Source organism: Algoriphagus halophilus, assembly GCF_900129785.1.
Classification (GTDB): domain Bacteria; phylum Bacteroidota; class Bacteroidia; order Cytophagales; family Cyclobacteriaceae; genus Algoriphagus; species Algoriphagus halophilus.
In genome coordinates, this window is sequence record NZ_FSRC01000004.1 from 57,672 (window position 1) to 115,342 (window position 57,671).

The window sequence follows — 57,671 nt, forward strand, 5'->3', positions numbered from 1 at the left end:
GAAATGCCAACTGCATAATTGTCTGAAACTGATTTTACCCTTCCCACTACTCCGCTCTCATTGAAAATCCCCATTCCTGGTTTCACACCTTGATTCCTACCTTTGTTTAAGGTCATGTGATTTTGCGTATATCGCAAGGAATTACTGATTACTCTTGCTCCCATAAACTCAAATTGGGAAGACAAGGCCGAATCCAAAGAGATTTCCACACTATCCGGTTCCAGTTTTAAACTACTCAATTGCTCCATGAGTCTGGAATTTTCCACTACTAAAGCTTCATTTGCTTCAGCAAGAGAGAAAAAATCACTCACATTGGATTGGGTCTCCAAAATAGAGCCTACTAATGCATTGGAGCTATTAAAGAACGCAGCACCCTGAGGGGAATTATTTGCTACTAGTAACCAGATGGCTATTATTTCTAGTAAAATGAATAAAAGAAAGGACCTTAAATTATAAAGGAATTGTAGGATGCGTAGCATTCAGGGTTTATGTCATCAATACTGTTCTGAAATTCTGTATATTTTTCAAGGCAGTTCCGGTACCTCTTACCACTGCTCTTAATGGATCTTCTGCGATGTGTATTGGAAGTTTGGTTTTCTGATGCAATCTTTTGTCCAAACCTTTCAATAAAGCTCCTCCACCAGTCAAATGGATTCCGTTGTCATAAATATCCGCTGATAATTCAGGAGGTGCTATTTCCAAAGCTTTAAGAACGGCTTCTTCGATTTTGGAAACAGATTTGTCCAACGCAAATGCAATTTCTGAGTAGGATACCTTAATTACTTTTGGAATCCCCGTCATCAAGTCACGCCCACGGATCTCGTGATCTTCTGGGGGCTCATCAAGTTCTGTCAATGCAGATCCTATGGCGATTTTTACTTTCTCAGCAGATCTTTCCCCAATCAACAAATTGTGTTGTCTTCTCATATAATCCAATATGTCTTTGGTGAATGTATCACCTGCCACTCGTATGGATTGATCAGCAACAATACCTGACAAAGCAATCAAAGCAATCTCTGTAGTACCCCCTCCGATATCAACAATCATCGACCCCATGGGCTTTTCAATATCGATTCCAATACCTATTGCGGCAGCAATTGGTTCGAAAATCATATATACTTCTTTGGCACCAGCATGTTCCGCTGAGTCACGAACAGCTCTTTTTTCAACTTCTGTAATACCAGAAGGGATACAGATCACCATTCGGTGTGATTGAGGGAACATTCCTTTCTTTTGACCAGGGATCATTTTTATCAACCCACGAATCATTTGCTCTGCTGCATAGAAATCAGCAATTACACCATCCTTTAATGGTCTAATTGTTTTGATGTTTTCATGCGTTTTCTCATGCATGTTCATCGCTTCTCTTCCAACGGCCAATACACGGTTGTTGGTTTTATCAATCGCAATGATTGAGGGTTCATCCACCACTATTTTATCCTTATGGATAATCAGCGTGTTGGCTGTACCCAAATCGATGGCTATATCACTTGAGAAAAAATCGAATAATCCCATTTTTGACTTGTTGATTGGCTTAAAATTGCTGTTAATAGTTCAATATAGTACGATGTGCACTCAATATTAAACGGGGGTCGGCAAAATTATTACCTTAATGGGAGAAATCTGAAAGAAACCCGATATTTTTTGGTGTTATTATTAAAATGGTGGTCAGTTACTTTGGCTGGTAAAATCAAAATGTAAGAAATCCCCCAATTTGGGTGTTTCTTTACTTCTCTTCTTGTAGATTTTTTACTCAAATTGTTTTTGCATCAAATTTATTTTACCTTTGCGTCGTATTCGAAAGTTTCTGGAGGGGACACCATATGTCCCCTCTTTCATTATGCATACTATGTCCGAACTGAAGCAGTCTATCGAAGAAATTGTTGAAAAGCATCTTCCGGATGAAAAACACTTCATTGTGGAGGTTTCAATGGTTAATAAAGGAGGGAAAACAACCTTGAGCATCTTAATTGATGCAGATGAAGGGTTGAATATCCAGACTTGTGCCGATGTAAGTAGAGCGGTTTCCGAGGAATTGGAAGTTCAGGACTTGATGCCCGGAGCATATATTTTGGAAGTTTCTTCACCAGGATTGGATTATCCATTGAACGGTAAAAGACAATTCCAAAAAAATATAGGAAGGGAATTGAAAGTTTTGTTGACTACAGGGAAAGAACTTGTAGGTAAATTAGTAGATGTAGAGGAGGCTGGCGTGAAAATGCTGGTCAAGAAAAAAGAAAAAGGCAAAAAAGCCACGGAAGAGGAAGTAACTCTTCCTTTTGAAGAGATGAATAAAACAATCGTACAAGTATCTTTTAAATAACTCAAATGGATGCCAAAATCTTAATAGAATCCTTCGCAGATTTTGCGAGATCTAAAAATGTGGATCGACCAACCATGATCCGTATCCTGGAAGATGTGTTCAGAGCAATGATTAGAAAGAAGTTTGAATCTGATGAAAACTTCGATGTAACGATCAATGCTGATAAAGGTGACCTCGAGATTTTCAGAATTAGAGAGATTGTTGACGATAATTCTGAGGATATTTGGGATTTTGATAAAATCAGTTTCAGTGAAGCTAGAAAAATTGAACCTGATTTTGAGATTGGCGAGGAAGTTTACGAAAAAATTGAGTTGGAGGAGTTTGGAAGACGAGCAGTTCAGATGGCCCGTCAGACTTTGATTCAGAGAATTAAGGATCTTGAAAAAGATATCCTTTATAATAAGTATGAAGAGCAGGTAGGAGAAATCGTTTCAGCAGAAGTGTATCAGATTCTGGGAAGAGAGATTCTTTTGATGGATGGGGAAGGTAACGAATTGATTCTTCCTAAAGGAGAGCAAATTCCTAAGGACAGATTTAGAAAAGGGGATACCGTTAAAGCAATTGTTCACAGAGTGGACATGATGAACGGGAATCCTAAGATCATTCTTTCCAGAACTTCTCCAGTGTTTTTGGAACGATTATTTGAAAATGAGGTTCCTGAGGTGTACGATGGATTGATCACAATTGTGAAGATTGTCCGTGAGCCAGGGGAAAGAGCTAAAGTTGCTGTAGAATCTTATGACGACAGAATAGATCCAGTGGGAGCTTGTGTCGGTATGAAAGGTTCTAGAATTCATGCAGTAGTTCGAGAACTTCAAAATGAAAATATTGATGTGATTAATTTCACAGATAATTTGGAACTTTACGTGACCAGAGCTTTGAGCCCTGCCAAAGTTTCATCCATTACAGTTAATAAAGAGACCAAGAGAATCTCTGTATTCTTGAAGCCAGATCAAGTATCACTTGCTATTGGTAAAGGAGGATTCAATATCAAACTGGCCAGTAAATTGGTAGATTATGAAATTGATGTCTTCCGTGAATTGAATGAATACGAAGAGGAGGATGTTGATCTAATTGAATTCAGTGATGAAATCGAAGGATGGATCATTGATGAATTGAAAAAAACAGGTCTAGATACTGCAAAAAGTGTCTTGACTTTAGGTAAGGAGGATTTACTCCGAAGAACAGAACTTGAGGAAGAGACGATCGATGAGATATTCCGTATCCTCAGACAAGAATTTGAACAATAATACAAGGGAATTACAAATTAAAATACCCTATTTTACTTAAGATTTCGAAAGAGGTTTTTGCTTATGTCAGAAGAAAAAATGATGCGATTAGGCCAGATAGCCAGAAAACTCAACGTGGGAACGGCGACCATCGTTGAGTCAATGGCTAAAAAGGGCTTTGAGGTGGAGAATAATCCGAATTCCAAGATCAGTATGGAACAAGTAGAGATGCTGAGAAAGGAATTCAAGTCTTCTGCCCTCGATAAAGAAGAGGCCTCCCACCTCTCTATAGGGAAGCGCCATGAGCCTATTTCGATGGAGTCTGAAACTCCTAAGCAAGAAAAGGCTCCAGAGCCAGAACCAAAACCGGTTCAAAAAGAGGCTCCTAAACCTGAGCCTAAAGTTGAAGTAACTCCAACGCCGGCTCCTGAGCCAACGCCGAAAGTAGAAGCAAAAACACCTGAAGCGAAAGCTGAAGAATCAGCTCCTGCGCCAACCCCTAAGTCTGAGCCTACTCCATCTGCTTCAGCTCCAAAACAAGCTGAACCTGAAAAAGTAGAGCCTGAGGCTCCGAAATTGGAAGGGATCAAAGTCTTAGGAAAAATTGATTTGAGCAAAAAACCTGCTTCTAATCAAAGACCTGGTCAAGGGAATAGAGGTCAAAGACATGGTGGGGATTATAAGAAGCCTCATCAACAGCAAAAGCCTGGTCAAGACCAGAAAAAGCAAAATGCTCCTCAGGGAGGTCAACAAACCAAGCCTGCACCTAAGCCGGAAGTAAAGCCTGCTGCTCCTTCCACTCCAGCAGCTCCTGCTGCTGAAGTGAAAAAGCCAAAGGACGAAGTGATTTCTGCGAAAGCAGATTCTTTAAAAGGATTGACTGTATTGGGGAAAATTGAACTTCCTGCAGACAAACCTAAAAAGAAAGGTGGTCCAGTTGCATCTTCTGACGAAAGAGGTAGAGATAAAAAGAGACCTCGTAAAAGAATTGACAAGGGTGGTTCCAACGCAGGTGGAAATAGAAACCAAGGTGGAGGAAATAGAAACCAAGGTCAACGAGGCAATAATCAAAATAGAGGAGGACAAGGCAGAGTACAAAAAGCTGAGCCAACTCAAAAAGAAATTCAAGATCAGATCAAACAAACGCTTGCTAGACTTCAAGGAAATAAACCGGGTGGTGGAAAATCCAAGTCTAGAAGAGATAAAAAGGCAGAGCGAGAGAGAGAAGTTGATCATGAAAATGAAGAAACAAAATTGTTGAAAGTCACAGAATTTATTTCTGCAAATGACTTAGCAGCATTGTTGGATGTTTCTGTCAATCAAATTATTTCTACCTGTATGTCCCTGGGTATGTTCGTTTCGATCAACCAGAGATTGGATGCAGAAGCCATTACCATCATTGCAGATGAATTCGGATATGACGTAGAGTTTACGAAGTCTATTGAAGATGAAATCGTAGAAGAGGTGGAGGACGATCCAGAAGACTTGATCGAAAGAGCTCCTATTGTGACCATCATGGGTCACGTAGATCACGGTAAAACATCCTTGTTGGATTACATTAGAACTTCCAAGGTGACTGCTGATGAAGCAGGGGGGATTACCCAACACATTGGAGCTTATGATGTGATGACCAAAACAGGTCATAAAATCGCATTCCTTGATACTCCTGGTCACGAGGCATTTACTGCCATGCGTGCTCGTGGTGCCAAAATTACTGACGTCGCAATTATTGTAATTGCAGCGGACGATAGCATCATGCCACAGACCAAAGAAGCGATCAATCACGCTCAGGTAGCTGGAGTACCTATGATCTTTGCGATCAATAAGATTGATAAGCCTAATGCTAATCCAAATAAGATCAAAGAGGAATTGGCCAATATGAACTTGTTGATTGAGGAATGGGGTGGAAAATACCAATCTCAGGAATTATCAGCTAAAACAGGTGAAGGTGTAGACGACTTGCTTGAAAAAGTACTTTTGGAAGCAGAAGTATTGGAATTGAAAGCAAATCCAGATAAAAATGCAGTGGGTACTGTAATCGAAGCTTCCTTGGATAAAGGACGTGGTTATGTGACCACCATTATGGTCCAAAGTGGTACCTTGAAAATTGGAGATATCACGTTGGCAGGTAAGCACTATGGCCGTGTGAAAGCCATGTTTGACCATAAAGGTAAAAAGCTGAAAACTGCCGGACCTTCTACTCCTGTCCAGTTATTGGGACTGAGTGGTGCTCCTCAAGCAGGGGATATCATCAAAGTGTATGATACCGAAAGAGAAGCTAGAGAAATTGCTAACTCAAGAGAACAGATTCAAAGAGAGCAAAGCCTTAGAACTAAGAAGCATATTACTTTGGATGAAATTGGTCGTCGTTTGGCAATCGGTTCATTTAAGGAATTGAATATCATCATTAAAGGTGATGTGGATGGTTCAGTTGAAGCACTTTCCGATTCATTGTTGAAGCTTTCTAAGGATGAAGTAAAAGTGAATATCATCCATAAAGGAGTAGGGCAGATTTCTGAATCTGACGTATTGTTGGCTTCTGCTTCTGATGCAATTATTCTAGGCTTCCAAGTAAGACCGTCTTCTAATGCGAAGAAACTAGCTGAACAAGAAGAAATTGAAATCAGACATTACTCGATTATCTACGATGCGATTAATCAAATCAAAGATGCTATCGAAGGAATGCTCGAGCCAGAATTTGAAGAAGTAATCACTGGTAATATTCAAGTTCGTGAAGTATTTAAGATTTCTAAGATCGGTACTGTTGCAGGTTCTTATGTAATGGATGGTTACATCACACGTAAGAATAAGATCAGAGTGATCCGTGACGGAATTGTGATACATGAAGGTGAAATCGATCAATTGAAGCGATTCAAGGACGATGTAGCTGAAGTGAAAGCTGGTTACGAATGTGGTATTTCAATCAAAAACTTCAACAATATCGAGATCGATGATACGATTGAAGGATACGAGATGAAAGAAATTAAGCGTAAAAAATAAATTCGCTTAGAATTATATGTAGAAAGGAACGGCTTGCCGTTCCTTTTTTATTTTTGACCTATGATTGAATCAATTCTGATACTGTTAAAAATAGCTATCGCAATCTCGATACTAAATCTGGTTATCGGAATGATAAAACCAGTGTATGTATTATGGTTTTTAGATAGATCAAACAGATTGAAAGTTTTGAAAATATTTGGATTGACTTCAATTGTATTGTGGCTAATCCATTTTTTGCTAAAATATTATATTGCTTAAACTGAATATTTCAGTGTATTTTTTATTAATCCGATTGGGGATTCCCTGAGATTATTCATACTTTTCAAGGTATTTCTTCCAAGAATTGAAAAAATTCTCTTCCATATTGCTCCTTGCGTGTTTCGCCATCTATCAGTTTGGTTACTACGCATTCTATTTTTCATATGAGAATCATCTTGAGGCTCAATGGGAGGAAGATGTTTTTGAAATGGATATGAATCTGGACGAACAGAAAATGCTGGAAGTTCCTTTGACAGTTCCATATATGTCCTTCCAGGAAGACTTTCAAGTGACCAATACTCGATTTGAATTGGATGGGAATTACTACAGAGCAATCAAACAACGATATACTCAGGAAACTTTACAGATCATTTATGTTCCGGATACTTCGAGAACAGTATTGGACAATACATTTAAGCAGTGGGTTTCTTCATTAATAGGGGATGATTTACCCCAAGACCAACAGGGTAAGTCGGTGCTTAAGAATTTTGTAAAGGATTATATTCAAGCCTGCGACTTTAGTTTTACTGCATTCAAACAATCGATAATTGACAAAACGGTAGTTTCTATTTTTTCTGCCTATAAGAATCCTTTCTATTCTTTGGATTCACCTCCTCCACAATTGGGTTAATTATTTCCGGATTTTTAATTATTCATCATGAAGGAGGAATACTCTTTCTGAAAGACTGTGTCTTCTATAATCTCAATTGAGTTTTGCTAAGATACATTTTTCAATAACCCAAAAACTATGAAAAAATTTACTCTGATGCTGTTGTCAGTAACAGCTCTATATATTGGATCAATTAACGTCTATGCCCAAGGATGCGTCGCTATCCGTCAATTTTCAGGATTAGGAAATGCAGTGGGACAAGGAAATATGCTCGAAAAAGGAGAATTGAATATTTCCGCAAATTATCGATACTTTAAATCCTTTCGACACTTCAGGGGGTCTCATGAAGAGCCCAATCGAATCGAGGATGGGACCCAAGTAATCAACCATCAACATGGGCTGGATTTGAATATCAGTTATGCATTTTCTGAAAGAATTTATGGTATAGTTTCTTTACCCTACCAATACAATGAACGAAGTTCTTTATATGAACATGGTAGAACAGAGAGGCATACTACCTATTCTCAAGGATTAGGAGACATTCGAATAGGCGCAGGCTATTGGTTGCTTTCCGGAGAAAAAGCGAAAAAAGGAAATACAGCAATTGGATTGGGTATCAAATTCCCGACAGGCGATTATGCTTCCACCAGCACATTTTATAACCAAGGTGAAAATGGAGAGGAACAGATCAAAACCGTAGATCAATCCATTCAGTTGGGAGATGGAGGGACAGGCTTTATCGTAGATTTCCAAGGTTTATGGAATTTGAAAGGAACCTATTTCTGGTATTATGACGGGTTCTACCTATTTAATCCAAGAGAAACGAATGGTACTCCAACCAATAGAAGACGCGAAAATGAAGCGATCATGAGTGTTCCTGATCAGTTTGCATTGCGAACTGGAGTGTTCAATTCTTTTGAAAAGATCCACGGTTTGGGATTATCCCTTGGTGGACGTGTAGAAGGAATTCCGGTTCGGGATGTTTTCGGAGGAAGTAATGGATTTAGAAGACCAGGCTATATTGTATCAGTGGAGCCAGGAATTAGCTATATGAAAGGGAATGTTACGGGAACCTTAAATGTGCCAATTGCACTATTGAGAAATAGAACTCAAAGTGTGACAGATATTGAAAATTCTACCCCAGATGACAAGGTCCATGGTGATGCAGCTTTCGCAGATTACTTGATCAATTTTACATTGGCTTGGAGAATACCTAAAAAAGTGAAATCTCCTTTTGGGACACTTCAATAATTGTTAGAGGTTAAAGGGCTTTTGCATGCTCTTTAACCTCACTTTTCAAACTTTTGGTGGCCAACACCATTAAAGAAATTGCCAAAATAAATAGGGCAGCAGCAATCGCTGAAAGTACATATACTTGTTCTTGGAAATTTTTCCAGGCAAATAGACCTAAAGAAGCTAGGGTGACCGTAAACATGAAAAACATGGGAATGGTCACAAACCAAGCATTTACTTTTTCGCGGATCATCCAAACGGCAATGGTCAATAGAGCCAAAGCAGCTAACAATTGATTGGCAGAACCGAAAATAGGCCAAAGTGTGGTAAATTCTCCCGAGACCAATAATAGGATGGATAGTGCCACTACGATGCCGGTAGATAGATAGCGATTCGTAGCTATTTTCTTTGCTACAGGTTGAGGAATGTCCTCAAAATACTCCTGTAAAGTAAATCTTGCCAATCTTGTACAGGTATCTAAAGTGGTTAAGGCAAATGCTGAAACGGTTAATGCAACAAATGCAATTGCAAATTCTTCAGGGATTCCCAAACTTGAAATCATTCCGCCCAAGCCTGTGGAAAATAGTGCTACAGGGCCTTCTCCAGTTAACTTGGTGAAATAGTCTCCGCGTTCCAACACGATGACTGCACAAACGGAGATAATGGCCAAAAATGACTCGATCAACATTCCTCCGAATCCTACCAACTTGGCATCGCTGGCTTTATCCAATTGTTTGGAAGTGGTCCCGGATGCCACCAAGGAATGAAATCCACTTATAGCTCCACAGGCAATGGTGATAAAAAGCACTGGAAATATGTAGCCTAAACTTTCTGAAGAAGTGACTATTTCATTGGTCATCTTCACCTCTGGGTTTGCAATGAAAATGCCCAGAACTGCTGCGATGATCATTCCATATAATAAAAAGCTATTTAAATAATCTCGAGGTTGTAAAAGCAAACTTACTGGGGTGACAGAAGCAATGAAAGCATAACCCAATAAGGCTAAAATCCAGATCTTATAATCTAAAACGAATGGAAATTGGATTCCCACAAACACAAAGAAATACATCAAAATGACCCCAATCGTACTTAAAATAGCAAAAGCAATTTTCCTGCTTCCAATCATTTTACTTACTTGGCCAAATGCCATCGCAAGGAATATAAACGAGATAGAAGCGGAAGCGACTCCTGGATTGCTAACAAACGTTTTTGCTATGATATCTGCGAAAACACCGATTACAAGTATGAGTGTGGAAAATGAAAACAACACAAATAACTGTTTCCCTTTTGGTCCTATTTGATTTCTAATGATGACTCCAATGGATTTGCCTTCTGTTTTTAAAGAAGCTGCCATGCTTCCTAAGTCATGCACCGCTCCAAAAAAAATTCCTCCTACCAAAATCCAAATAACCGCGGGAATCCATCCAAATGTCACTGCGATGATGGGGCCTACGATAGGTCCTGCTCCCGCAATAGAGGCAAAATGATGACCAAGTACCACAATAGGTTTACTAGGCTCATAATCTACCCCGTCATTGAACTCATGGGATGGCGCTGGTTTATCATCTGAAAGGCCAAACTTTTTATATACAAAACCTCCATATAGCTTATAGGCTAAAAAAAGAATGATACCAGATGCTAGTAATAATAGGGGAAGGCTCATATTTGGGTTATTTGGCAATACCTCAAAACGCAGTATATTCGTACTGAGTCTATTTTATTATTCAAAATAAAGCAAATATATAGGGAGTTAAAAAGAAATTTTTTCGGATGGTAAAAAGAAATTATTGATTAAATAAAACAACGCGGGAGAATTACCGGTTTTATTTAATGGAGATATGGACTAAATTTGTAACCTTTGACTTGTCAAAACAACGACCTAAAATCACAATATGGCTTGGTTTAAAAGAACTGACAAAGGCATCAAAACTTCCACAGCGGAGAAAAAGGATACTCCTGATGGCCTTTGGTTTAAAACCCCGAATGGGAATATCATTCATACGCGTGAATTGAAAAATAACGCTTATGTGTGTCCTGATGATGATTTCCACGTAAAAATCGGATCTAAAGAATACTTCGAAATACTGTTTGATGGTAATAAATTCACGGAGCTGGATAAGGATATGAAATCCGGTGATCCCTTGAAATTTACCGATACTAAACCGTATACTTCGAGAATCGAAGCGACGATAAAAAAGACGGAACTCAATGATGCTGTAAGATCTGCGGTTGGAAAAATGAACGGATTGGACCTAGTGGTATCCTGTATGGACTTCAATTTTATTGGAGGATCTATGGGATCAGTTGTGGGAGAGAAGATCGCTAGGGCGATTGATTATTCCCTAAAACATAAGGTTCCATTTCTTATGATTTCTAAATCCGGTGGAGCAAGAATGATGGAAGCTGGTTTTTCATTGATGCAAATGGCCAAAACTTCTGCAAAGTTGGCGCTATTGGATCAAGCAGGAATTCCATTTATTTCTTTATTGACAGATCCTACTACAGGTGGTGTTACAGCCTCTTATGCAATGTTGGGAGATTTTAACATTGCGGAGCCAGAAGCATTAATCGGATTTGCAGGTCCAAGAGTTATTAGAGAAACAATCGGGAAAGATCTGCCTAAAGGATTCCAAAGTTCTGAGTTTGTTTTGGAACATGGTTTCTTGGATTTTATCATCGATCGACGTCAATTAAAGAGTCGTTTGACCACTTTGCTAAACCTCTTGCATAATTAATCAGTTATCCTATCAAATGAATTACAGTTTCTGGCCAAATTTGGATTTGGTTATGACCTGTTTATAGGATTTATAAATATATTTGTGTTCGAAAATCGGAATCAATCCATACGAAAAAAGTAAAACCAATAGTTCATGGGTTCAGTAATTATCACATCCATAGTAGCTTTTACAGTAATTATATTGCTACTGGTATTTATCCTCCTTTTTGCCCAATCAAAGTTGGTCAACTCTGGGGATGTCAACATCATTATAAATGGTGACGAAAGTTCTCCAATTGTGACCGCAGCAGGTACTACTTTGCTGTCTACATTGGGTGGACAAAAAATCTTTCTTCCTTCCGCATGCGGTGGAGGTGGAACCTGCGCTATGTGTAAATGCGTGGTTGAAGAAGGCGGGGGTGAAGTCCTTCCAACAGAAGTAGGTCACCTTAGTAGAGCAGAGCAGCAAGGAAATGTTCGCTTGGCATGTCAGGTGAAAGTGAAGAATGACATGAAGATTCGAGTGCCAGAAGAAATTTTTGGTATCAAGAAGTGGGATTGTGAAGTGATCTCCAATTATAACGTTTCTACCTTTATTAAAGAGTTTAAAGTGAAGCTTCCTGAAGGGGAAACTTTGGACTTCGAAGCAGGTGGATATATTCAGATTGACGTACCTGTAGTGACAGTTAACTTCAAGGATATGGATATTACTCCACATCCTGAATTAGGTCACCCAAATGATGTATATCAAAGCGATTGGGATAAATTTGGTCTTTGGGATCTCGTTATGAAAAATGACGAAGAGCTATTCAGAGCGTATTCTATGGCCAATCACCCTGCAGAAGGTAACATCGTGATGTTGACCATCCGTATCGCTACTCCGCCATGGGACAGAGCTAACAATAAGTGGATGGATGTAAATCCAGGTGTATGTTCTTCTTATGTGTTCTCTAGAAAACCAGGGGATAAAGTAACTATTTCTGGGCCTTATGGTGAATTCCATATCAACCCAACTCAAAGAGAAATGGTTTATATCGGTGGTGGAGCTGGAATGGCACCATTGAGAGCTCAGATCTTTCACTTATTCCATACAGAGAAGACTAGTAGAAAAGTTTCTTATTGGTATGGAGGTAGATCGAAAAAGGAATTGTTCTATGTTCCTCACTTCAGAGCTATTGAAGAAGACTTCCCTAATTTCCAATTCCACATTGGACTTTCAGAGCCTTTACCAGAAGACAATTGGAAGATTAAAAAATCCTTGGATGATAAAGAAGGTGACGGTTACGTTGGATTCATCCATCAAGTATTATATGACAATTATTTGAAAGACCATCCAGAGCCAGATGAGGTAGAATATTACCTTTGTGGTCCTCCATTGATGAATGCCGCAGTATTGAAACTGTTGGATGATCTAGGAATTCCTCAAGAAAATATCCGATTCGATGATTTCGGAGGATAAAAATTTAAATCCCGCTTCGGCGGGATTTTTTTTGCCCCTATTCCAATGAATTTGAAGCAGTTGTTTCCGAGTTCTATAGTTCATGAATAGAAAGGCAGGAATTTTGATACTTTCGAAAGGGTGATATTGTGAACATTGGAGGAAGGTTCTCCTCTAATACATGTCATATTTTGTTTATTTTTACCCAACACCACACCTTTTATGAATATTCAATCGTTTTTCGATCCTGTAGAAGAGTTTCTCTGGCAGAAAAAATATGCTGAAAACACCTTTTTTCATCAAATCCATTATTATGGTGAAAGTTTCCCGCAACTGAAAGGTATCCATATCGCAATTGTAGGATTGAAAGAAACCAGGGGGATCAAAAAATTTGAAAGCTTAGATCGCTCCAGTTCCGAAATTCGAGAAAAGCTCTATGAATTAAAGCGTGGCTTTGGAGCGATACGTGTGGCCGATTTAGGAGACCTAATTTCTGGAGAAACCTTAGAGGATACCTACCATGCAATTCAAAAAGTGGGGGAATACCTTATGAAACAACAAATTCTTCCTGTTTATATTGGAGGTACCCATGATTTGGATATGGGACAATATTTGTCCTACCAAAACATGAAAAAATTGGTAAGCCTACTCACTGTGGATGCCAAAGTAGATATGGAGGAAAAGGGTCCCATGGCGGATCAACATACCCAAGAGATTATTTTACATCAGCCTAATTTCTTGTTTTCCTACGCTCATCTAGCCTATCAAAGTTTTTTGGTGGATCCTACCCTGATCAATGTAATGGAAAAACTTTATTTCGATCATGTAAGGTTAGGACAGGTGAGATCAGAGTTTAAAGAAATTGAACCCATTATACGGAATGCAGATTTCTTGAGCTTTGATCTAGCGGCCATCCAATCTACCGATGCACCAGGTGCAGTAGATGCGCAACCATTCGGCCTGACGGCAGAAGAAGCTTGTCAAATCTGTTGGTTTGCTGGGACCAATGAAAAACTGAGTTCAATAGGGATTTATGGATACGAGCCCTATTATGATGACCCTCACAATAAAACAGCAAAGGTCGTAGCTGTGATGATTTGGTACTTTATTGAAGGATTTTACTCTCGAAAAGATAGTCTTTCTTTTAAGAGTAATGATTATATTAAATATACTGTTTCTCTGGACTCCAAGCCCAATACCATTGTGTTCTACAAGAGTAAGAAAAGTGGAAAATGGTGGATGGAGATTCCTCAAAATGAAACGGAGAAGTTTGATAGGGGTACTACAGTTCCTTGTAGCTATTCAGACTATCAAATGGCCCAAAACGGTGAAATTCCAGAGCGTTGGGTCAATGCCCAGATTAAACTTCTATGATGAAAGTCTATTCAAAACAACAGCTTGCCCTGAGAAATGGACAAGATAAACCTGAAATTTGGGTTGCTTTTCAAGGAGTGATTTATGATGTTACCCAGTCCAGAATGTGGCGAAATGGAAAACATTATGAGCATTGGGCTGGCCAGGATTTAACGGAAGAGTTTGCGGATGCTCCACATAACACCAGGGTATTTGAGAAATTTAAAGCAATCGGACAATTAGGATGATTTTAATAGCAGATAGCGGATCGTCAAAGACGGATTGGAGAGTAATTGGAAAGAATGGGAAGATTAGCCAATATCGAGGTGTTGGATTTAATCCCTATTATCAAACCTCCGAAGAAATGGCCACTCACATGCGCCATGAGTTTTTGATGAATCTGGAAAATGAGATAAAAGAAATTTATTACTATGGTGCTGGTTGCTCTGTGGATTCCAGAAAGGAAGAAGTTGCCCAGGCCTTGAGAACCATATTCCCTAAAGCAAAAATTGCGGTAGATCATGATCTTGCTGCGGCTGCAAAAGCCACTTGTGGACATCAAGAGGGAATTGCCTGTATTTTAGGCACTGGATCGAATAGCTGTGATTATGACGGTGAAAAGATAATTGATACGAGGCCAGCGCCAGGCTTCATATTAGGAGATCAAGGTGGGGGAGGTTATGTAGGACGTAAATTCCTCATGGATTTCATTAATGATGAAATGCCTATTGCCATAAAGGAAGAATTGGAGGATAAGCTAAAGTTAAACGCGACTACTATTCAGGAGCATGTGTATAGGCAGCCTTTCCCAAATAGGTACATGGCAAGCTTTTGTCGTTTTATAACCGAGCATAAATCAGATCCATATTGCTATATGCTCTATTACAATGCCTTCATAGATTTTTTTAAGGTCCATGTAATGAAATACCAGAATTACAGAGACAAGCAAGTGAATTTTGTGGGCTCAATTGCCTATTACAATAGCGATATATTAAGAAAAGCAGCAAGCGATTCCCAAATCACTACTAATATTATCATTGAAAGCCCTATTTCTGGCTTGACACTTTACCATCAAGAGCAATTATGAAAGTAACCGAGAGTTCTTCCCACTACGATAATCTCGAAAAAATGACTGTTATGGAGCTTCTTCATAACATCAACAAAGAAGACCATTTAGTCCCTGTTGCAGTGAAATCTGTATTGCCGGAAATCAGCAGGCTGGTGGAACAGATTGTCCCAAGGATGGAAGCTGGTGGGAGATTAATTTACATCGGAGCAGGTACCAGTGGAAGATTGGGGATTTTGGATGCCTCAGAATGCCCTCCTACTTATGGCGTACCTCATGAATGGGTCATAGGGATTATTGCTGGAGGAGATACGGCGATCAGAATGGCAGTAGAAAATGCGGAGGATGATCCCAATCAGGCTTGGGAGGATATTCTCAAATATGGATTTAATTCTGATGATACAGTCATAGGTATTGCTGCCTCCGGAACTACTCCTTATGTTATTGGAGGTGTCAAAATCGCAAAAGCAAAAGGCTTATTGACAGGATGCATCACCTGTAATTTAGATACGCCTCTATCCAAAGAAGTGGACTATCCCATTGAAGTGGTTGTGGGACCTGAATTTGTTACTGGAAGTACGCGAATGAAGTCTGGAACAGCACAGAAACTAGTGTTGAATATGATCTCTACGACGGTCATGATTAAGCTGGGCAAAGTGAAAGGAAATAAAATGGTGGATATGCAGCTTTCCAATGCCAAGTTGGTTCAACGAGGTACTAACATGATCATGGAAGCTACCGGTACTGATGAGGCTACGGCCAAAGAATTGCTCTTGACTCAAGGTTCAGTAAGGTTGGCAACAGAATACTTCTATAAACAAAAGGATTCTTAAGTTCCTTCATTTTTTATTTTTGAAGTTAATGGTTATTAATTTCAGGAATGGGCGTATCTTTGCAGCCCAATTAAGCATTTGATAGTCAATAGCTTATTTTAAACAAATAATCCAGCAGTGATGCTGCATACTTATGAAAGGTAACAATCCAAAAAAACAGTTCTTTAAAGGCGATCATGCCGAAGAGCCGACTCAAAAAAATTCTAATAGAGGAGAAGCTAGAGGAAGAGGAAGAAAAACAGATTCAAGTGAACATGAGTTTGATCTTGGAAAAAGATCATTTGACAGCAAGAACAAAAGAGGAGGAAAATCTTCTTTTGATAAAAAGAAAAACTTTAATTCGGATGCTCCAAAAACCCTAGGAGAGAAGAAATTTGGAAGCAAATTCAAAAAATCCGAGGAGGGTTCTTTTGGAAACAAATCCTTCGGTGCTAAGAAGGGTGGTTTTTCAGGGAATAAATTCGAAAAGCGAGAAGAATCCGGGTTTTCTAAAAAGCCAGGATTTAAAAGCAAGGGAGACAAATTCAACAAAGAAGAGTTTGGTGCCAGTAAATTCGATAAGCCTTTCAAAAAAGAAGGTAAGGCTTCAGGATTTGGAAAGAAAGACAGTAAAGAAGGCTTAGTATATAAAGGGAGAGGTAAGGATCAACAACCTGTTTTTGCTCCTGGCAAAGCCAAGAAATTCCAAGGGAAAGCAGATTCTGCCGGCTTTGGAAGAAAAAGATTTAAAATTGACTCAGAGGCTCAAAACTCAAGGCCTGATTACAATTTTGACCAACTACCTTCCAAAAAATCCAAAACTAAGTCTGAGGATGGCTTGCTGAGATTGAATAAATATATTGCCAACGCGGGTATTTGTGGAAGAAGAGAAGCCGATCAATTGATTGCTCAAGGACTTATTTCTGTCAATGGACAAGTGGTTACAGAGCTTGGATTCAAGGTTAGCAGGACGGATAGAGTGGTGTATCAAGGAAGAAAGATCAACCCTGAGAAACCGGTATATGTACTCCTGAATAAGCCTAAGGATTTCATCACTACCACAGAGGATCCTTTAGAGAGAAAAACGGTTATGGCTTTGGTTGGGAATGCATGTGAAGAGCGAATTTTTCCTGTGGGAAGGTTAGATCGAAACACTACTGGCTTATTGCTATTCACCAATGATGGGGAACTAGCAGCCAAGCTTTCACATCCCTCTAATCAAATCAAGAAAATCTATCAGGTAACCTTGGATAAGCCTTTAACTCATAATGATGAAAAAGCGATTTTGGAAGGTTTGACATTAGAGGATGGTGAGGTAGAGGTAGATGATATGCAAGTGTTATCCAAGGATAGATCCATTTTAGGATTGGAAATACATGTAGGAAGAAATCGAATTGTCAGAAGGATATTTGCGCATCTAGGTTACGAAGTAACAGCCTTGGATCGTGTCATGTATGCTGGTTTGGATAAAAAAGACCTAAAAAGAGGACATTATCGATTCCTTTCAGAACAGGAAGTGATTCGCTTAAAGTTCTTTGTCTAATATAGAAAGCTCCCAATTGGGAGCTTTTTTTATATAAAGCCTTTTAAGGCCTTTTCCAACTCTCTTTTGGGAAGAATGCCTCCCTTTCTCCAGAGGATTTTTCCTTTTTTAAATAAGATATAATGGGGGATAGAGCGGACTGCAAATTGTTGGGCCATCTGAGGGTGCTTATCAATATCCAGTTTGAGTAACTTGATTTTGCCTCCCAATTCATCCAATACTTCTTCTATGATAGGATCCATCGTTTGGCAAGGCCCACACCAGTTAGCTCTAAAGTCTACCAGCACGGCATCCATACTTTTACTGATGATATCCTTTGGTTTCTTTTTTGGCATAAGTAAAAATAAAAAAAACCGGTTTTTCGTTGATTCGAAAAACCGGTTTATCTTATTGAAGATAGGGGGATTAGTTTCCTGCTGGAGGAGTAGGCATTTCTAAACCTAATTTAGCCAATACCAATTCAGTGAATTTATCCTCTTCTTTGGTATAAAGCAAAATCGGAGCTTGACCTGCTGTCTCTGCAAAAATATGTGTGTAGTTGTTTTCTGCAGCTACTGCATTGATCGCATTGATCACTTTAGTTTGAACTGGTTCTAGCAACTCACCTAATTTTCTCTGATAAGAAACCTGCGCATCTTGCTCATATTTCTGAAGATCAGACTGAAGTTTAGTAAGCTCACCTTCTTTAGCAGCTCTTGCCTCTTCTGTCATCGTTTGTGCAGCTTGTTGGTAGGTTTGAACCTGACGCTGAAAGTCTGCAGCTTTTGTTTGAATATTAGTTTGTAGCTGAGTTTGGTAATCCTGGATATCAGCTCCAATTTGTTCCATTTCTGGCATCAGATCCATGATAAATTCCACATTGGTATACCCAATTTTGATTTCCTGAGCCTGAGCCGCGAATCCTACGCAAAGCAATGCAATTGCAGAAAGGATAACTTTTACTTTCATCATTCTGTGTTTGTATTTAATTGTTCTCTTCAATTCCTAATTCTTCCAAGATAAACTCTGAATAGTCATGTCTTGGATCTGTATAAATGATGGCTGAGGGTCCTGCTGCTTTATCAAACAATACCGCCAGTCCATTTTTTCTGGAAACTCTTTCAATGGCATCATAGATTTTGGACTGAAGCGGCTGAAGCAGTTCGGCCTGCTTCTGGTAATATTGTCCGTCAATCCCAAATATCCGACTATTGAAAGCCTGTGATTCCTGTTGTTTTTGCTTTATGTCTTCCAGCCTTTGCTGATACATCTCTTCTGTTAGCAGTACTTCTTCAGCTTTCAATTGAACCAAGAGTTCTTTAATCTCTTTATCCAAATTTTGTGCCTCTTTCTTCCACTCATTACTGAGGTTCTGAAGCTCCTGCTGTATCACTTTGTAATCCGGATGCTTGTTCAGAATGTATTCTGAATCTATGTAACCGAACTTTTGAGCGCTTGCAGGCAGTACTTGCAATACAAAGAGCAGCAAAAATAGTATTTTCAATGATTTTTCCATGGCTATGGGCAAGTTTTAGAGGCTAGATTAAAGTCCTTAATTAGAAATTTAATTTTGCATAAATTAACTATTCCGCAACCTTTTTCCATGCCTATCTGAATTGTTGTCCGATTGTAAAGTGGAATTGTGCTCCACTTCTTTCGGTGGTACCTGGAATAGCATCAAATCCATATCCCCAATCGACCCCTAACAATCCAAACGCCGGCATAAAGATTCTAGCACCCACCCCTGCTGATTTTTTCAAATCATATGGGTTGAAGTCTGCATAAGATCCCCAGTTATTTCCAGCTTCAGCAAATCCTAATAAGAAAATGGTGGCAGATGGATTAGGAGAAACCAAGAATCTTAATTCCATTACGTATTTATTGTAAACAATACCTCCATAAGGATCGGCATCTTCCTGTCCCCTGGTATCACGTCCTGGAGTGATGGATTGGTTTTCATATCCTCTCAATCCGATGATCTCTTGTCCCAAAGCAAAGTTGTTGAAGGTCATCCCATCTCCACCCATTACGAATCTTTCCAAAGGAATAATTCCGATTTTGTTGCCATAGGATCCAAGGAAACCCATATGCGCTCTTGCACTTGCTACGAATTTAGATGATCCGAATAGTGGGGTGTAGATGGATGCATCAAACATCCATTTGTGATATTCTAGCCACTTGTACTTCTCCTGGTCAGTAGATTCACCGTCTATGTTTTTATTCAGAGAGGCGTACGGAGGAGTTAAGGAAGTGGAAAGAATGATATTGGAACCGAATCTTGGGAACGTAGGGTTGTCTACGTTATTTCTAGCTATCGTATTGTTAAACGTCAAACTGTTGGATGTACCAGTTGGGTAACTTAATCCAAAAGAGGTTCCAAATTGATCAAATTCATAAATCTGGAATTGGATGGAGTTACTGATACTAAAGTAATCATCTGGCCAAGTCACACGCTTTGCCAACCCAAGGGTCACCCCGGTGATTTTGAAGAATCCAAGTTCGTTACCAAAGTTTTGTTGATTATAGAAATCTACCTGTCTCTGTACCGAGTGGTTAAAACTGAAGCTCAATGCCTGTGGCTTTTTACCACCAAACCAAGGTTCGGTCAAGGATACGGAGTAGTTCTGGAAACTTCTACCATTAGCCTGAACTCTTAAGGATAGCTTTTGTCCGTCTCCCACAGGAAGTGGATCCCATTTGGAGAAATCACCGATATTTCTGATCGAGAAGTTATTGAATACCAATCCTACGGTACCTACGAAGCCATAGAAACCACCCCAACCACCAGAAAGCTCAATCTGGTCATTAGGTCTTTCTTCCAGTTCAAAAGTAATATCTACTGTAGCAGCCTCGAAGTTTGGTCTTAAATCAGGATTGATCTTTTCAGGATCAAAATACCCGAGGGTAGAAAGTTCACGGATAGTTCTTACCAACAAACTTCTATTAAATTTCTGACCAGGAAGAATTCTGATTTCACGCATGACCACGTGATCAGAGGTACGTTCATTCCCCTTGATGTTCACACTGTTTACCGTCACTTGTGGTCCTTCAAAGATTCTCATCTCCAAGTCAATAGAGTCACCAGCAACATTCACTTCCACTGGATCGATGCTAAAGAAAAGGTATCCGTCATCTTGGTACAAGGAACTCACATCATCACCCTTTTGAGGATCGTAATTAAGTCGCTTGTCAAGTAACTCTTTGTTGTAAACATCACCCTTTTGAATACCAAGTTTGGCTAAAAGTACAGGGTCTGGATGAATATAATTTCCTGTAAATGAAATATTTCTATAGTAGTATTTTCTGCCTTCTTCTATTTCAATATCGATGTTGATTTTATCCTCGTTGTAGTCATATACTGAATCTTCAAGGATTTCAGCATCTCTAAAACCTTTACTATTGTAAAAGTTGATGACACTGTTTTTGTCGTTGGCATATTCCTTTGGAATGTACTTGGACCCGTTGAAGAAATTCAGTTTGAAATTCTTGTTGATATAGGATTGTACATCCTCATTGGAGGCCGAATCTGTATGGAAAATGGTATTGGCATAATCAGAAGCATCTGCATCCAATGCTCTGGAATACAGGTCTTTGAAAATGCTTACTCTCGCATGTTCCTTCGTTTTCTTTAATTTCTTTTTGACTTTGGTATCCGCAATCTCCTCATTACCATAAATGTTGATGGCATTGATTCTTACCTTGGAGTTCATGTCAACGTCAAATCGTAATTTCACACTGTTAGGAAGTGTGGTGTCTCTTTCTTGGAGTATTTTGACGTCGGTATTTAAGTATCCTTTATCCAGGTAATATTTCTCGATGGTCCTTTTGGCAGAGTTGAGCACGTCATCTCTTACTACTCGGCCACGGATGTTTACCTTATCGCGTAATTCACTTTCCTGGGTTTTATTCATCCCAGTAAACTCTACTCTTGAGAATCTTGGGCGCTCGGTTAAATCCAACAACAAATAGATGTCATCGCCCTCTACTTTTGTCACAAGGATCTTTACGTCTCCAATAATTCCTTGGCCCCAAAGTTTTTTCAACGCATTGGAAATGGATTCACCAGGAACTTCAATGGTGTCGTCAACTTTCAAACCAGATAGCGATATGATCGCAATTTCATCCAGTGTAGTCAAGCCGACCGCTTTAATCTCTGCGATTCTATAAGACTGGGGTTTTTGATAATTCAACTCCAGGATATTGACAGGTTTTGAAGACGCATAGCGGCTTTGGCCCAATCGAATTTGCGCCATAGCTGAACTTGTCCAAACCAGACAAAACAGAATCAGTAAACTTCTTTTCATCAATTAATTAAGATTTAACTTGCTCACCTGTTTTACCAAATCGTCTTTCCCTTTTTTGGTAATCGAGGATCGCAGCGATCAGATGCTTTTCTCTAAAATCTGGCCATAACACTGGAGTAAAATGTAACTCTGTGTATGCCAGTTGCCACAACAGAAAATTGCTTAATCTAAACTCTCCCGAAGTTCTGATCATTAATTCAGGATCAGGTATTCCGGCAGTTTCCAGATTGTCGGCAAACACTTCCTGAGAAATGTCCTCGACTTTTAATTTCCCGTCAGAGACTTTTTGAGCAATGCGTTTGGCTGCTTGGGTGAGTTCCCATTGTCCGCTGTAGCTAAGTGCTAAAACGAGCTTGAGACCGGTATTCTGAGAGGTTTTTTCTTTCGCCTCGATTAGTTGATTATATGCTGATTTAGGAAGACTATTAATGTCTCCAATACTTTCCATAACGATATTATTTTTCATCATCATTGGAACTTCATTGGCTATCGTTTTAACCAATAATGCCATTAGTCCCTCCACTTCATCTTTGGGACGAGACCAGTTTTCTGTGGAAAATGAAAATAGAGTTAAGTACTTTACTCCCAAATTATTGGCTCCTTCTATTGCATCTCTTACAGCTTTGATAGCATGGTGGTGCCCGAAGATTCTCATGGCCCCCTTTTTCTTAGCCCAACGGCCATTGCCATCCATGATTATTGCAATATGTCGGGGGATTCTGTTTCGGTCTAATTCTTCCTTCATTCCAGTTTTTTCCGAATACCTTAATTTTTGGAGGTACAAAAATGCTATTTCTTTTCCAATAATTTACCCTAAGGGTCAATTAATTAATAAGCATAGCACTTGGTACTGGCGAAAGTATAGCTGATTGTAAGCCCTAAGAAATAGTACCAATCTTTATTATAGGGGTTTCCAAAATTAATCCCGAATGGAACATCAGGATTTGTTGGGTCAGGAAATCTGGCGATTTCCGGGTCTGAACTATCTATTTTATCCAAGTAGTCTGTAAAAGTAGGTCTAAAGCCTAATTCCCCAGCCAACGTCCATCTGTCGTTAATTCTATATTTCACACCACCTCCAAATGGGATTACGATGGTTCCAACATTATACCGCTCGGAAACATTACCAGCAAAAGTATTTCCTTTCGCAAAGGCATGCGCATAGCCAATTCCAAAGAAAGCATAGGGAGAGAACCGGAACTCTGAATTATTTCTAAGAAAATCCAAGAAATTGAATTCCATTACTGCAGATGCCTCGACAATTCCTGCTCTGAATCTGCTATCCCTAAATAAAGCCATCTGGTCTATGGGCTTTATACTGTCTGCAGCATTTAGTCGGGCTACATTGAGTCCCACTCTAAGCGTCCAAACATTGTCAAAATTTCTCTTGCCAAACAACGTTCCTTGAAGGCCAATTTGGCCAGGATCAATTTTCCGAATAATATCACCAGAGTAGGCTGCTACCCCTAATCCACCACCAATTTCATATTTCTGTGCGTAGGAATTCAGGCTTAAGCCAGTAAAAACCAACAAGAAAATTAGTAAGCGACTGAAAATCTGAAAATTGACCTTTTTCAAGACGATGCAAGTTATGAAGTAGCTAACGTATAAAAAACGCCTGCTAGTATTTAACGGGTTAATAATTGTTAAGCTTATTTTCTTCGAATTTACCAATCTTTTGGGAATTCTAATTTCTCATGTCAAATCCCCAGTTTAGTTTTTGTCTTAGGGTATCGAAGAAATGATAATGAGGTAATTTTATCAATTTCGCTTGAAAGCTTTCTTTTTTGACACTCAATTTGACTTCTGAAGAGATAGAAGTGGACCTAGAGTCCAAAGATATCAGAAACTTTTCGGCTCTGCCTTCAATTTCCAAGCTAATTTCACTGTCATCTGAAACGATGATCGGCCTTACATTTAAGTTGTGAGGGCTTACTGGGGTAATTACTAAATTTTTTGCTTCAGGAGAAATCAAAGGTCCACCGCAACTTAATGAATACCCTGTAGATCCGGTAGGAGTGGAAACGATCAAACCGTCCGCCCAGTAACTATTCAAGTACTTTCCATCAATATAGGTATGGACCGTAATCATGGAAGAAGTATCACGCTTATGAATGGTGAATTCATTCAAGGCAAAATTAAGCCCATTGAATAACCTTCTATGGGATTGAAGAGAGATTAAACTTCTGTTCTCAATTTGAAAATTTTCATTGGCAAGCTGGTCTATGGCAATAGAGATGTCTTTGGTAGCCACAGTAGCCAGGAATCCTAACCTACCGGTATTTAGACCTAGAATAGGGATTTCCAACTCTCCGACCTGACAAACCGCATCCAATAAGGTGCCATCTCCCCCAATTGAAATCATGAAGTCCATCATGGACATATCTTGTTTTCCTTCGATTACCCAATAGGAAAGAGTTTTATTGCCGTGCATCCGCAATTGTCTGTCAAATTGCTCTGTGACAAAAATCTCGAAATTGAATTTACTTAGCTCTTCAAAAAGGATTTGAACATGCTGAAAATATTCAGATTTCAGAGCTAAGCCGTGTAAGGCTACCTTCATGGATCAAATATCTAAAAATCTTAGCAAGTTACCGATTCGGTCTTCCTCACTGCTAATTCCGCTTTCCTCCTGATAATGGTCTAAAATTTTATAGCCAAAGCGTTCTAAGGTTGCTTTGATATGTCTCAGTTCAGGCTTGTCCAATTTGAGCGTCAATTTAATTTTGGCATCATCTAATGGATCACTGGTGATAAAGGAACTGAGAACTTTGGTGTTTTCTGTTTCTATGATTCTTGAAATCTCTGCTAGGCTGTAATCCGTCATATAAAGAGATAAAATCAGTACGCTTCCTTGGGACTGTATTGAAAGACTGTCTGCAAATGCGGCAATGGAATCTTCCATCGTCACCACTCCCATATAAACTTTATCTCTACCTAAAACACCTACTACATTGCTGTTTTGCTCTGCACCCACTCTGAGGACGTCGTAAATGTGTTTGTCAGAAAAAACCCAGCAATTTAGGTTGTCTAAAGGAATGTTTTCAATGAGGGTTTCTGGATCATTTTGATCAAAAATCATCTCCTCCCGTATTAATCCCAAAAAGTTTCCTTGATCTACTACAGGCAAAATATCAGTACGGATTTCTTCCATCCACGACAATGCTTTCCCAGATTTATCGCTGAGTTTTAGTGGTGGAATTAAATTATTTATGAATTCGTAGGCCTGCATTAGTGAAATATAGGGAATCAATTTAGATTTTAAAACGAGTGGTAGTCTAAACTTGTTCAATAATGACTGGAAAACCCACAATTTTTAGCCTTTAGGCCATGATCAAATTGTAAACGATACCTAGGCAAACACCCCCTGCAATAATAGCCGGAGAAGAAATTTTAGTAAACTGAAGCATGGAGTAGGTTGCCAAAATAAAAAATATGTTCATTCCGTTCGCTTCCAGTGGTTCAAAAAGTAAATAGGCAGCTGCGATAAGCATTCCACAGGAAACAGCATTTATTCCTTCTAGGGCAGCTCTCACAGGTCTATACACTTTCAGCCTATCCCAAAAACGAATCACAAAGAAAATCAAGAAAATGCCGGGTAAGAAAATGCCGCCTGCTCCAACCAAACCACCTATGATAAAACCTAAAGTTCCTCCCTCTCTCATGGAAAGAGCGCCTACATAGGAGGCAATACTAAAAGTAGGGCCGGGGACTCCTTGTGAGATTGCATATCCAGTTAAAAACTCCTCTGAACTCAAAAAGTGTTTAAAATCTACAAATTCCGTGTATAAATAGGGTACTAAAACTTGGCCTCCTCCGAATATCAAAGAGCCGTTTCGATAAAAGTTTTCGAATAGAACAATTGCATTTGATTTGGTAATCCCTCCAAGTACTGCTGCCAGTATTAATACGCCCGCCCATAAATAGAAATTAGACCACTCAATTTTTAAGGGGGCATCTTTTTCTAGTTTGGGTTGTTTCTTGTATTTGATCGAGGTGCTAACTCCTCCAATCACTAATAGTATCGGAAAAATATAAGGAGAACTATAGAAGAAGGATATAAATGCGGACATCAGCATTAACACCATGGCTTCTGTACTTTGAACCATTTTTCCGATCGTTTTCTGAGCGGCAAAAATGATAAATCCAATAGCCATAGGTTGAATAAACCGTGCAAAATTAAGAGCTCCAGGGGTGTTTTCTTGCAAAAACGAGATAAGAATAGCTGCTCCTGTCATCAGAATGGTAGCAGGCGTGATCCAAACGATAAGAGCAAGATAGGCTAAGTTTGGGCCTCCTACACGAAAACCTATTGCAGAGATTAATTGGGTGGAGGAAGGGCCCGGGAGCATATTACACAAGGCATTCAGCTCCCAGAGCTCTTCTTCCGTCACATATCCTCTTACTTTGACCATTCGCTCTAGAAGCATCGCTAAAAAAGCTTGCGGACCTCCAAAAGCAGTCAATGAAAGCGTGAGAATGTCTTTCAGGAAAAGGTAATATCGTACCTTTTTTACAGACATATCACTTTCTCAATCCTAGTTCTCTCAATCTTTCCTCCAAAAATTCCCCGGCCGTAGCATCTGGGAATAACTTGGGATTTTCTTCAGAAACACAGGATTCCAAACAAGTTAAATCCATATCTGATCTGGGGTGCATAAAGAAAGGAATGGAATACCTGCTGGTGTTCATCTTTTCTTTTGGTGGGTTTACTACTCGATGGATAGTAGACTTTAATTTTTTATTGGTCAGCCTTTCCAGCATGTCTCCGACGTTCACCACTAATTGGTCCGGGAGGGCAGTGATCGGTATCCATTTCCCGTCTTTTCTCAATACTTGTAATCCATCAGCACTTGCGCCCATGAGTAATGTAATGAGGTTGATGTCTCCGTGTTCTGCGGCACGCACAGCATCTTCAGGTACTTCATCAGGATTTTCAATTGGGAAATAATGAATTTGACGGAGGATGGAATTGCCATAGGCTACCTTGTCCTCAAAATAGTCTTCTGGTAAATCCAAATTCAGGGCAATTGCCCGGAGCATGGATTTCCCCGCATTTTCTAATATGCTAAATGCCTCATTGGCATCTTTTTCGAATTCAGGAATTTCTGCAGGCCAAATGTTCGCAGGGTATTCTGACTTTAAAGGATCTGAATCTGGGATTTTCGATAATTCCTGACCTACATGGTAAAACTCTTTTAAGTCTCCGGTATTGCGACCTTTTGCATGTTCTTTTCCTTTTCCAGTATAACCTCTTTGAAAGCCAATTTCAGGTTTTTCATAGTTGCCTTTTATTTCATCGGGTAAAGCAAAAAAAGATTGGATAGATTGATACAAACGATCTTGAAGCTCTTGGGAAAGTCCATGATTTTTGATGGCGACAAATCCAATGTTTTGGTAGGCATCTCCTAATTTCTTAACAAATTCAGCTTTTTGCTTTTCCGTGCCGGATGTAAAATCTGCCAAATCCAAGCTGGGAATTTCATCAAAAAGGATTTCCATAATATGCGGGGTTACTAAGTTAGTTCTCTAAATGTCTCTAAAATTAAATATCTTTAATATCAAATTCGCCCTGATATGAATAAAATCCTGGTTTCATTTGTCCTATTTGCAATTTTATGTGTCAGTTGCTCTGAGGAAAAGAAGAAAATCAACGAAACCGTTGTCGAAACGGGAGAAGTATCTCCAAACGGAAAAGACGTATTGCCAAAAGTGACATTTTATCAATATGAGGATTCTTCCAGTTATCCTGATGCAATATTGGAACTGTATACTCCTTTAGGTAATCAGATTTTCAAACCTGGGAAAGTTCCATTCGAATTCAACATCAAGAATTACGAATTTGAACAGGAGGGAAATCGGGACTTTAAACTTTTTAATATTCTGAATGGTGGAGACCCTGTTGGATTTTATTCTCCGATTTTTCAAAGGGAACTTACAGAAGGAAGCTACAGGATAGTAGCCTATTTAGTAGATGATGAAGGATTAGCTTTAAAAAATTTCGGAAATTATGTCGATAGAGATTTTCAAGTGGGAGAGTCTAGACCATTTCCCTATTCGGCTGAACCCTATTTAGCATTGAATTATCCAAGAGGGGAGCAGATATATTCAGAAGGAGAGGAATTGATTATAGATTTTTTGGTATTAGGGGGAGATATGGAGCTTGATGGACTGAAAGTTAAAATCGATATCAATGATTATCATTATGAAATTGATGAAATGATTCCTGTCCGAGTAGCAAATTTGCCAAAGGGAACTTACCAAGTTCAGGTAAATTTGTTGAGAACTGATGGAAAAGAGCTGGAAGGTCCATTCTCATCAGTAAGTAAAACAGTGATAGTTCGATAACATGCTTATCTTTGGGGCTTCAATTTCCAAGATTTTCAAATGCTGTTAGTTAATCAAATTCGAGACAACTACGCCGGTGTATTGGCCGGACTTAAAAAGAGAAATTTTCAAAATGCGGAAGCTGCTTTAGCTGAGGCGATCCGTTTGGATGATTTGAGAAAATCAACCCAAACTGTGCGTGATCAGCTGCAGTCTGAATCGAATTCTATTTCCAAGAAAATAGGGATGTTGATGAAGGAAGGCAAAGCTGCTGAAGCCAAGGAGATTAAAGAAAGAACCTCCCAGATTAAATCTGAGATCAAGGAATTGGATGAACAAAATTCCAAAGCGGAGGAGGCATTGAAATCTCTATTGTATACCATTCCGAATGTACCTCATGATTCTGTCCCTGCTGGAAAATCAGCAGAAGACAATGAAGTAGTGTTGGAACATGGAGACATTCCGGTTTTGCATGATGAAAAGCAACCGCATTGGGAGCTGATCAAAAAGTATGATATCATCGATTTTGACCTTGGAGTTAAAATTACCGGAGCTGGTTTTCCTGTTTATAAAGGAAAGGGAGCAAGACTCCAAAGAGCGCTCATTAATTTCTTTTTGGATGAGGCGATGGGCCAAGGTTATATGGAAGTTCAACCTCCTATTTTGGTCAACGAAGACTCTGGCTATGGCACAGGTCAATTGCCGGATAAGGAAGGTCAGATGTATTTTGCGACAGCGGATAATTTGTATTTGATTCCTACAGCAGAGGTGCCATTGACTAATCTATACCGTGACGTAATCCTTTCAGAAGAAGATTTACCTGTTAAAAATGTGGGATTCACTCCATGTTTTAGAAGAGAAGCAGGAAGTTGGGGAGCACATGTACGAGGATTAAATAGATTGCATCAGTTTGATAAAGTAGAAATCGTTCAGATTACCCATCCAGAGAAGTCTTATGAGGCTTTGGAAAGTATGAGTTTGTATGTACAAGGATTATTGCAAAAACTGGAGCTTCCTTATAGAGTATTGAGATTATGTGGGGGAGATATGGGCTTTACGTCTGCTTTGACTTATGATATGGAAGTTTATTCCGCTGCACAGGAAAGATGGTTGGAGGTAAGTTCTGTTTCCAATTTCGAGACTTATCAATCCAATAGATTGAAGCTTAGGTTTAAAGGAGATGATAAAAAGACTCAGTTGGCCCATTCTTTAAATGGAAGCGCGTTGGCATTACCGAGGATAGTTGCTTCTATCTTGGAAAACAATCAAACGCCTGATGGCATTAAAATGCCTAAGGTTTTACACCCTTACTTAGGATTTGATAAAATCTAAAAATAGTGAAAGCCCTGGTATTCAGGGCTTTTTTTTTGTGATAGGAAAAAGCTATTACTAATAGGATAATTCAATCAGAATTTTTCGATTTTGTTCGCAATCGGTAGCGGGTATTTTTTAATTGATAGTTGATCATAAAAAATGAGTCTTTATTCTTCGAATTTATTGAAAGGCAAAATAAAAATTGGGGGAGGTGAGATTTTTGACGTTTCAACAAAAACGTGATTTTTTTAAAATTTTAATTCCTGAGCTAGCTTTGTGTTATCAAATTTTCAACAAAACAATATTTACATGGCATTAGTAGGAAAAAAGGCTCCAGCGTTTTCAGTAGGAGCAGTTATTAACGGAGAAGAGATTGTAGAAAACTTTAGCTTAGACCAGTACCTAGGTAAGAAGAACGTAATCTTATTCTTCTATCCTAAAGATTTCACTTTTGTTTGCCCAACTGAGCTTCATGCTTTCCAGTCTAAATTGGCTGAATTTGAAAAAAGAGATACCGTAGTTATCGGTTGCTCTACTGACACTGAAGAAACTCACCTTGCATGGTTAATGACAGCAAAAGCTGAAGGTGGTATCGAGGGTGTTACTTACCCCATTTTGGCAGATGCTGCAAAAACCATCTCTTTGAACTATGGTGTATTGGCAGGTGAATATTCTTTTGATGCTGAAACTCGTCTTTGGTCTTTCGCAGGTGCTCCTGTTGCTTACAGAGGGACTTTCTTGATTGACAAAGAAGGTGTGGTTCGTCATGAGTCTATCAATGACCTTCCACTAGGAAGAAACATCGATGAATACTTGAGATTATTGGACGCTCAGATTCACGTTGAGAAATTTGGTGAGGTTTGTCCTGCTAACTGGGAAGAAGGAAAAGAAGCAATGCAGGCAACCAACGAAGGTGTTGCTAACTACTTATCAAATAATTAATCATGATTGAACTAACTGAAGATACTTTGCAGGAGCTGGTTGACAGCAATGATCAAGTGATTGTACAATATTCTGCTGGCTGGTGCGGTAACTGCCGTATTATGAAGCCAAAGTTTAGAAGACTAGCTGGAGAAAATGCAGATAAAGTTTTTGTAATTGTGGATGCTGAGAAATTCCCTAACTCTAGGAAATTGGCTCAAGTAAACAATTTGCCAACTTTTGCTTCTTTCAAGGGAGGTCAGTTGGTAAATCAAATTCAAACAAATAAAGAGGACCAATTAAAAGTATTGATCAATGAAGTTGCCAGTAATTAAGACCATTCAAAGGACTTGTACTCCTGAGCAAATTGAGACTGCTTTGCAAGTCTTGGAAAACATGACAGAAGCGCCTTCATTGAAAGATCCAGAAATCGATGTAATTGGAGAGTTGATCTCGAATCTATGTGGTGCTTTGGAAGTTCATGAAATGGTAGCTGAAGGGATGTCTGAAAAAGATGCTGGAAATGCGTTCATGAAAAAAGTACTTGGTTCTATTGATAGATAAAAAATTATTTTGGGTTTATTGTTAATAGAAAAGGAACTCCTGATAGGAGTTCCTTTTTTTATGCCGTGTTTACTGGGTGCTTCAGAAAATTCATTCTTATTTTGCTTTCTCAAAAGCTTTGGAATTGATGAAGTCTTTCGATAGAGATTTTTATTTGATTCTAGACTCATTTGAATTTAAGATAACCACATTCCAATGTTTGAAGGAGCCAGCTTTCCCAAACCCTTAGATGAACAAACTTTTGAAAACTGGCTGCAGGCTGGTCGAAATAGTATCATCCCTTCCAATTTTCTCTTGATCCTTTGGGATGATATCGAAGGAGAGTATCAACCAGTTTATACATCAGAAAGAGATGAAATTTACCGTTACGATCGCTATACCAACACTCCCGGAAGGCAATTATTGGTAGCGGCCTATGATTTGTATTCTGAATCTAGGGTGGTTTGATTCTCTAACACTCCCAATTTATTTTTTAAAACTCTTTTTGGAAGAACGCTTAATCTTCACTTTGAAAGAAGTTATGAAAATATAACAACTGGTATTGCACAGACTCTTTCCAATAATCCCAGTTATGTGCTCCTGGGTTGGAAGTAAAAGTATGGGGTATATTTAAATAGGTGAGTTCCTCATGTAGTTTGAGATTTACCTGATAAAAGAAGTCCCCGGTTCCGCAATGAATGACTAGAGGCAAATTATCTCTACTTAATAAATGCAATTGTCCCATCACGGAGTATGCTCTCCATCTCTCTGGAAATGCTGATTTTTCGCCTAAATATTTTTTCATGTTCCAGTTTTCCGGAAAAGGACCAATGTCTACTCCTCCGCTCTGACTTCCCGCCGTACCAAAAATATCCTGATGGCGAATGCCTAAATAAAGGGCTCCATGTCCACCCATGCTTAAACCTGAGATTGCTCTACCTTCTTTAGAAGAAATAGTTCTATAATGAGTATCCACATAAGGGATTAATTCTTGGGTGATATACGTTTCGTACTTGGAGGTGGCATCCTCAGGACTGTCCCAATACCAACTATCAAAATTGCCATCAGGAGTCACTATGATTAATTGGTACTGCTCAGCCAATTCTTCAATTTGGGGTGCCCCCTCTAGCCAAGACTTATAGTTTCCAGAATATCCATGTAAAAGATAAACTACAGGATAGGATTTGTCGGAAGAGTAGGAATTGGGAGTGATAACCAAGGCTTTAATTTCCTTGTTCATTGCCTTACTAAAGGTAGCTACCGTGTCAACGGAAGCAAGTAAAGAATTAATGAAAAGGAAGAGAATGAAAGGGGTGAGAAGTAGTTTTTTTGATAGAGCCATTCCAAAAAGGAGTTAAAGGTTTAATCTGGATGAATATAACGAGGAATCCACTTCATCCACAGAAAATTGCATGGATATGATTTGTGTTTAAATATTATTAATTAGTTTAATACTTAGACAATTATTCATTTTATGTTCAAATTCAGTAATAAATAGGAGGGGTTTCAATTATGATATTAAAGGGTTGGTTTGTAGTATTATTTTTTTTGTTCTGTAATATTAACTCAAGTTTTGGTTTTCAAAAATCTGATTTTGAAATCATTCAAGAAAGAGTGTTTGAGAACTATCAGAGTAGTCCAGCTACTGATGAAATGGATAAAGACATTTCGATTCTATTCACATTGATTCAGCCTAATGGTAGCTTCAAAGATTTGAATTATGCTGATAAATCCATGACCAAATGGGAGCCAGATAAACATATTAAGCGCCTTGGAAAAATGACAAAAGCCTACACGAGGGCTTCTAGTGACTTTTACCAAGACGATAAACTGTATGATGGAATTATCAGGGGAATGAACTATTGGACAAGCTTAAAGCAAGAACCTATTTCAGATAATTGGTGGTGGTTAAGTATTAGCGTTCCGAAGGAAATTGGCGGCATGCTAATCACCATGAAATATGGAGAAAAACAGGTTCCAAAAGATCTGGAGAACAAGATGATTGAATGGATGAATAAAACAGTTTCCATCACTAAATCTCCAGGAAAGGATGGCTCGAATCTGACGGATATTGCCCAACATATGATTATGCAGGCAGTGTTAACTGAAAATTCTGACCTTTTAAACAAAGCTGTTTCAGTGGTTTCTGAATCCGTTCGAATAACCAAAGGAGATGGAATCCAAAGAGACTTATCCTTTCATGCCCATGGTCCCGAATTATATATGCATGGTTATGGAAGAGAATATTTATTAGGAATTAGGAATGTTGCAGTTTATATCGTGGGCACCAGTTTTTCTTTCAAACCAGAGCAAATAGCCTTGATTTCTGAATTTGTTCGAAATGGGTATTTAAGATCTATGAGGGGTAAATACATAGATTATAGTGTCATTGGAAGAGGCATCGCCAGAGTGAATGCTACTAGAACTAACTCTGGATTGGTAAAGCAATTAAAAGCCATAGATATTGAGGATCATCAACAAGAATATCAGGATGCGATAGATCGAATTGATGGTAAAAAGCCTGTTTCCTATAAGATTGAGCCTAGAAATATCCATTATTGGCGGTCAGATTATACCATTCATCAGAGGCCTGAATTCTTAGTTTCTTTAAATAGTTCTTCAACAAGAACGGTAAGAACGGAATCTGGGAATGGAGAAAACTTGACTGGGCAGTTCCTGACAGAAGGAGCGATGTATATTGCTGTGAAGGGAGATGAATATTTCAATATTTTTCCAAATTGGGAATGGAATAAGATACCGGGTAGTACCACTCCTGAAATAAATCCTCTCAAAAAAAGGACAAACTGGGTAGCTGAAAGAGGAAATGTAGATTTTGTTGGTGGGGTGAGTGATGGGTTGAATGGTGTTTCTGTATATCAAATGAATGCATATAATACCAGGGCCAATAAGGCATGGTTTTTCTTTGGAGATAAAGTGATTTGTTTAGGTGCCGGCATTACAGCAGATCGGGTGGAAACCATCAATACCACTGTCAATCAGTCAAGACTAAGGGGTGATGTCTCGATAGGAAATGAAAATGAAATGCAGGTAATGAATTCAAATTCAACCAAGATTGATAAAGGTCCGATTTGGATTTATCATGATCAAATCGGCTACTTTTTCCCCAATTCGCAGGATATTGAACTTTCTGCTCAAAACCAACCTGGGGCTTGGGCTGACATAAATGGCAATTCCTCTAAAAAGACCATTAATGAAGAAGTATTCAAGCTTTATATCAATCATGGTAAAAATCCTAAAAATGAAAAATACAGCTATATTTTAATGCCTGGAATTGAGTCTACTTCTGCATTAAAAGAGGTTGACTTAACTGGAATCGATGTGGAAAGAAATGATGAAAAAATACAAGCTGTAAGTGATAAGGGGTTAAACTTGCTAGGAGTGGTATTCTATGAAGAAGGAACTTTCGAGTGGGGTGAAAATAAATTGACGGTTGATAAGCCTTGTTTGGTAATGCTTCAAGAATATAGCGAGGGAAAGTGGAATGTTAATTTATCAGATCCAACACAATTGCTTAAAGGGACAGTTAAGTTGAATTTGAAAGTCGATGGCAAATCTAAAAACTTTAACTTTTCTCTTCCTGATGATGACTATGCAGGATCTACAATTAGTAAGCCAATTGATTTGAATTAATATTCATTGACTTAGCCTACTTGCTCTTCGAAAAGACTCTCTAATGTTTTAGGAAGATTTGTGCTAAAGCCAGTATGCGGTCTGGATGTTTGAATCACTGAACTTCTAACTGCTGTCAACCATCTAAATCTAGATGCCAAATCCATTTCTGCAATAGGACCTCCTTTTGAGCTGCCTTGACAAATTTTGTCAAAGGAGGACAAGTTGTTCTCAATCATTTCTAGATCCGCATTAGGGTCTAATGCTAAGAGTTTTTCCTTATTCAAGAATACTTTTGATCCGATAAAACCACTTTTCCAGTCGCAAAGAATCACACCCACATTAATGAACTCTTCACGCTCCACCCGAGGAACCACCCGGATGATGGCATACTCATATAAGTGTTGTCCTTGCATCTTGGGCTTCTTTTGTAAATTGATCAGCATAGGTAAGTCTTAGACTTAAAAATTCTGAATATACTTTTCGAATTTCTGTTACATCTTCAGAATCACCACCAGCCAGTAACCATTCATCCGGAAGTGCCGAAACTAATTCTTCAAATAATTCCTTGTTCAGTTTTGGTTTGAGTACCTCGTTTGCTTCTTCCAATAGGCTAGCTTGAGGTAATAACACATGATTTTTTATGATAGGAAATGGGCCTTTCGCATTTTTCTCCCAATTGGTCCAGGAGTGTTGGAACAAAAAAGCAGCTCCATGGTCGATCAACCAAAGTTCTCGGTTCCACATGAGCATATTGGTATTTCTAAAGGTTCGGTCCACATTGGTGATCAATAGATCTAACCAAACGATTTTTGAGGCTAATAAGGGATCAATTTGCATGGCCAAGGGGTCATAATTGATGGCTCCTGACAAAAAATGTAATGCCAAATTTAAACCTTGGCTACCCTTAAGCAAATCTTGGATTTCCTCATCCCCTTCAGATCTTCCAAATGCCGGATCCAAATTGGCAAAAACCAATTCCGGAACTTTTAAACTAAGTGATCTTGCAATTTCTCCTCCCAGAAATTCAGAAATTAAAGCCTTTTCCCGTTGACCTGACCCTCTAAATTTGAGAACATATTTAAACCCATCGTCTGCATCTGCTAAAGCTGGCAAAGAGCCGCCTTCCCTCAAAGGGAGGATATAGCGGGTGACATTGACGGTACGAAGTTTAAAGTTTTGTGACATGGAATAGTAGGTAGAAAACTTACCTGATTAACTTCTAGGGGAATCTTTCAAAAGTTCATTTTTCAAATTTAAAAGCATCGGAATGATTTATGTAGTGAAAATAGAAAAATATCCTGTCCCTTCAATTTTCTATGCCTTATGAAAGTATTTGTATGCACCTTACTTCTTTTTACTTTTTTGAATTTTGAGGCAGCTTGCCAGAGCGCCAATGATCGTGATCTGATCGTCAATACAGTTCAATTGTATTTTGGAGGAATGATGGAAAGAGATAAATCCAAATTAGAAGCAGCATTTATTCCGGAAGCAAGATTGATTGGATATAGAGGAGAACATTTCACAATTACCTCATTTGAGAGTTGGGCGGAGGGTACCTCTAAGGGTGAGCCCAGAAATTCAATCGACTATAAGAATGAAATTGTATCTATTAGAGTACAAGGGAATGCTGCCTCCGTAGAAACAGAACTGTATTGGCCTGGGGTTTATTATTATGATTTTTTGACCTTGATGAAAATCGATGGGAATTGGAAAATTGTAAATAAAAGCTGGTCAGAAAGGGAGATTTAATTAAATGATTTCTTCTACATGCTTTTGGATATTTTCAGATAGCTTTCCCATAGGGAGATCATTGGTATCTGTACCAAAAGGTTCTTCTATTTCCTCAGCGACCATTTCTAGGCTTGCCATTACGTAAAAGACGAAAGTGACGATAGGAGCTGCGTAATACCCCAAATTAAAAACCAAGGCAAATGGTAAGGTAAGGACGAAAAACAGGATGAATTTCTTGATAAAAGAGCTATAAGAATAAGGAATGGGTGTGTTTTTTATTCGTTCACATGCCCCGCATATATCGGTGAATGCGGTGATTTCGTTATTTAATACAATTAACTGATCTCCGGTAATTTCCCCTTTCTTATATAATTCATTAACTCTAGAGAACATGAATTTTGCGATCTGATTGGGGACATGCTTTTCTAAATCGATGATTGGCTTCAATTCTTCAGGTTCCTCGTTGTCCAACATATATAAAGTAATATGGGATTGTAGGTGTTCCCTTAAAGAAAAAGCATAAATGGGAATACATTTTCTGAAAAATCTTCTTGAATCTGAATCATTTGTGTCAAGAATAGCGGCCAATTTCAAAGCAAAATTCCTACTGCAATTGACCAAAGCTCCCCAAAGCTTCCTTCCTTCCCACCAGCGGTCATATGCAGTGTTTGTTCTAAAAACCATTAGGATTGATAGCACAAAACTCAACAGGCTATGCATGGTTGTCAAATGCGCGAGCCAGCTATCTTCTTCAATTCCCAGGTAATCTATTTCAAGCCAGGCGACAAATAAAGAATAGCCTAAAATGATCAACATCAAAGGCGCTAGTCTTGCTAAGGTATCATACTTTTGTATTAAAAATAATAAGCGAAACCAATCTTTAGGATTATAGCCTTTCATGTTAAATCAACAGTTGAGGACTCAAGTAATAAATATTTATACCAATTAGGAAATACTGCTAAAAATTAGACTTTAGTAATTCATGGATCTTTAAGACTTGAGGGATCAAAAGCTTATTATCTACATTTTTGATGATGAAATCAGCCATTTCATTTTTTGTCTCATCGGGTATTTGTTGATCAATGATCTGGTTAACCTGTTCCTCTGATCGATGTGTATCCCGCATCAAAACACGGGCAACTCGCACTTTTAAAGGGGAACTGACATTGATTACATAATCCAAATCTTTGAAGCTTCCAGTTTCAAAAATCAAAGCCGCTTCCTTTAAAACATATGGACTTTTCTGTTTAGAGGCCCAGGATGCAAAATCTTTGGAAACAGCTGGATGAACTAAGGCATTTATTTTTTTTACCTTTTCTGGATCAGAGAAAACTTCTTTTGCTAAAAATACTCTATTGACCGATCCGTCTTCTAAGTAGGCTTCTTCTCCAAATGTAGATTGAATTCCTTGGATTAAATCGGGTTCATTGGCCATGAGCCATTTAGCGCGATCGTCTGCAAAGTAGGTGGGGATTCCCAAGATTTGAAAAATTCTTGCAACAGTGGACTTTCCTGAGCCTATTCCACCTGTCAAGCCAATAAGAAGTGGAGGTTTATTGCTCATATTTGAGTTTAATGGTAGCAGGTTCAACTCTTACTTCTTCCAGATAAGAAGGCATTGGCTCTACTTTCACCGTAATGGTACTATCTTCTTTATTTCTCTGCGAATAGTTAAGAATCGCGTCAAACTCAATTTCATTCAATTCACTAGCTTTCCGCTCATCAACCTTGTAATAGATCATGATTTTGACTTCCTCATCTTCCATCGTTACGGTCCTTGGGAAGTTGATTTTTTTGACTTTTAACCTTTTGTTTCCTTCTAAAATGGAAACTACGTCAAATTGAACTTGGATACTTTCAGTAATCAGGCTAACCTGATTTTCCAAATTTTTTGGGATCCTTAATTCTACGTCTTTATTGATGCTTTGAGCGATCCTATTTTGATTCATTTGAACAGGAAATCTCCCTTCAAAGCTTTTTAAGACTGAGCTGGGGCCCTGAATGCTGATAGATTCCGGTGTAAAATTGACATCGCCAGTATTTCTATAATTATTGGCAAGTGAAAAGCTGGCCGAATCCAAAACAGGTTTGAGTTTAACAGTCTGGATTTCATCGATTTGGTATTTAATAGAATCTTCCAGCACAGAAATAAGTTGTGTTGGGCTAATAAATTCCCCAAGTGATCTTTTAAGATCGGAAGTCAGTATGTAATTTTTGGAGGCTGGGTTTTCTAGATCTATTTGAAAAGGACTTTCATTGATATTAAAATATTTTCTCAATAAGTCCCAGCCATTTCCATTGATTTCAATTTGGATACTAGCAGGTAATTTTTTGACAGGCATATAGGCCTCGTCATTGTAAACAATCTCAATTGGAAAATCTACAATAGTATTGTAATCGTCCTTATTCAGGGCGTTTAAAATCCAAAAAGTGGTAGCTGCTGCAATGCAGAGGACTACCACTTTCAGATCAGAGAGTTTTTTAGGAGAAATCCCTTTTGAGGATTTTTTAGTTTCCGGCAAAATTCAATTTATTTACTTGTTGTCGGTTTCTTAGAGAAGTCTAAAGAAATAGCTGATTTTTCAACTGTTACTTTCAAACCTCTGTCTAATTCAAGGACCACAGTTTCAGACTCCACAGCACTTACTTTACCGTGAAGACCTCCAATGGTAACCACTGTATCTCCTTTTTTAATTTCTTCAATAAACTTTTTGCTTTCCTTTTGTTTTTTCTGTTGAGGTCTGATCATGAAGAAATACATGATCAAGATTATACCTCCAAATAGGAAAACTTGTCCCATAATGCCGCCGCCACCTGCGGCAGCCTGTGCTAATACTGTAGTAATCATGCTTATCGTTTAACTGGTCCTACTGGAGCTGTTGCGCCAGCAGCTTTAGGGGTAACTGTACCTTTCATTCTCAATCGAGTAACAGTAGGGTTAGTGTTTGCTTGAATACTAACTGTAGGAGCTTGTGCTCCACGCTTTGAAGTGGAATTGAATACTACTTTTACATAGCCTTCTTCTCCTGGCTTAATTGGAGTTTTGGTCCAATCAGGAGTAGTACATCCGCAAGATGCTGTGATGTTAGAAATCACTAATGGAGCTTCTCCAGTATTGGTGAAATTGAATTGATGCTCAATGATTTGACCTTCATTGATATCCCCAAATTCATATTCCATTTCAGCAAATTGGAATTGACCCAAAGTGCTTGGATCAGCAGCCTGTGATGCCTGAGCATTAACAGGTGTGACTGACGTATTGCTCGTTTCAAGAGCAGCTATTTTATCTTCAAGAGCCTTGATTTTAGCATCTTGGTCACTTTTTTGGCTACAAGCTGTCCCCAATGCTAGGCAAAGGGATAGAGCAGCAGCGCTCAACATGTTGATTTTCATATTAGTTGTCTCCTTGGTTTATTTGATCGATTAGTTTATTCACATCATTTAGCAAATTTTCAGCTTTGTCCTTGGCTTCAGAAATCACACGCTTGCCTTCAGTCTTTGCTTCATTGAAGTGTGTTTCTTTTCCTTCCACTAATTCGCTGATCAGATCTTCTAATTCTTTCTTGTATTTTGAAAGTTTAAAAGTCAGGCGATCCCGAGTATTTTCTCCCGCATCGGGGGCAAAAAGTATTCCCAATGCTGCACCAACGCCGGCGCCTACAAGAAATGCTAGAAATGAGTTGTTACTGTTGTTGCTCATAATTTTTTATTTATTGTCCAAAAGCCCTCTTCCACTCTTACGGATTTCACCACTTTCGGTTAGTTCTTTTGACATCACATCTAGTAATCCATTGACAAATTGCTTGCTTTTTGGAGTACTGTAGGTTTTTGAAATGTCAATATATTCGTTGATACTCACTTTTACAGGAATACTTGGGAAATTTTTCATTTCTGCCAAGGCCATTGAGATGATAATTTTATCTGTAAAAGCCAGTCTTTCAATATCCCAGTTCTTAGTCTTCTGAGAAATCAATGCTTTACTTTCCGCATCATTCTCGATAGTGAAGTTAAAGATATTTTGAAAAAACTCCTTATCCTCCTCCCAGTTCATGGCAATCTCAGGAAGTTGATTGCTTTCCGTTTCATTCAAAAGAGAAGAATTCTTTAACACTTTAGAAGCCAGACTCCTTACAACAGATTTGTTTTCGGTCCAGTTCAAATCCTTTTCCGCGAAATAATTTAGCATTACTTCGTTTTTGAAGATGATTTTCTTCAAGAGTTCATCTGCAATCTCAAAATCTTGCTCTAAGGTAGGGTTTGAAATCTTAAGATACGCTTGATATTCCTCAGACGGTTTGACGTAATCTCTAAACCATTCGCTGATTTCCAGCTCCAAATCATCCAAATTTGCATTGTTTCTAGCCACCGCAGCATTGTACGCATCAGATTCTCTGATATGTTTCAGCACCTGGTTATTGGCAAGGTTTAGTTCATTGGCAAATCCTGCAGGATCATCCCCATTAAATCTTCTCTTTTTATCAAATTCTTTGGCCACATGTGCTGCAAATGCCTGAAGAATTTCAATAGCTAGTAGATATAGCTGAGGAATCCGCTCCGCGGAGACTACCATGTTTTTTAAAAGGAACTCTCTGTCTTTTTGATTAGCGACTTTAAATTGTTTTAAAGCATCTAGCACTACTTGCTTGACCTTTTGACTGGCATCACTAGACTTAAGAGATTCCGTACTTTCTAAATTCTCATCAAATAGTTTGATAGCAAGTTCAGCTTCTTTATTCAAAGCGGCCTTATCCTGCACTTCCATGCTATTGAGGTCCGGTAAAAAAGACTCTTTTATGAAATCTTTAGCCAGGTTAAGGTTGGAGCCTTTACACTGCTCGTAAGCATATAAGTTTTGGAATGCTTTGACTCTTAGTATTCTTCTGTTTAGCATATCTTCGAAATGGAGTTGCAAATATAGGGAATTTGCATGGGGTATACCCATGGGGATGTAGACAAAAAAACCACCGAAAATCCCTTTTCGGTGGTTTCAAATAATTGAGTTTTATCTTTAGAAAGGCAACTTCACATTGCCCATTGCAGTAATTCTTGCTTTTGCAGTTTCAATTGCAGCTTGTTGTGCTGGAATATTTTCTTTGGAAGACTTCTCCAAAATACCAAAACAGGTGTCGTAGATTTTTTCAGTTTGTTGATAAACAATCTCTTTGATATAACCTCCAAGGTATTCTGCACCCACATTGATGACACCTCCTGCGTTAATCAAGAAATCCGGAGCATAAACAATTCCTTTTTCCAATAGGATCTTTCCATGTTTTGCTTCGTCCTTTAACTGATTATTCGCAGCACCTGCAATCACCCCGCATTTCAATCGGTCAATGGTATCGTCATTGATTGTGGCTCCTAAAGCACAAGGCGCATAAATATCCATATCTAAATCATAGATCACATTAGGATCTACCACAGAAGCTCCAGTGTTTTTGGAGACTTGTTTTAGCTTTTCTTCGAAGATGTCAGTAATCATTACTTCAGCGCCTTCTTTTACCAAATACTCAATAAGGTATTTGCCTACTTGACCTACGCCTTGTACAACGATCTTTTTTCCATTTAAAGAGTCAGATCCGAAAGCTTTTTTTGCGGCTGCTTTCATTCCCATGTAGGTGCCATAAGCAGTAACGGGAGAAGGATCTCCAGACCCTCCTTTGATTTCAGGTAATCCGGCAACATGTCTTGTTTCCATTCTGATATATTCCATATCAGAGGTGTTCATGTTGACATCCTCTGCAGTAACATATCTGCCACCTAGGCTTTCAATAAATCTTCCAAATCTCCTTAAGAAGGCTTCACTCTTCAAACGTGGATCTCCTAAAATCACTGCTTTGCCACCCCCTAGGTTCAATCCAGCCAATGAATTTTTAAAGGTCATTCCTCGAGACAATCTCAAAACATCTGTGATTGCTTCTTCCTCAGAAACATATGGCCACATTCTTGTTCCTCCTAGCGCAGGTCCCAAAACTGTATTGTGGATACCGATAATCGCTTTTAAACCGGTAGGTTGGTCTTGACAAATCACGACTTGCTCGTGATCCATGGTGCTGATTTGTCCAAAGATGGATCCTTCTCGCACAGTTTCGGTAGCTTTAATCTCTAACATGTGAACTTAGCTTTTTAGAATGTGTTATATTTGGGACTGAACCTGGTTAAAAAGGCCGATACAAAATTAAATACTTTTATTGGCCTTCAAAGCATTAATATATCTAGTTTCTGCAAACATATTTCTCGATTTTAAAATTTTTATTTGGTGAAACCACTTTGGAGACTTAATAAGTACTTATACAAGTATAAGGGGCTATTGCTTTTGGGGATAGTATTTACGGTAATATCGAATGTTTTCGTAATTATCCCTGCTCAATTGGTGAGACTTGCCATAGATTATGTGGTTGAGAGTTTTTCAATTTTAAAGCCTTTGGAGCTCGGTGGAATGGGGGAAGAAGCACGAAATATTTTTCTTCAATTTGTCTTTATTTTTGGGGTTTTGATTTTGGTAATGGCTTTATTAAGAGGTTTTTTCCTCTTTTTGATACGTCAAACTATCATCATCATGTCACGAAGAATTGAATATGACATGAAGAATGAAATATTTGAGCATTATCAGGCACTCCCTTTAAGTTTTTATAGGAAAAATAGTACTGGGGATTTGATGGCGAGAATTACAGAAGATGTAAGCCGGGTGAGAATGTATTTGGGTCCAGCGATTATGTATGGACTGAATCTTCTGATTTTGTTTCCTTTAGTAATATCGTACATGATATCGGTAAACCCCGAATTGACTTTTTACTCCTTGCTGCCTTTACCTGTATTATCCCTCAGTATCTACTTCGTAAATAATTTGATCAACGAACGATCTGAAAAAATCCAAAGGAGTCTTTCGGGCCTGAGTACGTTTGTACAGGAGGCATTTTCTGGTATTCGTGTAATTAAGGCTTTTGTTAGGGAAGAAGATACTGCAAGAGATTTCGCTAAAGCAAGCGAAGATTATAAAGTGAAATCAATACGTTTGACGAAAGTCAATGCATTGTTCTTTCCTATTATCATGGCTTTGGTGGGAATTTCTACGATTATTACAGTCTATGTTGGAGGAATGCAAGTAATTGGAGGGCAAATTGGTTATGGAGTCATTGCTGAATTCATTCTATATGTCAACATGCTTACCTGGCCTGTGACTTCTTTGGGATGGGTGACTAGTATCGTCCAAAGAGCAGCTGCCTCTCAAACAAGAATCAATGAGTTTTTGGATCAGAAGAATGATATACTAAGTACCGATAATATTGAAAGGGAAATTTCCGGTGAAATTCACGTGGAGAATTTGAGCTTTGTTTACCCTGATTCTGGAATTAGAGCCTTAGATCAAGTAAGTTTTGAAATTAAGGCAGGACAAACTTTAGGAATCATAGGCACCACCGGATCTGGCAAATCCACCATTGCTAATTTGCTTATGAGGATGTATGACCCAAGTTCTGGTACCATCAAAATTGATGGGGAGACCATAGAGCGATACAATCTTTCGAGTTTGAGAAAGCAAATAGGGTACGTTCCTCAGGATGTATTCTTATTTTCTGATTCCATAGGAAATAATATTGCGTTTGGGTTAGACTATCCAGATCAAGAAAAAATCGAAAAAGCAGCAATGGATGCAGATGTTTATCAAAACATCATAGACTTTCCCAAAGGCTTTGAAACGATGCTTGGAGAGCGGGGTATTACCCTCTCAGGTGGTCAAAAGCAAAGGGTATCTATTGCAAGGGCCATTGCGAAAGAACCTAAAATTTTGATTTTGGATGACTGCTTGTCTGCTGTGGATACGAAGACAGAAAATGTGATTTTAAATGCTTTGAAAAAGATCATGAAAGATCGGACTTCGGTGATTATTTCTCATAGAGTATCTTCCGCCAAGCTCGCCAATCATATTATTGTTTTGGATGATGGAAAAATCGTGGAACAAGGAAACCACGATACTTTGATGGCTGAAAAGGGAGTATATGCAGAACTATATGAGAAGCAAACTCAAGCTGGAGAGTCCGTGGAGGAGTAATTAAAAGAGGCTGTTTGACTGTGGCTTTGACTTTTGAAAATTCCAATTTCCAGATTCTTTAAGAAAATTGTTTAACTTGATAAGCATCAATTGTTTAAACCAGCCTATTATGGAAAATAAGAAATCAAGTACTCAGGATATCGAGAATGTTCTTCAAGAAATTGGAGAAAAGATAGAAGAGCTCGTAAAAAAAGGGGCTGATGCCGGTGCCGAAGTCAAAGATGAAATTGAACAGAAAATAAAGGACCTAAAAGAAAATAAAACAAGTCTTGAAGCTGAACTCAAAAAAGGAAAAGATCTGATTGAGAAAGAATTTAAAGAACAAAAAGAGGCCTTTGAGCCAAAGTTTAAAGAGTCAAAAGGTTTTTTTAGAGAAGGATTCAAACAATTTGGGTTGGCGTTGAAAGCCTTGTTTGGGAAAAAATAAAAAATCCCGGAAGTTAATTCTTCCGGGATTTTAAATTTATCTCCTCTCTTCAAGAGCTTTACATCGATCGTAGGTCGGATCAATATCTATAAATACATCCTCCTTGGCTGTAACAAACCACTTTGACAAAAGATCATCTTCTTTTTTTCTTAAAGTGGCAGCCTTCATTTTTTCATAGTCATCTTCCAAATTTGCTCTATGAGCTGGGTATTTTGACTCATAAAATAGTATCCTCACTTTAGTACCCTCTCTTGGATCTTCAAATCGGATGGGTTGGGTAACAGTCCCTACTTCCATACTGTCTAATGTGAAGTAAAGTACGGGATCTTCTAATGTTCTAAGGGTTAGCCTTTTTGAATTATTTGCCGGATCTACAAAGTATCCACCATTATCAGAAGTATTTCTGTCATCGGAATATTCCTTTGCAGCTTTCGCAAACTCAATTTTACCTTCTTGAATCTCTGTTTTCAAGCTGTCCAAATATTTCTCTGCTTTCAACAAATCTTCTTCTGAAGCTTTGGGAATCATCAAAATATGTCTGGTATTGTAAGAGTCAGTTCTTTTTTCAAGTAATTGAATAAGGTGAATTCCAAAATCAGTTTCTACTGGATCGGAAATTTCACCAAGCTTCAATGACATGGCTGTAGCCTCAAATTCAGGTGCAAGCTCACCACTTCTGAAAAATCCTAAATCTCCACCTTGTGCTGCAGAACCAGGATCCTCAGAATAGGCTCTAGCCAAATCAGCAAAATCAGCCTTTCCATCCAATATATCTTGTTTGAACTGGCGAAGCTTAGTAAATATATCTTCTTTGATTTGAGGGTTCACCTCAGGTTTTTTGACTATTTGACCTACTGTCACTTCGGCGGAAAAGAAAGGTAGGGAGTCAGTAGGAATGCTTTTGAAAAACTCACGTACCTCTGCTGGAGACACACTGATACCCTCTGTGATTTTACCTCTCATCCTCTGAACGATCAGTTGCTCCTTAATAACCTCTTCAATTTCAGATTTTAATTGATCAGCAGTTTTTCCATACACTTCTGCCAAGGTTTCTTCATTGCCACCAAACTGCTGCATGACCATGTTGAATCTCTGATCGGTTTGCAACATCACTTCCGCATCCGTAACCATCACTGAGTCAATTTCAGCTTTAGCCACCATTAATTTATTAACCATTAATGTTTCAAAGACTTCGCATCTAGTAGGAGGGGTTACTCCTTGCTGCCCCTGCGCCAAAGCCTCTAAATAGGTTTTTTGAATGTCTGACTCAAGCAAGATGTAATTATCAACTTTAGCTACAATTTTATCCAAAACCTGTCCTGTGGTTGCTGTGTTGGCAGCCTCTTGTGCAGACAAATTGGATAGCATGGAAAATGCCAATAAAGTAAGCGTAATTCGGTTTAGTATTTTCATTAGTATTCGATCAATCCGTTTTTAAATTCGGCTGAGTAGTTATGCTTCAATTATTGATTTAGAGAGATAAAAGCTTCTTCTTTAGCTTTTGGGTTTATCTCTACTGGATATTTACTTTTTAATTGTTCTAACAGGTCTTTTTCCAACGCCTCCTGATAATCTTTAATTACCAAACCTCTGGTTTCATTGAATTTTTTAGGACCTGCAGGAATTTGATCCCCTAACAGAACCAAGTGTAAGTGACCATTAGTTTCTATCTCTTGGTAATTTTCTGAGAGGTTAATTTTGGAAAGGACAGGATGTTGCTTGTATTCTATCAATCCCTTTTCAGTTTGAAATGCAAGAGGATTATTCTGTTTGTAGTTAGTCTCAAAAGCGTCTATGACTTCTTGAGAATAAGACTGTCCTTTTAATTTTGTCCTAGCTTCTTCGAGTTGATTGATATCCAAAACTTTCACAATGAAAGCATTTACCCGATCATCCCATTGATAGTTTTGAATATTCTCCTGGAAAAAGGCTTTTTGTCCTACGCTGTCTTCAATTCCCTTTTGCCATACTTCTTGGTTCATCAATGAGAATAAAAGAATTCCATCATGGTATTCATTTAATAGCATTTGATATTCTTTGTTATTGGCAAGAATATCTGCCTCCTCTGTTTTATTAAGAATAGAAGCGGTGAATCGGTCATACCAAGCATCGAAAGCCGTGGTCTTCGTTTTTATACTTAATTCCTGTTCCTGTATAAATGAAACCAAATCATTCATGGTATAGGTAGTACCTTGAAGTGTAAATAGCTCCTCATCGTCCAATCCCTTCGCAGCAACGGCTCCAGGAATTTGAACTTTCGTAAAGGTCTTTAATTCATTTTCCAAGTTCGCAACAGAAGATTCATTCTCTTCGAAATTGTATCGTGCCTTCTGAATGGCCATTACTTGAGATTGTATCATGGTGGACCTAGAATCCCTCATAATCTTAGATCGAATATTGTCTTCTAGGTTTTCGAAGGAATCGATGGGTTTCTTTTCTTCCAACCGCAAAATATGGTAGCCATACTTGGTTCTTACTGGAGGAGATACTTCTCCTATTTCAGTTAATGAAAATGCGGCCATTTCAAATTCAGGGATCATAGAACCAACCGAAAACCAAGGAAGCATGCCTCCGTTTTGACTGGAGGAAGGATCTTCTGAATAATTCTTTACAATATTTTCCCAAACAGTACTTTCCTTTTGGATCTCGGCATAGATATCAGCTACTTTCCTTCTGGCCAAATCTTCACTATTTGGATCATCCTCGTCAATTCTTACTAAAATATGAGATACTCTTACTTGTCCAGGATTAGGCCTTTTATCATTGACTTTAATGATATGGTAACCAAAATTTGTCATCACAGGATCAGAAACCTGTCCAGGTTGTAAGGAAAATGCAGCATCTTCAAAGGGTTGTACCATTTGTAATGCCGTGAAATAACCTAAGTCTCCCTTGTTGACTTTTGCAGAAGGGTCATCTGAATGCTCAACCGCTAATTCATTGATATCTGCTCCGGCATTGATTTCATCCCGGATTTTTAAGGCCATTCTCAATACAATCAAACTATCGTCCTTACTTGCATTGGGCGGAAATTGAAATAGGATGTGGCTTGCTCTAACCACTTCCTGCATTCTGGAATAGGCTTTACGAAGCTCTCCTTCTTCCAAAGAGTTTTTGATGAGGTAAGGAGCTTTTAAGTTTTCCTTGAAAGAGGCAAATTCTCTATTGAATTCTTCTGTTTTATCCAGACCTAGTTCTTCTGCTTCTATCACTTTCAACTTATAGTTGATAAATAAGTCCAGATTATCTTCAAACTCTTCCCTAGACATCCCTGCAGAGGTTGGAGTGGAGCCTTGACCTTTGGATAGCAGGTAGATTAATTCCTCTTTCTCTATCGCTTTGCCACCAATAGTCAATAGATTATCATCTTGGCTACTACCGCCTTGCATGTATGCAAAAACGGGGGCTACACTTGCCAATACGATAAAAAGAGAGAAAATAGTTGCCGAAATTGATCGGTGATTCATGTAAGGGTACCTTAAATTCAGTGCAATTTTACAAATTTATCAGATAATAAAGGGAAATGACTGCTATCTAAGTGATTTAACAAGAATTAGCATCAAAACCACTTGATTAATCGGCAGGTGTTTTTGCCTCTATTGGACTCAAACTCAATTTCGTCCATAATGGTCTTTACCAAAATGATGCCTAATCCGCCTTTTCTTTTTTCGCTGATCACCTTTTTCAGATCAGGTACTTCATAATCCAATAGGTTAAAAGCTTTTCCTTTATCCGTGATTTCAAAAATTAATTTATCGGGTGATTCTTTTACTTCTAACTTAATTTGGTCATAGCCATTGCATTGATGGGAGTGGATGATCAGGTTAGCACATACCTCTTCCACTGCCAAAGTTAGCTGATGCCGATCTTTGTCAGATAATTTCAGTTCACTCAAGGTGGTTTGAAGGAAGCTCCTGAGATCTGCTAATGCAGTGGTTTTACAATATATTTTTAACTGATATTTCATTTTAAGCCTCTAGTGCAGCTTCCTTGGATTCGTAAATGTCAATCAATTGATCTAACCCCAAAATTTTGAAAACTTCAAATACTCTCGGTGATAGTGCAAATATTTTGAGGGTAATTCCTTCCTCTTGAAAATCCTCCAAATAGGACATAAACACGCCCAATCCGGCAGAGGAAATGTATTCCAGCCCACTTCCATCCACTAAAATGGATTTTGAACCTGATTCCGTTAACTCTTGCATTTTTTGATCTAAAATCACAGAGTTGCTGGCATCAATTTCACCTTGAATTACCAATAAATCGTGGTTATCTTCTTTATGTGTTTCTATGGTTAGCATATTGAACGCTGATTTCTTTATTCATCTGAAAATTTGACCACCATGATCGAATAATCATCATCTATTAACCCATCTCCTCCTACATATGCATGAAGAGAATCTATAATTTTTGTTTGGATTTCTTTGGGACTTAATTCATGATACACTTCCAAGAGAGTTCTGATTCTTTCAAAACCGAACTGCTGGGATTTCTCATTTTTAGCCTCAACGATTCCATCTGTAAACATGACTAATACATCTCCAGAAGAGTAGTTAAATGTTTTTTCCTCAACGTGATTTTCATATTGCTTGTTTCTCAAAATCCCCAAACCTAGGCCATCTATTCCCAAGTATTCAGATTTACCCACATCATTTTGATGCATTAAAGTAGGTACATGCCCAGCTCTTGAATGGCAAATGCTTTTTTCCTTGGTATTAATAAGAAATATGGAGGCGGTGATAAAGTGATTCCTTTCCAAACATCGACTTAAAGCCGCATTAGCTTTAATCATAAATTGGGCAGGACCAAGGTTTAACTGGATTAGACTTTGGAAAATTCCTTTCATCTGAGACATATTAAATGCTGCAGAAGTGCCTTTTCCAGAGACATCTCCGATGATCATAACGTATCGGTCCTCATCAAGTTTAAAAGTATCGTAATAATCCCCTCCAACTTCATCCGCCGCATTGGAATAGGCAGATATGTCAAAAGTCTCATTATGGTCTAACTTGGTAGGAAGGAGTGATTTTTGGACCCGCTGAGCAATTTTTAATTCTTCTTGGTAGCGTTCGTTTTGAATGGCCTGATTTAGTAATCGATGGTTTTCAACGGCAATACAAGCCTGGCGTACAAAAGTACTGATGATGTTGATCATCTCTTTGTTGAAACCATCTCTCACTTCTTTGCAAAGTACCATTCGACCAATCGCCGATTTATTAATCACAAGTGGAACCAAAAGAATAGATTCAAATCGATCATGGTTTAGCCGAAGTGAAAGTGGGTTTAAATTTTCAGGTTTATTTTCAACTGCCCATTCTTGAGCTAATTTTTGATTTTGAATGATTTCACTAAGCTCTTCACGCATTCCTTTCTCCATGAATCGTTCTTGAAGGAAACCTTTTGCGCTTCCTTGGTCCCCTAGTTCCAGCCAGGCAGCATCCGCATAAGCAGCACTCATACAGGAGTCTACCAGGATATCCAGTACCTGTTCTTCACTTTCTTCAGGCTGAATAGACTGGCTTAATCGTTGGAAGTTAATGGCCTCAGTCAGCTTTTGTTCAAAAACAGAGGAGGTAGGTAGGTTAAATAAAGTAACAAGAAAGCAGAATAGGGCATAAATAAAAATGAAGCTGAATAAGGAAACCAGGAATAAATTGTCCGTCAAATTCACGACAAACAATCCTCTGTCACTGTATAATAGGATCTGGTAAAAGAGATACCCACAGCAGTTGATGATGATAAAAAGGAAAAGCAGGGATTTCCATTTTTCCCGAAATGTCAAATAAGGAATCCATTTGAGGTTACCGGATAAAATAACCGCCAATCCTACCAACAGAACAAACCCAAATAAAAAGCTGTAGTCAAATGAGTTTTTGTTGAAAAAAATAAAAAACATGGCTCCAAGCATAGCTAGCTCGTAGGCCTGCCATTGTTTTACTACTCTTTTTGTTTTTTGGTAAAGGATCAAATGCTTCCATAGCAACGCACTGGATATCAGGAATACTGATATCAATGCAAAATTGACATGGTAGAAGAAATTTTTAAGGAATGGATCATTGAACAAATGGCTATCCCCTAGCAGGGAATAGAAAAGATTGATCATGAGGGAAACAAAAACTGCTACTATACCTGTCGAAGCAGCCCTCCATATCAGGTTCAGAAAGTCATTCTGACTATTCTTATTGATGGAGTAATTGTAAAAAAGATAGACTGTTAAAAAGAAAAGAATCTCGAGTACCCAAGTGAATTCTGCTGCTATACCAGATTCTAATTCATTTAATAAGCCAAAAAGTCTTACCAAATCCACAAAAAGCAATGACAACCAGACCAAAATGGCCAGGAGCATGCTAAGTTTTCCAATATGGATTGATGGTAATTTAATCATGGATTTTGCCCCACAATATTACTCAATGTGAAATAAATTAAGATCGGGACTAAAATATTCTTACTAGATAGAATGTTAAAAAAAGTAAACTTTAGACAGAAGTGCTAATTTCTATTAGAAACATACTAAGTCTACGATAACTCCCTGACCAAATTTCGTTTCTATTAAAGAAATAACTTTTGCCTTATTCATCTGAAGTTCCTTCTTGATAGGGCCGGAAGTCAATTTTACAAAAAGCTTTTTGTCTTTGATAAAGACAGATGATGTTCTGTCCGCTATAGTTTTCCCAACGATTTCTGGCCATGACTGAACCACACTTTTCTCCTGAAATTTATCTTCTAGGCGGTAGGCTTTTAGCAAATCCTTAAATGCTGATTCCAAGGGGGCTACTTCTTTTTTTCTGCCAAAAGGATTTTTGTTATTCATGGGTTGCAAGGTTTTAAATGAAAAGGGCGGAAGCGATGCTGTCAGCAAGTAGTTTTCCTTTTCTGCTCAAAGATAGGGTATTGCCGTTCCATATTAGCCAGCCTTCCAGATTCATTTTTTCTAAAATTTCTCTTTTCTCATTCAATAGGTCTAGTTGATACTCCTGTTGGATTTTTTCAAAATTTATTCCCCATATGGTTCGGAGACCAGTCAGCAGGTATTCGTTTAGAACATCTTCCTTGCTCAATATTTCAGACTCAAAGGGGAGTATGTCTTGATCCAATGTATTTATGTACTTCGCATTACTTCTAGGGTTTGCTCCTCTATGGGCACCATCAAATGAATGTGCACTAGGTCCTACCCCTAAATAGGGAATGCCTTTCCAATAATTAGTATTGTGTAAAGCAAATTGATCAGGTTTCCCAAAATTAGAGATCTCATATTGAATAAAGCCCGATTTTTCGGTATGCTCTTGCAGCATTTCGAATTGCTCTGCAATAAAATTCTCATCAGCCTCAGTGAATTTGCCTTCTCTTTCCCATTTTCCCAGGGCTGTTTTGGCTTCTACTGTTAGGGCATAACTAGAAATATGTCCAGGGTCCAATTTTATTGCCTCTTGTAAGTCGGACTCCCAAATTGAGTGATCTGGGTAAGGGTACCCATAAATCAAATCCATGCTGAACTTTTGGAATCCCACCTCTCTGGCTTTACCAATCGCAAGTCGGGATTCTTCCGCTGTATGAGCCCGGTTGTAGAAATGTAGGACTTCTTGATTGAAACTTTGAATTCCAAGACTTAAGCGGTCAATACCTAGATCCTTCCATCCTTTCAAGTTTTCCGAGCTTAAGTCATCTGGATTGGCTTCTAGTGTAATCTCTTTCCAATCGCAAGAAAAGTGTTTTTGGATCGTATTGAGTATGGAGTCTATCATCCCTTTTTCTAAGAGGGAGGGGGTGCCTCCTCCAAAATATACCGTCTCAATGGCTGAATTTTTCAGGTAATTTTTTCTTAGGATCAGTTCTCGGTTTATTTTGCTGACCATTTCTTCCATTCTGCTCAGATTTGTGCTGAAATGGAAGTCACAATAATGACAAGCCTGTTTGCAAAATGGAATATGGATGTAGATGCCAGCCAAGGTATTTCTCTTATTTTGTGAATGTATTCAATCCCTTTTCTCCTTGAAAAAGACCTTTTTTTTCATGCTCAGCCTGATGCTATTGATCTCGACAATTTCTTGGGGTCAAACCAAGTTGTGGTTGAAATGGGAGAGTTCAGATTCCTCTTATCGCCAAAATTGGAAAGAATTTCCGAATGAGTTGGAAAGGGAACAAGAATTAGACTCGATATTGGCGGATTTTTTTTCAAAGGGGTATTTGTCCGCATACTGGGATTTTTCTACTCAAAGGATTGATTCTTTATCAGCCCGATTAAATTTGGGGGCTAAATTTATTTTGAAAGAAATAGGAAAAGGAAACCTTCCTGAAGAATTGGTAGTGGAGTATGGGCTTCCAGAATCCGGTTTTATGGCTTGGAATCAATGGAGCAAAACTATTTTAAGAGAGTTAGAAAATAAAGGATATCCTTTTGCTTCCCTGAAATTGGATAGTTTGATGAGGGAAGGCGAAATTATCTATGCTAGTACAAATTTAGATCCGGGTCCCTTGATACGCTGGGATACGGTTCAGGTGCTTGGTTCCACAAAAACCAAAGCTAAATACCTTCAGAATCTGACTAGAATTCCTGTTGGAGGGTTTTTTTCACAAGAAGAGTTTGAGAATGCTAGTCAGGTGCTTTCCAGGTCTCCTTATTTTGAACTTTCCCAATCCCCAGAACTTGCTTTTAGGACTCAAAAAGCAAGCCCCATATTTTATCTAAGAGATAGGAATGTCAACGTGATGGATGGGGTGATAGGATTGCTGCCCAATGAGAATGAACCAGGAAAAGTATTGGTCACAGGTCAACTGGATCTCGAACTTTACCATTTGGGAGGAAAAGGAAGGAATATTGCGGTTCACTGGCAGCGGATGAATAAAGAGACCCAATCTCTAAACCTAAGTGCAAGAGAGTCTTTTCTGTTTAATTCACCCCTTCACATTTCTCTGGCTTTTAATCTACTAAAACAAGACAGTACCTTTCTAAACCGGTATTTTGGGATAGATTTTGATTATCAAATTTCCAATAAGTCTACCATTCAATTTTTTACAAAACGGCAGGCCAGTGATTTGATTTCAACGGTAGCCTACCAAGATGTGGAGGAATTGCCAGATTTGGCAGATTTCCGTTGGAATGTATACGGTATTGGAGTTGATTATAATGGTTTGGACCGCCTTTTTTCTCCAAGAAAAGGGATATGGTTACAGGCTGAGTTTGCTGCAGGGAATAAAAGGATCATTCAAAATACTGGAATTCCAGAGGAAGCATATCAAAATATTGATTTGAATACACCACAGCTTGTTGCTACCATTCAGTTAGAAAAACATTTGTATATCAAAAAAAGCTGGGGAATGTGGTTTCGAGGTAGTTCAGGATTTGTCAGAAACAAAAGTCTATTCATAAACGACCTTTTCAGATTAGGAGGACTCAAAACCATAAGAGGCTTCAATGAAAACTTCTTTTATGCTAAAAACTATGGCTATCTCAATATGGAACAGCGTCTTTTTTTTGGAGAGGACTCCTATCTAATGATATTTACGGATGTTGGGTTTTTAAAAAACCCAATCCTGGAAAAGGAGGATGATTTCCCTGTTTCATTTGGGGCTGGCATAAATTTAGAGACTGGCAATGGAGTTTTTAGATTTATTTATGGATTAGGTAAATCTAATTTGCAACCTTTGTCTTTCTCTTATTCCAAGATTCACTTTGGTTATCTGGCCAGGTTTTGAGTATGAAGCAAAACGTATTTCTGTTTATAGTTTTTTGGCTGCTATTGGGTGTAACATCAACATCTGCTCAGGTTTTGCAGGATTACAGTTCTTCCTGGGAAAAAGGGAAAGATGAAACCTGGATCCGCCCAAATGACCGGTTGGTTCTCCAGCTGGATTTGACCAGCTTTCCGTTGGCTAATATCTCATTTTCATTTCCGGAAAAATCGGTCGTATTTATTGGAGAAAAATTGTGGATTTATGCCAATGGGGATACTACATTTTCAAAACCTATTGTTGAACTGGCCAATGAATTTGATGAGAAAGATCTGGAATTGACAGTTTTCAAAAAAGGGATTGAAATCGGTGATGCCAAAATTCAAAAAATCTTGCAGCCTACAGCGAATACCCAGGACATGGGTAGGGTAAATGAGCAGGTGGGAGAGATCAGAAGATTTGACCGACAAGACTTAAGAGATTTTTATTTTGTGGCCGTGTTGATCATTTTAGTGATTTTGGCGGTGTATAAGGTTGCCTATCCTTATTTATTTTCATCTATTATTCGGCCGGAATCCTTACTGACTGCTGAGGATTTTTCTGACTCTGGAAGTCTACAGAAATTTTTTTCTTCTGATGTATTGTTTTACCTGCTTCTAGTCAATTTGATGACTTCTTTGGTTGCGGTTATCGGGTTGGTCTTTTATAGACAAGTATGGTTGGAAACTTGGATAGGAATTGACTTTCAATCTTTATTGATTTTATGGGGCCTTGGGGCAATTGGGTTTTTCATAATTACCATTCTGAAATTTATTGGTATAAGGATAGTTGCCTATTTATTTGATTTAAGAAGATTAGAGTTTGCTCATTTCTTTTATCTATTAAGACTTGTAGTGTTAGGAATTACTGGATTTGTCTTAATAATTGCATTTTTTTTAGTGAACGAATTTTCTTCTGCAAAAGAGGCGATAGGCATCTCATTGTCAGTGTTTTTCTGGCTTTACATTATAGGTGTATTCGGTCTTTTTATAATTATGATGAATAGACTAAGCTTTAAGAAATATCATTTATTTACTTACCTTTGCATCGCAGAATTAGTGCCTTTTTTAATCATGGCTAAATGGGTCATGGTTTTAGGTCAGTAAGATTTGGATGATCAAAGCATAATAAACAGCATGAGTGCAGTAAGCAAAGACAGGTTAAGACCAGTAAAAAGTATCCTTGTTTCTCAACCAAAACCAGCGGGCGAAAATTCTCCTTATGTTCAGTTGGCAGAGAAGTATAATTTAAAGATTGATTTCAGACAATTCATTAAAGTGGAGCCCGTTCCTCCCAAAGAGTTTAGAAAACAAAAGATTGATATCTTAAAGCATACTGCTGTTATTTTTACTAGCAGGAATGCGATAGATCATTTCTTTGCTATATGTAAAGACTTTAAGATCGAAATGCCGGCAGAAATGAAGTATTTCTGTATTTCTGATCAGACTGCTCATTATCTTCAAAAGTATATTGTAATCCGTAAGCGTAAGTTATTCGTAGGTCAAAAGACCGCAGAAGATTTATTTGATTACTTCAAAAAGCATAAGTCTGAAAAGTATTTGTTCCCATGCTCCGACATCAGAAAAGATGTAATTCCTGATTACATGGAAAAGAATGGTATAGCATTTACTGAAGCAATTATTTATCATACCCTTGCTGCAGATTTATCTGATTTGGCAGATGTGAAGTATGATATCTTGGCATTTTTCAGTCCTTCTGGAATAAAATCCTTAAAAGTAAACTTCCCTGATTTTGTTCAGGGTAAGACAAGAATTGCAGCCTTTGGTCCAACTACTGCGAAAGCGGTAAGGGATTTGGACCTGATTTTGGACATTGAAGCACCGCTTCCAAATGCGCCAAGTATGACTGGAGCTTTGGAGCTTTATATCAAAAAGGCGAATAATTTGTAAATCTTAGAATCAATTTCTGTGGTTTTTCAGTTTAAATCATTACAATAGTTTTCAGATTCGAAAAAACCACGCTCAAATGATTCATAGCGGCCATTGGAAGTACTTTTTAAGTAGTCTTGTTTTAATCGCCATCTATGCCGGAGTTTCTCCGGTGCTTGCTCAACAGGATGCCCAGTTTACACAATACATGTATAATGGGATGTATTACAATCCTGCCTTTGCAGGAAAGGATGGAGGGTTTAGATTTTCTGCACTCCATCGATCTCAATGGGCAAACTACCGTACTTCTTCTGGTCAACAAGGAGCGCCTGTCAGCCAATTGCTAACTGCACAAGGCAGATTAGATTCCAAAAACATAGGTTATGGTATAAACATAGTCAATGATAATATTGGAGCGAGTTCAAATTTGGAAGTCAACCTTCAGGGAGCCTATCACAAAAAGATAAATAGATCTAATATCAGTGTAGGAGTTTCTTTTGGAATGTTTTCCAGTTCCTTGGATTATGGTGAATTGATCGTGGTGAATCCTGAGCCTAATTTGCCTACTTCAGGTAAAGAAAGCCAAATGAATTTCAATATTGGAGCCGGGGTTCTATTCGATAGAGGAGATTATTATGTAGGCTTAAGCAGTCGGCATTTAAATGAACCTAACTTTGATTTTGGAGATGGATCCTATGCCAATCAATTGAAAAATCATTCTTATTTATTGTTTGGTTATAGATTCAGACCAATAGGACAATTAGCGATTGAACCTAGTTTTTTATTAAAGACAGTTTCTTTTAATAATTTTTCCTATGATGTAAGCGTTATTGCTACACACCAAAATAAAATAAGTGGTGGATTGGCCTTTAGAGGGCAAGAATCCATTTCTTTTATCCTTGGTTACAGTATTTTAAAGGATAATTCCTTAAAATTGGGTTATGCTTTTGATTTAGTGGTGGGTGGAGTAGAAGCAAAAGCTCCTACTAGTCATGAGTTAATGCTCAGATATACTTTGTCTGATGTTAGCAGACAAGTAGAAAGAGTTATTCAAAGAACTCCACGATTTAGATTCTAGAATACTGGATTGTGAAATTTCCTAAAAAAGGCAGGAAAATTGAAACTTAAACCTGACGAAACCGTAGCTGGAAAATTTGGCAGGTTATTTGCATTATTGAGCCAAATTCAGCTAAATTTCGAAGCTTGAGACTATAGTATATTGGGCACTAATTTGATGAACTCAAAAACGTCATTTATGTATAAAAAA

Annotated in this window: 58 protein-coding genes (2 of these 58 cut by a window edge); 27 read left to right on the plus strand and 31 right to left on the minus strand. The window is 38.4% G+C overall.

Features of this window, described 5'->3' with window-relative positions; translation table 11 throughout:
• Positions 1-479: the 5' portion of a rod shape-determining protein MreC gene (gene mreC / locus BUR11_RS19175; RefSeq protein WP_074226655.1), read on the minus strand. It extends 358 nt beyond the left edge of the window; 479 of the gene's 837 nt are visible here — the first part of the coding sequence; the start codon lies at positions 477-479; the stop codon falls past the left edge of the window.
• Between the two features lie 7 nt (positions 480-486).
• On the minus strand, positions 487-1,515 hold the full coding sequence (locus BUR11_RS19180) for a rod shape-determining protein (protein WP_074226656.1): 1,029 nt from the start codon (positions 1,513-1,515) through the stop codon (positions 487-489).
• A gap of 334 nt (positions 1,516-1,849) precedes the next feature.
• Between BUR11_RS19180 and BUR11_RS19185 the strand changes: the two genes are divergently transcribed.
• The 5 genes from BUR11_RS19185 (at position 1,850) to BUR11_RS19210 (ending at position 8,671) form a co-directional block, all read left to right on the plus strand.
• Positions 1,850-2,323: a ribosome maturation factor RimP gene (locus tag BUR11_RS19185; RefSeq protein ID WP_074226657.1), complete on the plus strand. Its 474-nt coding sequence runs from the start codon at positions 1,850-1,852 to the stop codon at positions 2,321-2,323.
• 5 nt (positions 2,324-2,328) lie between these two features.
• Positions 2,329-3,573: a transcription termination factor NusA gene (gene nusA / locus BUR11_RS19190; protein ID WP_074226658.1), complete on the plus strand. Its 1,245-nt coding sequence runs from the start codon at positions 2,329-2,331 to the stop codon at positions 3,571-3,573.
• A 63-nt stretch (positions 3,574-3,636) separates the two neighbouring features.
• Positions 3,637-6,552: a translation initiation factor IF-2 gene (infB, locus tag BUR11_RS19195; protein WP_074226659.1), complete on the plus strand. Its 2,916-nt coding sequence runs from the start codon at positions 3,637-3,639 to the stop codon at positions 6,550-6,552.
• Positions 6,553-6,895: 343 nt separating this feature from the next.
• Positions 6,896-7,441, plus strand: a complete 546-nt coding sequence (locus BUR11_RS19205) for a hypothetical protein (protein ID WP_074226661.1) — start codon at positions 6,896-6,898, stop codon at positions 7,439-7,441.
• A 117-nt stretch (positions 7,442-7,558) separates the two neighbouring features.
• Positions 7,559-8,671, plus strand: coding sequence for a protein involved in meta-pathway of phenol degradation (locus BUR11_RS19210; RefSeq protein ID WP_074226662.1), 1,113 nt, complete (start codon positions 7,559-7,561; stop codon positions 8,669-8,671).
• Positions 8,672-8,681: 10 nt separating this feature from the next.
• On the opposite strand, the gene BUR11_RS19215 is transcribed toward BUR11_RS19210, so the two are convergent.
• Entirely contained in the window at positions 8,682-10,316 is a 1,635-nt protein-coding gene (locus BUR11_RS19215; protein WP_074226663.1) for a carbon starvation CstA family protein, read from the minus strand.
• A 229-nt stretch (positions 10,317-10,545) separates the two neighbouring features.
• Between BUR11_RS19215 and accD the strand changes: the two genes are divergently transcribed.
• From accD to BUR11_RS19250, 7 genes are all read left to right on the plus strand, one after another.
• The gene (gene accD, locus BUR11_RS19220; RefSeq protein WP_074226664.1) at positions 10,546-11,388 is read left to right on the plus strand and encodes an acetyl-CoA carboxylase, carboxyltransferase subunit beta; all 843 of its coding nucleotides are present in this window, start codon (positions 10,546-10,548) and stop codon (positions 11,386-11,388) included.
• Between the two features lie 135 nt (positions 11,389-11,523).
• On the plus strand, positions 11,524-12,828 hold the full coding sequence (gene nqrF, locus BUR11_RS19225; protein ID WP_074226665.1) for an NADH:ubiquinone reductase (Na(+)-transporting) subunit F: 1,305 nt from the start codon (positions 11,524-11,526) through the stop codon (positions 12,826-12,828).
• Between the two features lie 201 nt (positions 12,829-13,029).
• On the plus strand, positions 13,030-14,181 hold the full coding sequence (locus BUR11_RS19230) for a formimidoylglutamase (RefSeq protein WP_074226666.1): 1,152 nt from the start codon (positions 13,030-13,032) through the stop codon (positions 14,179-14,181).
• Positions 14,181-14,408, plus strand: coding sequence for a cytochrome b5 domain-containing protein (locus BUR11_RS19235; RefSeq protein WP_074226952.1), 228 nt, complete (start codon positions 14,181-14,183; stop codon positions 14,406-14,408). Before BUR11_RS19230 ends, BUR11_RS19235 begins: the two co-directional genes overlap by 1 nt.
• Positions 14,405-15,247, plus strand: coding sequence for an N-acetylglucosamine kinase (locus tag BUR11_RS19240; RefSeq protein WP_074226667.1), 843 nt, complete (start codon positions 14,405-14,407; stop codon positions 15,245-15,247). The genes BUR11_RS19235 and BUR11_RS19240 overlap by 4 nt, the downstream gene beginning before the upstream one ends.
• A complete protein-coding gene (gene murQ, locus BUR11_RS19245) occupies positions 15,244-16,059 on the plus strand; it encodes an N-acetylmuramic acid 6-phosphate etherase (RefSeq protein ID WP_074226668.1) in 816 nt (271 codons plus the stop codon). The genes BUR11_RS19240 and murQ overlap by 4 nt, the downstream gene beginning before the upstream one ends.
• Positions 16,060-16,192: 133 nt before the next feature.
• On the plus strand, positions 16,193-17,581 hold the full coding sequence (locus tag BUR11_RS19250) for a pseudouridine synthase (RefSeq protein WP_074226669.1): 1,389 nt from the start codon (positions 16,193-16,195) through the stop codon (positions 17,579-17,581).
• Between the two features lie 29 nt (positions 17,582-17,610).
• Here BUR11_RS19250 and trxA read toward each other — a convergent pair whose 3' ends face one another.
• The 10 genes from trxA to BUR11_RS19300 form a co-directional block, all read right to left on the minus strand.
• Positions 17,611-17,916: a thioredoxin gene (gene trxA / locus BUR11_RS19255; protein ID WP_074226670.1), complete on the minus strand. Its 306-nt coding sequence runs from the start codon at positions 17,914-17,916 to the stop codon at positions 17,611-17,613.
• Positions 17,917-17,986: 70 nt separating this feature from the next.
• Complete coding sequence (locus tag BUR11_RS19260; RefSeq protein WP_074226671.1) at positions 17,987-18,532, minus strand: OmpH family outer membrane protein; 546 nt, start codon at positions 18,530-18,532, stop codon at positions 17,987-17,989.
• Between the two features lie 13 nt (positions 18,533-18,545).
• Positions 18,546-19,076, minus strand: a complete 531-nt coding sequence (locus BUR11_RS19265; protein WP_074226672.1) for an OmpH family outer membrane protein — start codon at positions 19,074-19,076, stop codon at positions 18,546-18,548.
• A 91-nt stretch (positions 19,077-19,167) separates the two neighbouring features.
• Positions 19,168-21,864: a BamA/OMP85 family outer membrane protein gene (locus BUR11_RS19270; protein WP_074226673.1), complete on the minus strand. Its 2,697-nt coding sequence runs from the start codon at positions 21,862-21,864 to the stop codon at positions 19,168-19,170.
• Between the two features lie 7 nt (positions 21,865-21,871).
• Positions 21,872-22,648, minus strand: a complete 777-nt coding sequence (locus BUR11_RS19275) for an isoprenyl transferase (protein WP_074226674.1) — start codon at positions 22,646-22,648, stop codon at positions 21,872-21,874.
• Between the two features lie 44 nt (positions 22,649-22,692).
• Positions 22,693-23,442, minus strand: a complete 750-nt coding sequence (porG, locus tag BUR11_RS19280) for a type IX secretion system protein PorG (RefSeq protein ID WP_074226675.1) — start codon at positions 23,440-23,442, stop codon at positions 22,693-22,695.
• A 109-nt stretch (positions 23,443-23,551) separates the two neighbouring features.
• A complete protein-coding gene (locus BUR11_RS19285; RefSeq protein WP_074226676.1) occupies positions 23,552-24,427 on the minus strand; it encodes an NAD kinase in 876 nt (291 codons plus the stop codon).
• Positions 24,428-24,430: 3 nt separating this feature from the next.
• Entirely contained in the window at positions 24,431-25,096 is a 666-nt protein-coding gene (locus BUR11_RS19290) for a CBS domain-containing protein (protein ID WP_074226677.1), read from the minus strand.
• A 91-nt stretch (positions 25,097-25,187) separates the two neighbouring features.
• On the minus strand, positions 25,188-26,387 hold the full coding sequence (gene chrA / locus BUR11_RS19295) for a chromate efflux transporter (RefSeq protein ID WP_074226678.1): 1,200 nt from the start codon (positions 26,385-26,387) through the stop codon (positions 25,188-25,190).
• Between the two features lies 1 nt (position 26,388).
• The gene (locus BUR11_RS19300) at positions 26,389-27,369 is read right to left on the minus strand and encodes an isopenicillin N synthase family dioxygenase (protein ID WP_074226679.1); all 981 of its coding nucleotides are present in this window, start codon (positions 27,367-27,369) and stop codon (positions 26,389-26,391) included.
• 72 nt (positions 27,370-27,441) lie between these two features.
• Between BUR11_RS19300 and BUR11_RS19305 the strand changes: the two genes are divergently transcribed.
• From BUR11_RS19305 to BUR11_RS19330, 6 genes are all read left to right on the plus strand, one after another.
• Entirely contained in the window at positions 27,442-28,212 is a 771-nt protein-coding gene (locus BUR11_RS19305) for a hypothetical protein (RefSeq protein ID WP_074226680.1), read from the plus strand.
• A gap of 39 nt (positions 28,213-28,251) precedes the next feature.
• The gene (gene serS, locus BUR11_RS19310; protein WP_074226681.1) at positions 28,252-29,523 is read left to right on the plus strand and encodes a serine--tRNA ligase; all 1,272 of its coding nucleotides are present in this window, start codon (positions 28,252-28,254) and stop codon (positions 29,521-29,523) included.
• 291 nt (positions 29,524-29,814) lie between these two features.
• Positions 29,815-30,447, plus strand: a complete 633-nt coding sequence (locus tag BUR11_RS19315) for a peroxiredoxin (RefSeq protein ID WP_074226682.1) — start codon at positions 29,815-29,817, stop codon at positions 30,445-30,447.
• Positions 30,448-30,449: 2 nt separating this feature from the next.
• Positions 30,450-30,761: a thioredoxin family protein gene (locus BUR11_RS19320; protein WP_407640233.1), complete on the plus strand. Its 312-nt coding sequence runs from the start codon at positions 30,450-30,452 to the stop codon at positions 30,759-30,761.
• Positions 30,742-30,990 (plus strand): DUF6952 family protein, encoded by a 249-nt coding sequence (locus BUR11_RS19325; RefSeq protein WP_074226684.1) that lies wholly within the window; start codon positions 30,742-30,744, stop codon positions 30,988-30,990. The genes BUR11_RS19320 and BUR11_RS19325 overlap by 20 nt, the downstream gene beginning before the upstream one ends.
• A 195-nt stretch (positions 30,991-31,185) precedes the next feature.
• Complete coding sequence (locus BUR11_RS19330) at positions 31,186-31,437, plus strand: hypothetical protein (protein WP_074226685.1); 252 nt, start codon at positions 31,186-31,188, stop codon at positions 31,435-31,437.
• 49 nt (positions 31,438-31,486) lie between these two features.
• Here BUR11_RS19330 and BUR11_RS19335 read toward each other — a convergent pair whose 3' ends face one another.
• Positions 31,487-32,311, minus strand: coding sequence for an alpha/beta hydrolase (locus tag BUR11_RS19335; RefSeq protein WP_074226686.1), 825 nt, complete (start codon positions 32,309-32,311; stop codon positions 31,487-31,489).
• Between the two features lie 272 nt (positions 32,312-32,583).
• Between BUR11_RS19335 and BUR11_RS19340 the strand changes: the two genes are divergently transcribed.
• Complete coding sequence (locus BUR11_RS19340; protein ID WP_159439245.1) at positions 32,584-34,620, plus strand: polysaccharide lyase family 8 super-sandwich domain-containing protein; 2,037 nt, start codon at positions 32,584-32,586, stop codon at positions 34,618-34,620.
• An 11-nt stretch (positions 34,621-34,631) separates the two neighbouring features.
• Here the strand turns inward: BUR11_RS19340 and BUR11_RS19345 are convergent, their stop codons facing one another.
• Positions 34,632-35,015, minus strand: a complete 384-nt coding sequence (locus BUR11_RS19345) for a DUF3037 domain-containing protein (protein ID WP_074226688.1) — start codon at positions 35,013-35,015, stop codon at positions 34,632-34,634.
• Complete coding sequence (locus BUR11_RS19350) at positions 34,993-35,787, minus strand: HipA family kinase (protein ID WP_074226689.1); 795 nt, start codon at positions 35,785-35,787, stop codon at positions 34,993-34,995. Before BUR11_RS19350 ends, BUR11_RS19345 begins: the two co-directional genes overlap by 23 nt.
• Before the next feature lie 138 nt (positions 35,788-35,925).
• Here BUR11_RS19350 and BUR11_RS19355 point away from each other — a divergent pair, with 138 nt between their 5' ends.
• The gene (locus BUR11_RS19355; RefSeq protein ID WP_074226690.1) at positions 35,926-36,351 is read left to right on the plus strand and encodes a nuclear transport factor 2 family protein; all 426 of its coding nucleotides are present in this window, start codon (positions 35,926-35,928) and stop codon (positions 36,349-36,351) included.
• Here BUR11_RS19355 and BUR11_RS19360 read toward each other — a convergent pair whose 3' ends face one another.
• The 8 genes from BUR11_RS19360 to BUR11_RS19395 all read right to left on the minus strand — a co-directional run bounded on the left by BUR11_RS19360 (position 36,352) and on the right by BUR11_RS19395 (position 42,442).
• Complete coding sequence (locus tag BUR11_RS19360) at positions 36,352-37,233, minus strand: bestrophin family protein (protein WP_074226691.1); 882 nt, start codon at positions 37,231-37,233, stop codon at positions 36,352-36,354.
• A gap of 58 nt (positions 37,234-37,291) precedes the next feature.
• Positions 37,292-37,897 carry a dephospho-CoA kinase gene (gene coaE, locus BUR11_RS19365; protein ID WP_074226692.1) on the minus strand — a complete coding sequence of 202 codons (606 nt, stop codon included), beginning with the start codon at positions 37,895-37,897 and terminating at the stop codon, positions 37,292-37,294.
• Positions 37,887-38,855 (minus strand): YbbR-like domain-containing protein, encoded by a 969-nt coding sequence (locus BUR11_RS19370; RefSeq protein WP_074226693.1) that lies wholly within the window; start codon positions 38,853-38,855, stop codon positions 37,887-37,889. Before BUR11_RS19370 ends, coaE begins: the two co-directional genes overlap by 11 nt.
• A gap of 8 nt (positions 38,856-38,863) precedes the next feature.
• Positions 38,864-39,181, minus strand: coding sequence for a preprotein translocase subunit YajC (yajC, locus tag BUR11_RS19375; RefSeq protein WP_074226694.1), 318 nt, complete (start codon positions 39,179-39,181; stop codon positions 38,864-38,866).
• Between the two features lie 2 nt (positions 39,182-39,183).
• Positions 39,184-39,726 (minus strand): DUF1573 domain-containing protein, encoded by a 543-nt coding sequence (locus BUR11_RS19380; protein ID WP_074226695.1) that lies wholly within the window; start codon positions 39,724-39,726, stop codon positions 39,184-39,186.
• 1 nt (position 39,727) lies between these two features.
• Entirely contained in the window at positions 39,728-40,033 is a 306-nt protein-coding gene (locus BUR11_RS19385) for a YtxH domain-containing protein (RefSeq protein ID WP_074226696.1), read from the minus strand.
• Positions 40,034-40,039: 6 nt separating this feature from the next.
• The gene (nusB, locus tag BUR11_RS19390; protein ID WP_074226953.1) at positions 40,040-41,224 is read right to left on the minus strand and encodes a transcription antitermination factor NusB; all 1,185 of its coding nucleotides are present in this window, start codon (positions 41,222-41,224) and stop codon (positions 40,040-40,042) included.
• 117 nt (positions 41,225-41,341) lie between these two features.
• Positions 41,342-42,442 (minus strand): Glu/Leu/Phe/Val dehydrogenase dimerization domain-containing protein, encoded by a 1,101-nt coding sequence (locus BUR11_RS19395; RefSeq protein ID WP_074226697.1) that lies wholly within the window; start codon positions 42,440-42,442, stop codon positions 41,342-41,344.
• 147 nt (positions 42,443-42,589) lie between these two features.
• Between BUR11_RS19395 and BUR11_RS19400 the strand changes: the two genes are divergently transcribed.
• The gene (locus BUR11_RS19400; RefSeq protein WP_074226954.1) at positions 42,590-44,380 is read left to right on the plus strand and encodes an ABC transporter ATP-binding protein; all 1,791 of its coding nucleotides are present in this window, start codon (positions 42,590-42,592) and stop codon (positions 44,378-44,380) included.
• Positions 44,381-44,489: 109 nt separating this feature from the next.
• Positions 44,490-44,807 carry a hypothetical protein gene (locus BUR11_RS19405; RefSeq protein ID WP_074226698.1) on the plus strand — a complete coding sequence of 106 codons (318 nt, stop codon included), beginning with the start codon at positions 44,490-44,492 and terminating at the stop codon, positions 44,805-44,807.
• Positions 44,808-44,843: 36 nt separating this feature from the next.
• On the opposite strand, the gene BUR11_RS19410 is transcribed toward BUR11_RS19405, so the two are convergent.
• The 7 genes from BUR11_RS19410 to hemW all read right to left on the minus strand — a co-directional run bounded on the left by BUR11_RS19410 (position 44,844) and on the right by hemW (position 52,753).
• Positions 44,844-46,220 (minus strand): peptidylprolyl isomerase, encoded by a 1,377-nt coding sequence (locus tag BUR11_RS19410; RefSeq protein WP_084561102.1) that lies wholly within the window; start codon positions 46,218-46,220, stop codon positions 44,844-44,846.
• A 50-nt stretch (positions 46,221-46,270) separates the two neighbouring features.
• On the minus strand, positions 46,271-48,274 hold the full coding sequence (locus tag BUR11_RS19415; protein ID WP_074226699.1) for a foldase protein PrsA: 2,004 nt from the start codon (positions 48,272-48,274) through the stop codon (positions 46,271-46,273).
• 92 nt (positions 48,275-48,366) lie between these two features.
• Positions 48,367-48,774, minus strand: coding sequence for an ATP-binding protein (locus BUR11_RS19420; RefSeq protein ID WP_074226700.1), 408 nt, complete (start codon positions 48,772-48,774; stop codon positions 48,367-48,369).
• 1 nt (position 48,775) lies between these two features.
• The gene (locus BUR11_RS19425) at positions 48,776-49,108 is read right to left on the minus strand and encodes an STAS domain-containing protein (RefSeq protein ID WP_074226701.1); all 333 of its coding nucleotides are present in this window, start codon (positions 49,106-49,108) and stop codon (positions 48,776-48,778) included.
• Positions 49,109-49,125: 17 nt separating this feature from the next.
• The gene (locus tag BUR11_RS19430; protein ID WP_074226702.1) at positions 49,126-51,192 is read right to left on the minus strand and encodes a GAF domain-containing SpoIIE family protein phosphatase; all 2,067 of its coding nucleotides are present in this window, start codon (positions 51,190-51,192) and stop codon (positions 49,126-49,128) included.
• A gap of 114 nt (positions 51,193-51,306) precedes the next feature.
• Positions 51,307-51,618, minus strand: coding sequence for a DUF721 domain-containing protein (locus tag BUR11_RS19435; RefSeq protein ID WP_074226703.1), 312 nt, complete (start codon positions 51,616-51,618; stop codon positions 51,307-51,309).
• 13 nt (positions 51,619-51,631) lie between these two features.
• The gene (hemW, locus tag BUR11_RS19440) at positions 51,632-52,753 is read right to left on the minus strand and encodes a radical SAM family heme chaperone HemW (RefSeq protein ID WP_074226704.1); all 1,122 of its coding nucleotides are present in this window, start codon (positions 52,751-52,753) and stop codon (positions 51,632-51,634) included.
• Positions 52,754-52,796: 43 nt separating this feature from the next.
• Here hemW and BUR11_RS19445 point away from each other — a divergent pair, with 43 nt between their 5' ends.
• From BUR11_RS19445 to porK, 5 genes are all read left to right on the plus strand, one after another.
• On the plus strand, positions 52,797-54,500 hold the full coding sequence (locus BUR11_RS19445; RefSeq protein WP_074226705.1) for a BamA/TamA family outer membrane protein: 1,704 nt from the start codon (positions 52,797-52,799) through the stop codon (positions 54,498-54,500).
• A gap of 2 nt (positions 54,501-54,502) precedes the next feature.
• Positions 54,503-55,621 (plus strand): DUF4271 domain-containing protein, encoded by a 1,119-nt coding sequence (locus BUR11_RS19450; protein ID WP_074226706.1) that lies wholly within the window; start codon positions 54,503-54,505, stop codon positions 55,619-55,621.
• Between the two features lie 30 nt (positions 55,622-55,651).
• Positions 55,652-56,425 carry a uroporphyrinogen-III synthase gene (locus BUR11_RS19455; RefSeq protein WP_074226707.1) on the plus strand — a complete coding sequence of 258 codons (774 nt, stop codon included), beginning with the start codon at positions 55,652-55,654 and terminating at the stop codon, positions 56,423-56,425.
• A 76-nt stretch (positions 56,426-56,501) separates the two neighbouring features.
• The gene (locus BUR11_RS19460) at positions 56,502-57,482 is read left to right on the plus strand and encodes a PorP/SprF family type IX secretion system membrane protein (protein ID WP_074226708.1); all 981 of its coding nucleotides are present in this window, start codon (positions 56,502-56,504) and stop codon (positions 57,480-57,482) included.
• Positions 57,483-57,659: 177 nt separating this feature from the next.
• Positions 57,660-57,671, plus strand: the start of a protein-coding gene (gene porK, locus BUR11_RS19465) for a T9SS ring complex lipoprotein PorK/GldK (protein WP_074226709.1). Its footprint extends 1,083 nt past the window's final position; only the first 12 of its 1,095 coding nucleotides appear in the window; the start codon lies at positions 57,660-57,662; its stop codon lies beyond the right edge, outside the window.

Excerpts from the sequence above, each read along its gene's own strand:
- BUR11_RS19420 (WP_074226700.1), bottom strand. The coding sequence starts at position 48,774 with ATGAAATATCAGTTAAAAATATATTGTAAAACCACTGCATTAGCAGAT.
- BUR11_RS19230 (WP_074226666.1), top strand. The coding sequence starts at position 13,030 with ATGAATATTCAATCGTTTTTCGATCCTGTAGAAGAGTTTCTCTGGCAG.
- BUR11_RS19355 (WP_074226690.1), top strand. The coding sequence starts at position 35,926 with ATGAAAGTATTTGTATGCACCTTACTTCTTTTTACTTTTTTGAATTTT.
- BUR11_RS19240 (WP_074226667.1), top strand. The coding sequence starts at position 14,405 with ATGATTTTAATAGCAGATAGCGGATCGTCAAAGACGGATTGGAGAGTA.
- infB (WP_074226659.1), top strand. The coding sequence starts at position 3,637 with ATGTCAGAAGAAAAAATGATGCGATTAGGCCAGATAGCCAGAAAACTC.
- trxA (WP_074226670.1), bottom strand. The coding sequence starts at position 17,916 with ATGCCAAAAAAGAAACCAAAGGATATCATCAGTAAAAGTATGGATGCC.
- nqrF (WP_074226665.1), top strand. The coding sequence starts at position 11,524 with ATGGGTTCAGTAATTATCACATCCATAGTAGCTTTTACAGTAATTATA.
- BUR11_RS19450 (WP_074226706.1), top strand. The coding sequence starts at position 54,503 with ATGAAGCAAAACGTATTTCTGTTTATAGTTTTTTGGCTGCTATTGGGT.
- BUR11_RS19335 (WP_074226686.1), bottom strand. The coding sequence starts at position 32,311 with ATGGCTCTATCAAAAAAACTACTTCTCACCCCTTTCATTCTCTTCCTT.
- nusA (WP_074226658.1), top strand. The coding sequence starts at position 2,329 with ATGGATGCCAAAATCTTAATAGAATCCTTCGCAGATTTTGCGAGATCT.
- BUR11_RS19405 (WP_074226698.1), top strand. The coding sequence starts at position 44,490 with ATGGAAAATAAGAAATCAAGTACTCAGGATATCGAGAATGTTCTTCAA.
- BUR11_RS19215 (WP_074226663.1), bottom strand. The coding sequence starts at position 10,316 with ATGAGCCTTCCCCTATTATTACTAGCATCTGGTATCATTCTTTTTTTA.
- serS (WP_074226681.1), top strand. The coding sequence starts at position 28,252 with ATGCTGTTAGTTAATCAAATTCGAGACAACTACGCCGGTGTATTGGCC.
- BUR11_RS19185 (WP_074226657.1), top strand. The coding sequence starts at position 1,850 with ATGTCCGAACTGAAGCAGTCTATCGAAGAAATTGTTGAAAAGCATCTT.
- nusB (WP_074226953.1), bottom strand. The coding sequence starts at position 41,224 with ATGCTAAACAGAAGAATACTAAGAGTCAAAGCATTCCAAAACTTATAT.
- BUR11_RS19345 (WP_074226688.1), bottom strand. The coding sequence starts at position 35,015 with ATGCAAGGACAACACTTATATGAGTATGCCATCATCCGGGTGGTTCCT.
- chrA (WP_074226678.1), bottom strand. The coding sequence starts at position 26,387 with ATGTCTGTAAAAAAGGTACGATATTACCTTTTCCTGAAAGACATTCTC.
- BUR11_RS19395 (WP_074226697.1), bottom strand. The coding sequence starts at position 42,442 with ATGTTAGAGATTAAAGCTACCGAAACTGTGCGAGAAGGATCCATCTTT.
- BUR11_RS19425 (WP_074226701.1), bottom strand. The coding sequence starts at position 49,108 with ATGCTAACCATAGAAACACATAAAGAAGATAACCACGATTTATTGGTA.
- BUR11_RS19325 (WP_074226684.1), top strand. The coding sequence starts at position 30,742 with ATGAAGTTGCCAGTAATTAAGACCATTCAAAGGACTTGTACTCCTGAG.
- BUR11_RS19460 (WP_074226708.1), top strand. The coding sequence starts at position 56,502 with ATGATTCATAGCGGCCATTGGAAGTACTTTTTAAGTAGTCTTGTTTTA.
- BUR11_RS19360 (WP_074226691.1), bottom strand. The coding sequence starts at position 37,233 with ATGAAAGGCTATAATCCTAAAGATTGGTTTCGCTTATTATTTTTAATA.
- coaE (WP_074226692.1), bottom strand. The coding sequence starts at position 37,897 with ATGAGCAATAAACCTCCACTTCTTATTGGCTTGACAGGTGGAATAGGC.
- BUR11_RS19330 (WP_074226685.1), top strand. The coding sequence starts at position 31,186 with ATGTTTGAAGGAGCCAGCTTTCCCAAACCCTTAGATGAACAAACTTTT.
- BUR11_RS19265 (WP_074226672.1), bottom strand. The coding sequence starts at position 19,076 with ATGGAAAAATCATTGAAAATACTATTTTTGCTGCTCTTTGTATTGCAA.
- accD (WP_074226664.1), top strand. The coding sequence starts at position 10,546 with ATGGCTTGGTTTAAAAGAACTGACAAAGGCATCAAAACTTCCACAGCG.
- murQ (WP_074226668.1), top strand. The coding sequence starts at position 15,244 with ATGAAAGTAACCGAGAGTTCTTCCCACTACGATAATCTCGAAAAAATG.
- BUR11_RS19305 (WP_074226680.1), top strand. The coding sequence starts at position 27,442 with ATGAATAAAATCCTGGTTTCATTTGTCCTATTTGCAATTTTATGTGTC.
- BUR11_RS19435 (WP_074226703.1), bottom strand. The coding sequence starts at position 51,618 with ATGAATAACAAAAATCCTTTTGGCAGAAAAAAAGAAGTAGCCCCCTTG.
- BUR11_RS19350 (WP_074226689.1), bottom strand. The coding sequence starts at position 35,787 with ATGTCACAAAACTTTAAACTTCGTACCGTCAATGTCACCCGCTATATC.
- BUR11_RS19180 (WP_074226656.1), bottom strand. The coding sequence starts at position 1,515 with ATGGGATTATTCGATTTTTTCTCAAGTGATATAGCCATCGATTTGGGT.
- BUR11_RS19210 (WP_074226662.1), top strand. The coding sequence starts at position 7,559 with ATGAAAAAATTTACTCTGATGCTGTTGTCAGTAACAGCTCTATATATT.
- yajC (WP_074226694.1), bottom strand. The coding sequence starts at position 39,181 with ATGATTACTACAGTATTAGCACAGGCTGCCGCAGGTGGCGGCGGCATT.
- BUR11_RS19235 (WP_074226952.1), top strand. The coding sequence starts at position 14,181 with ATGAAAGTCTATTCAAAACAACAGCTTGCCCTGAGAAATGGACAAGAT.
- BUR11_RS19260 (WP_074226671.1), bottom strand. The coding sequence starts at position 18,532 with ATGATGAAAGTAAAAGTTATCCTTTCTGCAATTGCATTGCTTTGCGTA.
- BUR11_RS19250 (WP_074226669.1), top strand. The coding sequence starts at position 16,193 with ATGAAAGGTAACAATCCAAAAAAACAGTTCTTTAAAGGCGATCATGCC.
- BUR11_RS19385 (WP_074226696.1), bottom strand. The coding sequence starts at position 40,033 with ATGAGCAACAACAGTAACAACTCATTTCTAGCATTTCTTGTAGGCGCC.
- BUR11_RS19430 (WP_074226702.1), bottom strand. The coding sequence starts at position 51,192 with ATGATTAAATTACCATCAATCCATATTGGAAAACTTAGCATGCTCCTG.
- BUR11_RS19415 (WP_074226699.1), bottom strand. The coding sequence starts at position 48,274 with ATGAATCACCGATCAATTTCGGCAACTATTTTCTCTCTTTTTATCGTA.
- BUR11_RS19285 (WP_074226676.1), bottom strand. The coding sequence starts at position 24,427 with ATGAAGGTAGCCTTACACGGCTTAGCTCTGAAATCTGAATATTTTCAG.
- BUR11_RS19315 (WP_074226682.1), top strand. The coding sequence starts at position 29,815 with ATGGCATTAGTAGGAAAAAAGGCTCCAGCGTTTTCAGTAGGAGCAGTT.
- BUR11_RS19410 (WP_084561102.1), bottom strand. The coding sequence starts at position 46,220 with ATGAAAATACTAAACCGAATTACGCTTACTTTATTGGCATTTTCCATG.
- BUR11_RS19455 (WP_074226707.1), top strand. The coding sequence starts at position 55,652 with ATGAGTGCAGTAAGCAAAGACAGGTTAAGACCAGTAAAAAGTATCCTT.
- BUR11_RS19290 (WP_074226677.1), bottom strand. The coding sequence starts at position 25,096 with ATGCAGGCCTACGAATTCATAAATAATTTAATTCCACCACTAAAACTC.
- BUR11_RS19270 (WP_074226673.1), bottom strand. The coding sequence starts at position 21,864 with ATGAAAAGAAGTTTACTGATTCTGTTTTGTCTGGTTTGGACAAGTTCA.
- BUR11_RS19320 (WP_407640233.1), top strand. The coding sequence starts at position 30,450 with ATGATTGAACTAACTGAAGATACTTTGCAGGAGCTGGTTGACAGCAAT.
- BUR11_RS19380 (WP_074226695.1), bottom strand. The coding sequence starts at position 39,726 with ATGAAAATCAACATGTTGAGCGCTGCTGCTCTATCCCTTTGCCTAGCA.